Source organism: Cedecea sp. (assembly GCF_036500665.1).
In the GTDB taxonomy this organism is placed as follows: Bacteria; Pseudomonadota; Gammaproteobacteria; order Enterobacterales; family Enterobacteriaceae; genus Cedecea.
This window is the reverse complement of the sequence record NZ_DASYBS010000113.1, coordinates 1-57671: the sequence shown is the minus strand read 5'-3', so window position 1 is coordinate 57671 and position 57671 is coordinate 1. Positions and strand designations below refer to the sequence as shown.

At 54.8% G+C, this 57671-nt stretch carries 53 protein-coding genes and 1 other annotated feature (1 of these 54 running past the window's edge); of the genes, 15 read left to right on the top strand and 38 right to left on the bottom strand.

Going from position 1 to position 57671, the window contains the following annotated elements:
• The 5 genes in view from surA to apaH are tightly spaced (at most 4 nt apart) and all read left to right on the top strand, a layout consistent with a single transcriptional unit that may run on beyond the window.
• On the top strand, positions 1 to 319 hold the final stretch of the coding sequence (surA, locus tag VGM55_RS19260; RefSeq protein ID WP_154187162.1) for a peptidylprolyl isomerase SurA. It extends 974 nt beyond the left edge of the window; the window shows 319 of its 1293 coding nt (coding positions 975-1293); its start codon lies off the left edge, out of view; the stop codon is at positions 317 to 319.
• Positions 312 to 1301: a 4-hydroxythreonine-4-phosphate dehydrogenase PdxA gene (pdxA, locus tag VGM55_RS19255; RefSeq protein ID WP_154187161.1), complete on the top strand. Its 990-nt coding sequence runs from the start codon at positions 312 to 314 to the stop codon at positions 1299 to 1301. The genes surA and pdxA overlap by 8 nt, the downstream gene beginning before the upstream one ends.
• Positions 1298 to 2122, top strand: coding sequence for a 16S rRNA (adenine(1518)-N(6)/adenine(1519)-N(6))-dimethyltransferase RsmA (gene rsmA / locus VGM55_RS19250; RefSeq protein WP_154187160.1), 825 nt, complete (start codon positions 1298 to 1300; stop codon positions 2120 to 2122). Before pdxA ends, rsmA begins: the two co-directional genes overlap by 4 nt.
• 3 nt (positions 2123 to 2125) lie before the next feature.
• Complete coding sequence (gene apaG / locus VGM55_RS19245; RefSeq protein ID WP_154187159.1) at positions 2126 to 2503, top strand: Co2+/Mg2+ efflux protein ApaG; 378 nt, start codon at positions 2126 to 2128, stop codon at positions 2501 to 2503.
• Between the two features lie 4 nt (positions 2504 to 2507).
• Entirely contained in the window at positions 2508 to 3359 is an 852-nt protein-coding gene (gene apaH, locus VGM55_RS19240) for a bis(5'-nucleosyl)-tetraphosphatase (symmetrical) ApaH (RefSeq protein ID WP_331636368.1), read from the top strand.
• A 41-nt stretch (positions 3360 to 3400) separates the two neighbouring features.
• Here apaH and folA read toward each other — a convergent pair whose 3' ends face one another.
• The 8 genes from folA to VGM55_RS19200 form a co-directional block, all read right to left on the bottom strand.
• Positions 3401 to 3880, bottom strand: coding sequence for a type 3 dihydrofolate reductase (folA, locus tag VGM55_RS19235; RefSeq protein WP_154187157.1), 480 nt, complete (start codon positions 3878 to 3880; stop codon positions 3401 to 3403).
• A gap of 205 nt (positions 3881 to 4085) precedes the next feature.
• Positions 4086 to 5948 carry a glutathione-regulated potassium-efflux system protein KefC gene (kefC, locus tag VGM55_RS19230; protein ID WP_331636367.1) on the bottom strand — a complete coding sequence of 621 codons (1863 nt, stop codon included), beginning with the start codon at positions 5946 to 5948 and terminating at the stop codon, positions 4086 to 4088.
• Positions 5941 to 6471, bottom strand: coding sequence for a glutathione-regulated potassium-efflux system oxidoreductase KefF (gene kefF, locus VGM55_RS19225; RefSeq protein WP_154187155.1), 531 nt, complete (start codon positions 6469 to 6471; stop codon positions 5941 to 5943). Before kefF ends, kefC begins: the two co-directional genes overlap by 8 nt.
• Before the next feature lie 104 nt (positions 6472 to 6575).
• A complete protein-coding gene (locus tag VGM55_RS19220; protein ID WP_154187154.1) occupies positions 6576 to 6809 on the bottom strand; it encodes a YgdI/YgdR family lipoprotein in 234 nt (77 codons plus the stop codon).
• 139 nt (positions 6810 to 6948) lie between these two features.
• Positions 6949 to 10173: a carbamoyl-phosphate synthase large subunit gene (carB, locus tag VGM55_RS19215; protein WP_154187153.1), complete on the bottom strand. Its 3225-nt coding sequence runs from the start codon at positions 10171 to 10173 to the stop codon at positions 6949 to 6951.
• An 18-nt stretch (positions 10174 to 10191) separates the two neighbouring features.
• Positions 10192 to 11340: a glutamine-hydrolyzing carbamoyl-phosphate synthase small subunit gene (carA, locus tag VGM55_RS19210; RefSeq protein WP_154187152.1), complete on the bottom strand. Its 1149-nt coding sequence runs from the start codon at positions 11338 to 11340 to the stop codon at positions 10192 to 10194.
• Positions 11341 to 11798: 458 nt separating this feature from the next.
• Entirely contained in the window at positions 11799 to 12620 is an 822-nt protein-coding gene (gene dapB, locus VGM55_RS19205) for a 4-hydroxy-tetrahydrodipicolinate reductase (protein WP_154187151.1), read from the bottom strand.
• A 283-nt stretch (positions 12621 to 12903) separates the two neighbouring features.
• On the bottom strand, positions 12904 to 13533 hold the full coding sequence (locus VGM55_RS19200; RefSeq protein ID WP_331636425.1) for an alanyl-tRNA editing protein: 630 nt from the start codon (positions 13531 to 13533) through the stop codon (positions 12904 to 12906).
• Positions 13534 to 13624: 91 nt separating this feature from the next.
• Between VGM55_RS19200 and VGM55_RS19195 the strand changes: the two genes are divergently transcribed.
• Positions 13625 to 14560, top strand: a complete 936-nt coding sequence (locus VGM55_RS19195) for a LysR family transcriptional regulator (RefSeq protein WP_331636366.1) — start codon at positions 13625 to 13627, stop codon at positions 14558 to 14560.
• Here VGM55_RS19195 and rihC read toward each other — a convergent pair.
• From rihC to ribF, 6 genes are all read right to left on the bottom strand, one after another.
• A complete protein-coding gene (gene rihC / locus VGM55_RS19190) occupies positions 14521 to 15438 on the bottom strand; it encodes a ribonucleoside hydrolase RihC (RefSeq protein ID WP_331636365.1) in 918 nt (305 codons plus the stop codon). The genes VGM55_RS19195 and rihC overlap by 40 nt on opposite strands.
• Positions 15439 to 15509: 71 nt before the next feature.
• Positions 15510 to 16460, bottom strand: a complete 951-nt coding sequence (ispH, locus tag VGM55_RS19185) for a 4-hydroxy-3-methylbut-2-enyl diphosphate reductase (RefSeq protein WP_154187148.1) — start codon at positions 16458 to 16460, stop codon at positions 15510 to 15512.
• Positions 16441 to 16911 (bottom strand): FKBP-type peptidyl-prolyl cis-trans isomerase, encoded by a 471-nt coding sequence (fkpB, locus tag VGM55_RS19180; protein ID WP_154187147.1) that lies wholly within the window; start codon positions 16909 to 16911, stop codon positions 16441 to 16443. The genes ispH and fkpB overlap by 20 nt, the downstream gene beginning before the upstream one ends.
• A gap of 3 nt (positions 16912 to 16914) precedes the next feature.
• Positions 16915 to 17421 carry a signal peptidase II gene (gene lspA / locus VGM55_RS19175; RefSeq protein ID WP_039290186.1) on the bottom strand — a complete coding sequence of 169 codons (507 nt, stop codon included), beginning with the start codon at positions 17419 to 17421 and terminating at the stop codon, positions 16915 to 16917.
• Positions 17418 to 20234 (bottom strand): isoleucine--tRNA ligase, encoded by a 2817-nt coding sequence (ileS, locus tag VGM55_RS19170; protein WP_154187146.1) that lies wholly within the window; start codon positions 20232 to 20234, stop codon positions 17418 to 17420. The genes lspA and ileS overlap by 4 nt, the downstream gene beginning before the upstream one ends.
• Before the next feature lie 32 nt (positions 20235 to 20266).
• Positions 20267 to 21199, bottom strand: coding sequence for a bifunctional riboflavin kinase/FAD synthetase (gene ribF, locus VGM55_RS19165; RefSeq protein WP_154187145.1), 933 nt, complete (start codon positions 21197 to 21199; stop codon positions 20267 to 20269).
• A gap of 326 nt (positions 21200 to 21525) precedes the next feature.
• On the opposite strand from ribF, the gene rpsT reads away from it, so the two are divergent.
• Positions 21526 to 21789, top strand: coding sequence for a 30S ribosomal protein S20 (gene rpsT / locus VGM55_RS19160; RefSeq protein WP_039897887.1), 264 nt, complete (start codon positions 21526 to 21528; stop codon positions 21787 to 21789).
• Positions 21790 to 21852: 63 nt separating this feature from the next.
• Here the strand turns inward: rpsT and nhaR are convergent, their stop codons facing one another.
• The 4 genes from nhaR to dnaK form a co-directional block, all read right to left on the bottom strand.
• Positions 21853 to 22746 (bottom strand): transcriptional activator NhaR, encoded by an 894-nt coding sequence (gene nhaR, locus VGM55_RS19155; protein ID WP_154187144.1) that lies wholly within the window; start codon positions 22744 to 22746, stop codon positions 21853 to 21855.
• 66 nt (positions 22747 to 22812) lie between these two features.
• The gene (nhaA, locus tag VGM55_RS19150; RefSeq protein ID WP_154187143.1) at positions 22813 to 23985 is read right to left on the bottom strand and encodes a Na+/H+ antiporter NhaA; all 1173 of its coding nucleotides are present in this window, start codon (positions 23983 to 23985) and stop codon (positions 22813 to 22815) included.
• Between the two features lie 196 nt (positions 23986 to 24181).
• Positions 24182 to 25315: a molecular chaperone DnaJ gene (dnaJ, locus tag VGM55_RS19145; protein ID WP_154187142.1), complete on the bottom strand. Its 1134-nt coding sequence runs from the start codon at positions 25313 to 25315 to the stop codon at positions 24182 to 24184.
• 84 nt (positions 25316 to 25399) lie between these two features.
• Positions 25400 to 27322, bottom strand: coding sequence for a molecular chaperone DnaK (dnaK, locus tag VGM55_RS19140; protein ID WP_154187141.1), 1923 nt, complete (start codon positions 27320 to 27322; stop codon positions 25400 to 25402).
• Positions 27323 to 27619: 297 nt separating this feature from the next.
• On the opposite strand from dnaK, the gene satP reads away from it, so the two are divergent.
• Positions 27620 to 28186 (top strand): acetate uptake transporter, encoded by a 567-nt coding sequence (gene satP, locus VGM55_RS19135; protein ID WP_038475702.1) that lies wholly within the window; start codon positions 27620 to 27622, stop codon positions 28184 to 28186.
• A gap of 202 nt (positions 28187 to 28388) precedes the next feature.
• Here the strand turns inward: satP and VGM55_RS19130 are convergent, their stop codons facing one another.
• From VGM55_RS19130 to tal, 3 genes are all read right to left on the bottom strand, one after another.
• A complete protein-coding gene (locus VGM55_RS19130) occupies positions 28389 to 29699 on the bottom strand; it encodes an MFS transporter (RefSeq protein ID WP_331636361.1) in 1311 nt (436 codons plus the stop codon).
• 125 nt (positions 29700 to 29824) lie between these two features.
• Positions 29825 to 30412 (bottom strand): molybdopterin adenylyltransferase, encoded by a 588-nt coding sequence (gene mog, locus VGM55_RS19125; RefSeq protein WP_331636360.1) that lies wholly within the window; start codon positions 30410 to 30412, stop codon positions 29825 to 29827.
• A 109-nt stretch (positions 30413 to 30521) separates the two neighbouring features.
• A complete protein-coding gene (tal, locus tag VGM55_RS19120) occupies positions 30522 to 31475 on the bottom strand; it encodes a transaldolase (RefSeq protein ID WP_331636358.1) in 954 nt (317 codons plus the stop codon).
• A 217-nt stretch (positions 31476 to 31692) separates the two neighbouring features.
• Between tal and VGM55_RS19115 the strand changes: the two genes are divergently transcribed.
• Complete coding sequence (locus VGM55_RS19115; protein WP_331636357.1) at positions 31693 to 33132, top strand: sodium:alanine symporter family protein; 1440 nt, start codon at positions 31693 to 31695, stop codon at positions 33130 to 33132.
• A gap of 72 nt (positions 33133 to 33204) precedes the next feature.
• A complete protein-coding gene (gene yaaA / locus VGM55_RS19110; protein WP_331636356.1) occupies positions 33205 to 33978 on the top strand; it encodes a peroxide stress protein YaaA in 774 nt (257 codons plus the stop codon).
• A gap of 46 nt (positions 33979 to 34024) precedes the next feature.
• Here yaaA and VGM55_RS19105 read toward each other — a convergent pair whose 3' ends face one another.
• The 7 genes from VGM55_RS19105 to yjjY all read right to left on the bottom strand — a co-directional run bounded on the left by VGM55_RS19105 (position 34025) and on the right by yjjY (position 40757).
• Complete coding sequence (locus VGM55_RS19105; protein WP_061273520.1) at positions 34025 to 34285, bottom strand: DUF2502 domain-containing protein; 261 nt, start codon at positions 34283 to 34285, stop codon at positions 34025 to 34027.
• Between the two features lie 213 nt (positions 34286 to 34498).
• Complete coding sequence (gene thrC, locus VGM55_RS19100; RefSeq protein WP_331636355.1) at positions 34499 to 35785, bottom strand: threonine synthase; 1287 nt, start codon at positions 35783 to 35785, stop codon at positions 34499 to 34501.
• A 3-nt stretch (positions 35786 to 35788) separates the two neighbouring features.
• Positions 35789 to 36718: a homoserine kinase gene (thrB, locus tag VGM55_RS19095; RefSeq protein WP_154187133.1), complete on the bottom strand. Its 930-nt coding sequence runs from the start codon at positions 36716 to 36718 to the stop codon at positions 35789 to 35791.
• 1 nt (position 36719) lies between these two features.
• The gene (gene thrA / locus VGM55_RS19090) at positions 36720 to 39182 is read right to left on the bottom strand and encodes a bifunctional aspartate kinase/homoserine dehydrogenase I (RefSeq protein WP_331636353.1); all 2463 of its coding nucleotides are present in this window, start codon (positions 39180 to 39182) and stop codon (positions 36720 to 36722) included.
• 25 nt (positions 39183 to 39207) lie between these two features.
• Positions 39208 to 39325: a sequence feature (Thr leader region), on the bottom strand.
• Positions 39264 to 39332: a thr operon leader peptide gene (thrL, locus tag VGM55_RS19085; RefSeq protein WP_071530522.1), complete on the bottom strand. Its 69-nt coding sequence runs from the start codon at positions 39330 to 39332 to the stop codon at positions 39264 to 39266. (Overlaps the previous feature by 62 nt.)
• A 197-nt stretch (positions 39333 to 39529) precedes the next feature.
• Positions 39530 to 40216, bottom strand: a complete 687-nt coding sequence (locus VGM55_RS19080; RefSeq protein ID WP_331636352.1) for a tRNA/rRNA methyltransferase — start codon at positions 40214 to 40216, stop codon at positions 39530 to 39532.
• A gap of 400 nt (positions 40217 to 40616) precedes the next feature.
• On the bottom strand, positions 40617 to 40757 hold the full coding sequence (gene yjjY / locus VGM55_RS19075) for a protein YjjY (RefSeq protein WP_085938930.1): 141 nt from the start codon (positions 40755 to 40757) through the stop codon (positions 40617 to 40619).
• 96 nt (positions 40758 to 40853) lie between these two features.
• Between yjjY and arcA the strand changes: the two genes are divergently transcribed.
• The gene (gene arcA, locus VGM55_RS19070) at positions 40854 to 41570 is read left to right on the top strand and encodes a two-component system response regulator ArcA (protein WP_008461663.1); all 717 of its coding nucleotides are present in this window, start codon (positions 40854 to 40856) and stop codon (positions 41568 to 41570) included.
• A 56-nt stretch (positions 41571 to 41626) separates the two neighbouring features.
• Here the strand turns inward: arcA and VGM55_RS19065 are convergent, their stop codons facing one another.
• From VGM55_RS19065 to VGM55_RS19045, 5 genes are read right to left on the bottom strand one after another with little or no spacing between them, the layout of a single operon-like run.
• On the bottom strand, positions 41627 to 43648 hold the full coding sequence (locus tag VGM55_RS19065) for a CocE/NonD family hydrolase (protein ID WP_331636351.1): 2022 nt from the start codon (positions 43646 to 43648) through the stop codon (positions 41627 to 41629).
• A complete protein-coding gene (locus VGM55_RS19060; RefSeq protein WP_154187129.1) occupies positions 43645 to 45267 on the bottom strand; it encodes an ABC transporter ATP-binding protein in 1623 nt (540 codons plus the stop codon). The genes VGM55_RS19065 and VGM55_RS19060 overlap by 4 nt, the downstream gene beginning before the upstream one ends.
• Positions 45264 to 46094: an ABC transporter permease gene (locus VGM55_RS19055; RefSeq protein ID WP_331636349.1), complete on the bottom strand. Its 831-nt coding sequence runs from the start codon at positions 46092 to 46094 to the stop codon at positions 45264 to 45266. The genes VGM55_RS19060 and VGM55_RS19055 overlap by 4 nt, the downstream gene beginning before the upstream one ends.
• A 3-nt stretch (positions 46095 to 46097) precedes the next feature.
• Positions 46098 to 47045, bottom strand: a complete 948-nt coding sequence (locus VGM55_RS19050; protein WP_126357619.1) for an ABC transporter permease — start codon at positions 47043 to 47045, stop codon at positions 46098 to 46100.
• Positions 47045 to 48634 (bottom strand): ABC transporter substrate-binding protein, encoded by a 1590-nt coding sequence (locus VGM55_RS19045; protein WP_331636348.1) that lies wholly within the window; start codon positions 48632 to 48634, stop codon positions 47045 to 47047. The genes VGM55_RS19050 and VGM55_RS19045 overlap by 1 nt, the downstream gene beginning before the upstream one ends.
• 192 nt (positions 48635 to 48826) lie before the next feature.
• Between VGM55_RS19045 and VGM55_RS19040 the strand changes: the two genes are divergently transcribed.
• The gene (locus tag VGM55_RS19040; RefSeq protein WP_331636347.1) at positions 48827 to 49126 is read left to right on the top strand and encodes a CBU_0592 family membrane protein; all 300 of its coding nucleotides are present in this window, start codon (positions 48827 to 48829) and stop codon (positions 49124 to 49126) included.
• A gap of 129 nt (positions 49127 to 49255) precedes the next feature.
• Here the strand turns inward: VGM55_RS19040 and VGM55_RS19035 are convergent, their stop codons facing one another.
• On the bottom strand, positions 49256 to 50158 hold the full coding sequence (locus tag VGM55_RS19035) for a LysR substrate-binding domain-containing protein (protein ID WP_331636346.1): 903 nt from the start codon (positions 50156 to 50158) through the stop codon (positions 49256 to 49258).
• A gap of 143 nt (positions 50159 to 50301) precedes the next feature.
• Positions 50302 to 50775 (bottom strand): protein CreA, encoded by a 474-nt coding sequence (gene creA, locus VGM55_RS19030; RefSeq protein WP_154187124.1) that lies wholly within the window; start codon positions 50773 to 50775, stop codon positions 50302 to 50304.
• Positions 50776 to 50986: 211 nt separating this feature from the next.
• Between creA and robA the strand changes: the two genes are divergently transcribed.
• On the top strand, positions 50987 to 51856 hold the full coding sequence (robA, locus tag VGM55_RS19025) for an MDR efflux pump AcrAB transcriptional activator RobA (protein WP_154187123.1): 870 nt from the start codon (positions 50987 to 50989) through the stop codon (positions 51854 to 51856).
• Here robA and gpmB read toward each other — a convergent pair.
• Positions 51853 to 52500, bottom strand: a complete 648-nt coding sequence (gene gpmB, locus VGM55_RS19020; RefSeq protein WP_154187122.1) for a 2,3-diphosphoglycerate-dependent phosphoglycerate mutase GpmB — start codon at positions 52498 to 52500, stop codon at positions 51853 to 51855. The two genes, robA and gpmB, sit on opposite strands and share 4 nt — an antisense overlap.
• 52 nt (positions 52501 to 52552) lie before the next feature.
• Here gpmB and yjjX point away from each other — a divergent pair, with 52 nt between their 5' ends.
• Positions 52553 to 53071, top strand: a complete 519-nt coding sequence (gene yjjX, locus VGM55_RS19015; RefSeq protein ID WP_154187121.1) for an inosine/xanthosine triphosphatase — start codon at positions 52553 to 52555, stop codon at positions 53069 to 53071.
• A 5-nt stretch (positions 53072 to 53076) separates the two neighbouring features.
• Here yjjX and trpR read toward each other — a convergent pair whose 3' ends face one another.
• Together trpR and sltY are read right to left on the bottom strand one after the other, a co-directional pair.
• Positions 53077 to 53415: a trp operon repressor gene (gene trpR, locus VGM55_RS19010; protein ID WP_154187120.1), complete on the bottom strand. Its 339-nt coding sequence runs from the start codon at positions 53413 to 53415 to the stop codon at positions 53077 to 53079.
• Between the two features lie 55 nt (positions 53416 to 53470).
• On the bottom strand, positions 53471 to 55405 hold the full coding sequence (gene sltY, locus VGM55_RS19005; RefSeq protein ID WP_331636345.1) for a murein transglycosylase: 1935 nt from the start codon (positions 55403 to 55405) through the stop codon (positions 53471 to 53473).
• 242 nt (positions 55406 to 55647) lie between these two features.
• On the opposite strand from sltY, the gene ettA reads away from it, so the two are divergent.
• Positions 55648 to 57315, top strand: coding sequence for an energy-dependent translational throttle protein EttA (ettA, locus tag VGM55_RS19000; protein ID WP_331636344.1), 1668 nt, complete (start codon positions 55648 to 55650; stop codon positions 57313 to 57315).
• Positions 57316 to 57671 lie beyond the last annotated feature (356 nt).

Genomic DNA, 57671 nt, shown 5'->3' with positions numbered 1-57671 from the left:
AAAAGCGTTCTCTGACGATCCTGGCTCAGCAAATCAGGGCGGTGACCTGGGCTGGGCGGCAACGGATATTTATGACCCAGCCTTCCGTGACGCATTGCAAAAGCTGAACAAAGGCCAGACGAGCGCGCCAGTGCATTCTTCCTTTGGCTGGCACCTGATCGAACTGCTGGATACGCGCAAAGTTGACAGAACCGATGCAGCGCAAAAAGACAGAGCCTACCGCATGCTGTTCAACCGCAAGTTCTCCGAAGAAGCGCAAACCTGGATGCAGGAACAGCGCGCCAGCGCTTACGTGAAGATCATAGGCAGCAATGGCTAACATCTCTCGTGTGACCATCACTCCCGGCGAACCCGCCGGGATTGGTCCCGACCTGGTCGTCGCGTTAGCGCAACGCGACTGGCCCGTTGAACTGGTCGTCTGCGCTTCCCCGGAATTATTACTCGCCAGAGCATCCCTGCTCGGCCTCCCCCTGACGCTACAGCCTTTCCAGACCGATCAACCGGCAAAACCGCAGGCCGCAGGCACGCTGACCGTGTTGCCCGTTGAGCTGCGCGCGCCGGTCGTTCCAGGGCAGCTGGACGTGCGTAACAGCGCTTATGTCGTTGAGACGCTGGCCCGCGCCTGCGATGGCTGCCTGAGCGGGGAATTTTCCGCCTTGATAACCGGCCCGGTGCACAAAGGCATTATCAACGATGCCGGTATCCCCTTTATCGGCCATACCGAGTTCTTTGAAGAACGCTCGCAAAGCGAAAAAGTGGTGATGATGCTGGCGACGGAGGAACTTCGCGTTGCGCTGGCCACCACACACCTGCCGCTGAAAGCAATTTCTGACGCCATTACGCCGGATTTACTACGCCAGATTGTCACCATCCTGTATCATGACCTGCAAACCAAATTTGGTATCCCGCAGCCGCATGTTCTGGTCTGTGGTCTCAATCCGCACGCCGGGGAAGGTGGCCATATGGGCACCGAAGAGATAGACACCATTATCCCGGTGTTAAATGAGATGCGCGCTTTAGGGATGAACCTTTCTGGCCCACTTCCGGCAGATACGCTATTCCAGCCCAAATACCTCGATAGTGCTGATGCCGTACTGGCGATGTATCACGATCAGGGGCTGCCCGTGTTGAAATACCAGGGCTTCGGCCGCGCGGTGAATATCACTCTGGGATTACCTTTTATCCGCACATCGGTTGACCACGGCACGGCTCTAGAGCTGGCAGGCCAGGGGAAAGCCGACGTCGGCAGTTTTATTACGGCGCTTAATCTCGCCATTAAAATGATTGTTAATAGTCAATGAATACTCGAGTCCACCAGGGCCACCTTGCCCGCAAACGTTTTGGACAAAACTTCCTTAATGACCAGTTCGTTATCGACAGTATTGTCTCCGCCATTAATCCACAGCCAGGCCAGGCGATGGTTGAAATCGGGCCGGGCCTCGGTGCCTTGACCGAGCCTGTGGGTGAACGCATGGATAAAATGACCGTTATCGAACTGGACCGCGATCTCGCCGCCCGTTTGCAAACGCATCCGTTCCTTGCGCCTAAGCTGACGATTTATCAGCAGGATGCCATGACCATGGATTTCGGCGAGCTGTCGCAAAAAATCGGCCAGCCGTTGCGCGTCTTCGGTAACCTGCCGTATAACATCTCTACGCCGCTGATGTTCCACCTCTTTAGCTATACTGATGCCATTGCGGACATGCATTTTATGCTGCAAAAAGAGGTTGTGAACCGCCTGGTTGCCGGGCCAAACAGCAAAGCGTACGGTCGCCTGTCGGTGATGGCGCAGTACTACTGCAACGTTATCCCAGTGCTAGAAGTGCCCCCTACGGCGTTCACTCCGGCACCAAAAGTTGACTCTGCCGTTGTACGTCTGGTACCGCACGCCACCTTACCACACCCGGTAAAAGAGCTGCGCGTGCTGAGCCGCATCACAACCGAGGCATTCAACAAGCGCCGCAAAACTATCCGTAATAGCCTTGGCCATTTGTTTAGCGCTGAGGTGCTGGCGGAGTTAGGCGTTGATGCTACACTGCGTGCGGAAAACATTTCCGTTGCTCAGTACTGTAAGCTTGCAAACTATCTGGCTGACAACCCGCAGCAGCCGTCGGAGAGCTAAACCATGCTTGATTCGCCCCGCGTATGTGTTCAGGTACAAAGCGTTTATATTGAGTCGCAATCCTCGCCGGAGGATGAGCGTTTCGTGTTTGCGTATACCGTCACTATTCGTAACCTGGGGCGAACGATGGTGCAGCTGCTCGGCCGTTACTGGCTTATCACTAACGGTAACGGTCGGGAAACCGAAGTGCAGGGTGAAGGCGTGGTCGGCGCACAACCCCTCATTGAGCCGGGTAACGACTACCAGTACACCAGCGGAGCGGTCATCGAAACGCCGCTCGGCACGATGCAGGGCCATTACGAGATGGTCGATGCCCAGGGTGAGGCCTTCAGGGTCGAGATCCCCGTCTTCCGTCTAGCCATTCCAACCTTCATTCACTGATACCATGTCGACATATCTGATTGGCGATGTTCACGGCTGTTACGATGAACTGATCGCGTTGTTGCAGCAGGTTAATTTCAATCCTGAAGAAGATACGCTATGGCTGACGGGCGACCTGGTAGCCCGGGGCCCCGCATCTCTGGAGGTACTGCGCTATGTTCGCAGCCTCGGGGACAGCGTACGTATGGTGCTTGGGAACCACGACCTGCATCTATTAGCCGTGTTTGCAGGTATCAGCCGTAACAAACCTAAAGATCGCGTCACGCCGCTGCTGGAAGCGTCGGATGCCGATGAGCTTCTAAACTGGCTTCGCCGCCAGCCGCTCATTCAGGTGGATGAAGAAAAAAAGCTGGTGATGGCACACGCGGGGATTACGCCGCAGTGGGATATCACCACCGCGCTTGCCTGCGCGCGCGATGTAGAAGCCGTTTTATCGAGCGACAGCTACCCCTTATTCCTCGATGCCATGTATGGCGATATGCCAAACAACTGGTCCAGCGATCTGTCCGGCCTTGCCCGTCTGCGTTTTATCACTAACTCGCTTACACGCATGCGCTACTGCTTCCCTAACGGCCAGCTTGATATGTATTGCAAAGATACGCCGGAAAAGGCTCCTGCACCGTTGAAGCCGTGGTTTGCAATCCCTGGCCCTGTTACCGCCGAATATTCTGTAGCCTTTGGTCACTGGGCATCGCTGGAAGGGAAAGGGGCGCCGGAAGGCATCTATGCGCTTGATACGGGATGCTGCTGGGGAGGCTATCTCACCTGCCTACGTTGGGAAGATAAAACCTGGTTCGTACAACCGTCAAACCGCCAGCAGGATAGCGATGAAGGTCAGGCGGCCATCGCCTCCTGATAAGCGCCCTCCCCCTGGAGGGAGAGGGCTTAACGCTAGCGCTAGCGCCGCTCCAGAATTTCGAAGCAATAGCCGTGCGAATTATTCTCGTCGGCATCGTGGAATTCGCTAAAGGTTGACTGCCACTCGTCCGGATCGTAATCCGGGAAATGCGTGTCTCCTTCCACTTCTGCATCAATGTGGGTCAGGTACAGGCGCTGTGCCTTCGGCAGGAACTGTTCGTACACACGCCCACCGCCAATCACCATGATTTCTTCGGCATCGCCACAGGCTTTGATAGCTTCTTCTACCGAGGTTACCCACTCAACGCGAGCGTCATTACCCGCTTTGCTGCTAATAACGATATTCTTACGCCCCGGCAGCGGACGGCCAATCGACTCCCAGGTCAGACGCCCCATAACCACAGGTTTGTTGAGCGTGTTGCGTTTAAACCAGGCCAGGTCGCCAGGCAAATCCCATGGCATGGCGTTTTCCATACCGATAACGCGATCTACCGCTAAAGCAGCAATCAGACTGATCATTCGTATAACCTAAGGATGATGAAAAAAATTGCCGCCACTATACGGAAAGCGCAATCTTTCGTCGACAGGAGGCGGGCTGCGTAACGAGAATTTTTTTTATTCTGCGTCGGTAAACGCACCCCAATATTCAAGTGCGGGATATGGAACAAGGGGTTAGCGTTAACCCCCGTTCACTATAAGGAAAAGTAAATATTTTTCAGCAACATCACTCTGCTGGCCTGGCCGGGGGTTCGTCAGAAAGTTTGCCGCTGTGAAGGCCTTCCCTGGTGCCCTGCCACCCGTCTCGCTGAATCACGTGCAGGTGCGCACGATCCTCGTTAATGACCTCCGTCAACATAGCGCTATTGCGTTTAAAGACGTCGGCCCTTTCAGCGGTTTTATCGTCGGTTGGCACCATCTCTTCGAGCATCTGCAGGTTAAAGCGACGGAAGTGATCGGCCCGTTCACGCGCCTCATATTTCCCTACGCCCAAACCTTCCAGCGCCCGGCGGCCAATCTTCAGCGAGCTTTCGAACGTTTCACGTTCCGGCATCTCTACTCCCGCCTGACGCAGGCGAATGTAATGATTAATATCGCGCGCCCTGGCAAGAATCTGCAGATGGGGAAAATGCTCTTTCGCCAGCTCCGTTAGCTGCATATTCGCTTCGGGATCGTCAATGGCGTTAATCAACACTTCAGCGCCCGCCGCACCAGCCGATTCAAGCAGATCCACGCGGGTAGCGTCACCATAAAACACCTTTGTACCGAATTTTCGCAGCGTTTCAATGTGGTCAGGATCGTGATCCAGAATGACCACGTTCACGCCGCTAGTCAGCAACAGACGGCCAGCAATCTGCCCAAAGCGTCCAAACCCGGCAATAATGACCCGGGGCTGCTCTTCATCAATTTCATCGGCTTCTCCTGCCTGCTCGCTTCCCGTTTTCTCCAGCCGGTTCAGCACCACCAGCAGCAGAGGCGTTGCCGCCATCGAGAGCGCAACGGTAAGGGTCAGCGACTTCGACCAGCCGTCGTCCAGCACCTGCGCCATATGCGCCGCGCCGAAGATAACAAAGGCAAACTCACTTCCCTGGCCCAGCAAAGCGGCAAACCAGCGCCGCTGCCTGCGTGGCACCTTCAGCGGCTTAGCAACCAGCCAAAGCATCAGCGTTTTAATCACCAGGAAACCGACCAGCAGGATGAGAATGCGTAGCGGGTTTTCGAGTAACGTCCCGAAGTCGATAGACATCCCCACGCCGATAAAGAACAGCCCAAGCAGCAGGCCTTTAAACGGCTCGATATCGCTTTCCAGCGCATGGCGATATTCGGAGCTGGCTAACAGCACCCCGGCCAGAAACGCCCCCATCGCCATCGACAATCCGGCCTCTTCTAACAGCAGGCCAAAGCCAAAGACAAGGAAAAGCGCAACGGCACTGAACACTTCACGCAGCCCGGAACGAGCCACAAACCGCAGCACTGGCCGGGTCACATAGCGCCCGAGCAGAACCACAAGCGCCAGCGCAGCAACCACCTTGAGGGCCGAAATTAAAAAGGTCGCAAACGTCATCGTGCCGCCGCTGCTCGCCAGCAGCGGGATCATCGCCACCAAAGGAATCGCGGCAATATCCTGGAACAGCAGCACCGCAAAAGCGCTGCGCCCCATGGGCGTAACGGTAAGGTTGCGTTCGTTCATCGCCTGCATGGCAATCGCGGTCGATGAGAGAGCAAGCGTCAGGCCGATAAGCAATGCGACTTTCCAGTCGAGCCCCATGACGATACAGAAAGCGCCCAGCGCCAGCCCACAGGCCGCCATCTGGAGGAAACCGCCGCCAAACACCGAGGCACGAAGCGTCCATAGCCGCTGCGGATCAAGCTCCAGCCCGATGACAAAGAGCATCAGCACCACGCCAATCTCGGCAAAATGCAGAATAGTTTCGGCATCCGTCACCAGCCGCAGCCCCCACGGCCCGATAATACAGCCGGCTATCAGGTAGCCAAGTACCGACCCCAGCCCGAGCCTTACGGCAATCGGCACGATAAGCGCGGCTGAACCGAGGTAAATAAGCGCCTGAATTAAGCTATGGCTATCCACGGCGAGCCTCCTGCCAGTCAATTAAGCGTTGCTTATAGTCGTCCGCCTGGCGGGCAAGCGTGAATTCGTCGCAAACAAAGGTGAAGTGAATGGCAAAACTCGGCAGCCAGTTCATGCCGCAGTAAAGCGCTGTCGCCTGCAGTGGCTGGGCAAGTACGTCAAATCCGGGGTGGTCACCCAGCTCGAAATGTTTTTCGCTTCCGCCGGTCGTCACTGCCCAGATAATATCTTTGCCGTGCAGCGCGTTCCCACCCTTACCGTATGCCCAACCGTGCGAGAGGACTTTGTCTATCCACAATTTCATCAACGGGGGCGTGCTGTACCACTGCATAGGATGTTGCCAGATAACCAAATCAGCGCGGCTTAACGCCTGCTGCTCGGCGGCAATATCAATATTGAAGTCGGGATAAAGTTCGTAGAGGGAACGAATCTCTACCCCCGGCAAGGTTTTCGCCCGCTCAATCATTTGCCGGTTGGCGTGCGAATGCTGGGGATAGGGATGCGCATAAATTATAAGAATCATTGTTAAGCCTGTCTTCACTACTGCCTTTAATGACAGTGAGTTTAGTCAGTTAATCGACAGGCTAACAGTCAATATTGCTGAGCGTGTTGTTGGATATTTCTTAACTAGTTATCCAGCTCGCTCATCTCTTTCACCTGGTCGCGGTTGATCTGCTCGGTTTTGCCCGTTTCGGCATTTTTGTAAGACACCAGGCCGGTATCTTTATCAACCTGCGGTTTGCCATCGGTCACAATCGTTTTGCCATCGCTCGTTTTAACGGACTGATTCGACGAGCAACCTGCTACGGTCAGAAGCGTTACGGCAGCAAAAAGGGAAGCGAGTAAAGTATGTTTCTGCATGGTGTTCTCCCAGCGTGTTAGTCATTTTCAGTTGTGTGCAGGTTAACTGTAGACTATCTCGCTGAGTCCGAAGCAAAAATGGCCTCTTTTCAGAGGCCGTTGGCGTTGTTTTCGGAATATTCTTTCAGGCTGACAAATATCAGCCCTTAATCTGGGCGTGCATTTCCTGCACCGAAGTCACCTTCTCGGTGGCGTCTGCGTTCAGCGCCATCGCCGTAGCGAAGCCGCCGTTCAGCGTGGTGTCGTAATGCACTTTGTACTGCAGCGCGCTGCGGCGAATCAGCTTGGAATCTTCAATCGCCTGGCGGCCCGCGGTGGTGTTGATGATGTAGGTGTATTCGCCATTCTTGATACGATCCTGAATGTGCGGACGCCCTTCATGCACCTTGTTCACCAGACGTGGGTTAATACCGGCTTCACCCAGAACAATCGCGGTACCGTGGGTAGCGTCCAGCTCGAAGCCCTGTTTCAGCAGCTTCGCGGCCAGGTCTACGACGCGCTCTTTATCACCTTCGCGCACGGAAAGAAGCGCGCGGCCCGGCTTACGCATCGTGGACTGGCTGCCCAGCATCGCTTTAGAGAAAGCTTCAGCGAAGGTACGGCCCACGCCCATCACTTCCCCGGTAGAGCGCATTTCTGGCCCTAACAGCGGGTCAACGCCTGGGAATTTGTTGAACGGCAGCACCACTTCTTTCACCGAGTAGTACGGTGGAATGATTTCTTTGGTCACGCCCTGCTCAACCAGCGTTTTCCCGGCCATGACGCGAGCGGCAACTTTCGCCAGCGGCACGCCCGTTGCTTTGGAAACAAACGGCACGGTACGCGCGGCACGTGGGTTAACTTCAATCAGGTAAACCTCGTTGTCCTTCACCGCAAACTGCACGTTCATCAGACCGCGCACCTGCAGCTCGAAGGCCAGCTTCTGCACCTGCTGGCGCATCACATCCTGGATTTCCTGGCTCAAAGTGTAAGCCGGCAGGGAGCATGCAGAGTCACCGGAGTGAACGCCCGCCTGCTCAATGTGTTCCATGATGCCGCCAATCAGTACGGTTTCACCGTCGCAGATGGCGTCCACGTCCACTTCAACCGCATCGTCCAGGAAGCGGTCGAGCAGTACCGGTGCGTCGTTAGAGACGCTAACCGCAGTCTGGAAGTAGCGGCGAAGGTCCGCTTCGTCGTAGACGATTTCCATCGCACGGCCGCCCAGCACGTAAGAAGGACGAACCACCAGCGGGTAACCAATCTGCACGGCTTTCTCTACCGCCTGCTCAATGGCCGTCACGGTGGCGTTAGCAGGCTGCTTCAGCTTCAGGCGCTCAACGGCATGCTGGAAGCGTTCACGATCTTCTGCACGGTCGATAGCATCCGGGCTGGTGCCGATAACCGGCACACCGGCCGCTTCCAGCGCACGAGCCAGCTTCAGCGGCGTCTGTCCGCCGTACTGCACGATAACGCCCTTCGGCTTCTCAACGCGGACGATTTCCAGCACGTCTTCGAAGGTAACCGGCTCAAAGTAGAGGCGGTCAGACGTGTCGTAGTCGGTGGAGACGGTTTCCGGATTGCAGTTAACCATGATGGTTTCGTAACCATCTTCGCGCAACGCCAGAGAAGCGTGTACGCAGCAATAGTCGAACTCAATGCCCTGGCCGATACGGTTTGGACCGCCGCCCAGCACCATGATTTTATCGCGGTCGTTGTTCGGATTAGCTTCACACTCGTCTTCGTACGTGGAGTACATGTAAGCCGTGTCGGTAGCGAATTCCGCCGCACAGGTATCCACACGTTTGTAGACAGGATGCAGGTTATATTGCTCACGCAGTTTGCGCACTTCGGATTCACGAACGCCAGCCAGTTTTGCCAGACGCGCATCCGCAAAACCTTTGCGTTTCAGCATGCGCAGGAAGTCGTGGTTCAGGCCGGTGATACCAATTTCAGCCACCTGCTCTTCCAGGCGCACCAGCTCTTCAATCTGCACCAGGAACCAGCGATCGATGTTAGTCAGGTTGAACACGCCGTCGACGGACAGGCCCGCACGGAACGCGTCGGCCACATACCAGATACGCTCGGCGCCTGCGTCTTTCAGCTCGCGACGAATTTTGGTCAGGGCTTCCGGATCGTCCAGGCTGACTTTCGGGTCAAAGCCCGTGGCGCCAACTTCCAGGCCTCGCAACGCTTTCTGCAGGGACTCTTGCTGGGTGCGGCCGATTGCCATCACTTCACCCACGGATTTCATCTGCGTGGTCAGGCGGTCGTTTGCGCCGGCAAATTTCTCGAAGTTAAAGCGAGGTATTTTGGTCACGACATAGTCGATGGACGGTTCGAAGGAAGCCGGAGTGCGGCCGCCGGTGATGTCGTTCATCAGCTCGTCAAGGGTGTAACCTACCGCCAGCTTCGCGGCGACTTTTGCAATCGGGAAGCCGGTCGCTTTAGACGCCAGCGCGGAGGAGCGGGACACGCGCGGGTTCATCTCGATGATGATAAGACGGCCCGTTTTCGGGTTAACGGAGAACTGAACGTTAGAGCCCCCGGTTTCTACGCCGATTTCACGCAGTACCGCCATCGAGGCGTTACGCATGATTTGGTATTCTTTATCAGTCAGCGTTTGCGCTGGCGCCACGGTGATAGAGTCACCGGTGTGGATGCCCATTGGGTCGAAGTTTTCGATAGAGCAGACGATGATGCAGTTGTCGTTCTTATCACGCACCACCTCCATCTCGTACTCTTTCCAGCCGATCAGCGATTCATCAATCAGCAGCTCTTTGGTTGGGGAAAGATCCAGACCGCGTTCGCAAATCTCTTCAAACTCTTCGCGGTTATAAGCGATACCGCCGCCGGTGCCGCCCATAGTAAAGGATGGACGGATGATACACGGGTAGCCCACGTCGGCCGCGACAGCCAACGCTTCTTCCATATTGTGCGCAATGCCGGAGCGCGCGGTGTCGAGGCCGATTTTTTTCATCGCAATGTCGAAGCGACGACGGTCTTCGGCTTTATCGATAGCGTCGGCAGTTGCGCCGATCATGGTGACGCCGAACTCTTCCAGCACGCCCTGACGCTCAAGCTCCAGCGCACAGTTTAGTGCGGTCTGCCCGCCCATGGTGGGCAGCACCGCGTCCGGGCGCTCTTTTTCGATGATTTTGCGTACCACTTCCCAGTGAATCGGCTCGATGTAGGTCGCATCGGCCATTTCCGGGTCGGTCATGATGGTTGCCGGGTTGGAGTTCACCAGAATAACGCGGTAGCCCTCTTCACGCAGCGCTTTACACGCCTGGGCGCCGGAGTAGTCGAACTCACAGGCCTGGCCGATAACAATCGGGCCAGCGCCGAGGATCAGGATGCTTTTTATATCTGTACGTTTTGGCATGGTCTTCTCGGCTCCTGATTATTTAGCGGTGTTACGGTATTGCTCGATAAGTTCGATAAAGTGGTCGAACAGCGGCGCGGCGTCGTGCGGCCCCGGGCTGGCTTCAGGGTGACCCTGGAAGCTGAACGCGGCTTTATCGGTGCGATGGATGCCCTGCAGCGTGCCATCGAACAGAGATTTGTGCGTTACACGCAGGTTGGCAGGCAGCGTCGTCTCATCCACCGCAAAACCGTGGTTCTGGGCGGTTATCATCACGCAGTCTTTATCCAGGTCTTTCACCGGGTGGTTACCGCCGTGGTGACCAAACTTCATCTTCACGGTGTTAGCGCCGCTCGCCAGCGCCAGCAGCTGGTGGCCGAGGCAAATCCCAAAGACAGGAATGTCTGTCTCCAGGAAGGATTTGATTGCGCTGATGGCGTAGTCGCAGGGTGCCGGGTCGCCAGGGCCGTTAGAAAGGAAGATGCCATCCGGGTTCATCTTCAGTACTTCTTCAGCCGGCGTTTGTGCCGGAACAACGGTCAGGCGGCAGCCTCTGTCTACCAACATGCGCAGAATATTGCGTTTTGCGCCGTAGTCATAGGCCACCACGTGGAACGGTAAATCTTCTGCTTTTGCCGCTTCTGGCAGATTGCCTTCAAGCGTCCAGCTCCCTTGCTGCCAGGTGTACGCTTCTTTGGTCGTCACTTCTTTCGCGAGGTCCATGCCGTTCAGGCCGGGGAACGCTTTCGCTTTTTCCAGCGCCAGGGCCGCGTCTACGTTATCGCCCGCGATAATACAGCCGTTCTGAGCGCCTTTTTCGCGCAGCAGGCGAGTCAGCTTACGGGTATCGATATCGGCAATGGCCACGATGTTATGGCGCTTAAGATAAGAAGAAAGGTCTTCCTGGCTTCTGAAGTTGCTGGCAATCAGCGGCAGGTCACGAATGACGAGGCCTTGCGCATGAACCTGGGAGGATTCTTCATCGGCTTCATTGGTGCCGACATTACCGATATGAGGATAAGTAAGAGTGACAATCTGGCGGGAGTAGGAAGGATCAGTGAGGATTTCTTGATAACCGGTCAATGAGGTATTGAAAACGACTTCACCCACTGCCGTACCCGATGCCCCAATGGCCCGACCGTGGAATTGGGTTCCGTCTTCCAGAACCAACAGCGCTGACTTAATCAAAACGTCCTCCAGGGAATAAACATTCAATTTATTCGCATATTAATTCAAAACCAGCGGCTGAATCAAATGCAAAAAGTGCCTGCCCTACGGATTTTTGGCAAACGGCGGCATTCTAGAGACAAGCCGGGTAAAAGTCTACCTTAAGACGAAGTTTTTATGTCTATTTTGCCGCTCAGAGTAAAAAGATCTGATTTGAAGGTCAAAACAATCAGCTAACCTGGGAAAAGTAACCGATTGCCGACCATGAATACTGGAAAAGTGGCGAGATGAGAGTAAAAAAGTAGACCGAATGGTCAAAATTAACATTACGACAACACAAAAACGATAGATAAATTGATTTTATTGGCAATAATTAAGACTTAAACAACCAAGCCCACATAAAAACAAAAGGGTGATATAAATCACCCTAAAATCAAACAATTAAAAACAAACAACCACATTTATAAGGATATATTTAACTACAAATTATTGAGGTCAAGCACGTCTCGCATATCAAAAATACCGTTCTTTTTACCTTTAAGCCATGAGGCAGAACGAACTGCACCATTAGCAAAAGTCATGCGGCTTGAAGCCTTGTGGGTAATCTCAACGCGCTCGCCAATATCTGCAAACATCGCGGTATGTTCACCGACAATGTCGCCCGCACGCACGGTAGCAAAACCGATTGTGCCAGGCACTCGCTCGCCGGTATGGCCTTCACGAGAATAAACCGCGCAATCTTTCAGATTTTTGTCCATCGCCTGAGCAATCGCCTCACCCATTGCCAGCGCGGTGCCGGAAGGTGCATCTACTTTGTAGCGGTGGTGCGCCTCAATAATTTCGATGTCGGCGTAGTCGCCCATCACTTTGGCCGCTTTCTCCAGCAGCTTCAGCATCACATTCACGCCCACGCTAAAGTTTGCCGCGAAGACAATAGGGATCTCACGAGAAGCATCGCTGATAGCCTGCTTACCGGCATCATCAAAGCCGGTCGTGCCGATAACCATCCCTTTGGCGTGCTTAACGCAAAACGCCAGGTGGGCTAACGTTCCTTCCGGACGGGTAAAATCGATAAACACATCGAAGTCGTTCACCACAGTGTCGAGGCTGTCGCTAACCAGCACGCCGGTTTTCGCCACACCGGCCAGTTCACCAGCGTCGCTGCCAACCAGAGAAGAGCCTGGACGCTCGAGCGCCGCGCCAAGCTGAACACCGTCCTGCTGCAAAGCGGCCTGAATCAGCTGGCGTCCCATACGCCCGCCCGCTCCCGCGATGGCTACGCGAATTTGTGCATCATGCATATCATTACTCTTTGGTTAAATAATTCGTAGAAACGCTCTCAGGTTAACCAGCCCGCAGCCGGGCCGCCAGCCGAAAACACCCATAATTAGAATTTACTGTCATGGCCCCTGTGTTATCAATAACAGCCATAAAAACCTTACTTTTACCAGGATTAAATGGCGGTTAAAAAAGCTCAGGTTTTCCCGCTAACGAGAGCGCCGAGAGTAATAGAATACGCGACAGCACACCTTATGGCTGATGCAGCGAAAGAGAATGTGCTGCGAAAGGGTTCATTCGAAGCGCTCAGACAAGCGCATAATTGACCGCTAGCTGCCCTTTTTTAACTTTCATGCCGGTAACGGTGATGCCATTAATCTCTGTCAGCGTTTCAACGTGGGTGCCACCGCACAGATAAGCTGGCAACTCGCCGAACCCTACTTTGCGCCTGCCGTCTTCAAATGCAATCGACCTGCTCAATTTCCCCTCCAACCAAGGCTGAACGATCGCCAGCAGCTTTTCCGCAGTAGGTACAGGAGCATTTTCTTTGCTCACAAAGGTGATACGCCCTTCGCCAGGCCATTGGTGCGCCTTAACGGGCTGCCAGCCGCATTCTTCACCCGCATACCCCACCAGATGCCCGGAAGTGTGCCAACGCGAATGCAGCAGACGAGTCACCGCATCGACGCGTAGCTCAACCTCAGCAAGATCAAGAGGCTGCTGCAGGATGTGTAGTACGTTTTCACCCCGTTGCATTACCGCCTCAACGGGTACGCCGGCAATCCAGCCTTTGTCGGCCGGCTGCCCTCCTCCCTGTGGATGAAAAAGCGTTCGGTCCAGCTCAATCGCATAGCGGCCGTCAGATTCAGCCGTACAGCTAACCACCCTTGCGCGGCCTTTGGTGATATCACTCGAGTAATAAAGTCGTTCAGTCATCATGTTCTCCTCATAGTCAGAAGAGTATATTGCGTTTATCAATATCGATAATCTGCCTTTCAAACAATGAACCTTTGCCTGGTAAGCACAAATGAATCTGACCTTACTTCCCGATCTCGCCACTTTTGTGACCATTGTTGAGCAGGGCAGTTTTTCCGCCGCTGCCAGAATAGCGGGAACAACACCCTCTGCTATCAGCCGCAGCGTCTCACGCCTTGAACGGGAGATGGGATGTAAATTGCTGCATCGTTCGACGCGAAAACTGGCCCTGAGCGATACGGGTAAAACGGTCTATCAGCATGCGCTGGAGATGCTGGAGGCGGCCAGGCAGGCGATGGATAGGGGAAGTAGCCTGCAGACGGTGGTCCAGGACCGATTGACGCTCAGCGTACCAAAGGCGGTGGGGCATTTTGTTATCCATCCGCTAATCCCGACGTTTCTGGCCCGCTATCCCAGGGTAAATGTCAGCCTGCGCCTTGAAGACCGTTATATGGATCTGATTGATGACGGCGTTGATCTGGCACTACGCATCACAGACAGCCCGTCTCCTGGCCTGTACGGCAAACCGCTAATGCCTATCGCACATATTATTTGCGCCACCCCGGAGTACCTGCATCTGCACGGTACTCCACAACAACCAGGAGATTTGCGCCAGCATAGCTGCATTAGCCTGGGAGAAACGCCGGCTGATTCGCGCTGGAAGTTTCGCCGGCCGGGCAAGACGGAGACGGTACAAACCCACGGGCGCTATGCGGCAAACCATACGGGAGTCAGGCTGGATGCGGTTAAGCGTAATCTGGGGATTGGCAGCCTGCCGCTGTTTACCGCGCGCGATGCGCTGGCCCGCGGCGAAATAGTGCAGGTGCTGCCGGACTGGGAGTTTATCAGCGCCTATACCGGCGAACTGTGGCTATTGTGGACACGAAACCAGCATATGCCAGGCCCGATGCGGGCGATGATCGACTATCTGAGCGAAGAGATAGCCACTCACGGCGCCAGCGCCAGCACCTCAGAGACCCAGGCCTGAAAACCGGGAACATCAATATCCAATGCAACCTGCGCATTCGTCGGGCGTTCCAGACGGTGCTCAAGATCCACCACCGTCGTTCCGCTGGTATAAGTACCGTGTGTCTCTACCGCGACGAAACAAGGATAGGTTTGAAACAATTCAGGTTTAACCAGCCACGCAATGGCGGTCAAATCATGCATTCTCAGCCCGGTTTCCATACTGCCGCTGCGGTAATGGCTGAACAATGCATGCAGCATTTTCCCGGTGCGATTGAGCTCAGGCAGGCGAGCCAGATACTCAGGAGAAAGCATGGCCCGATTGGTGACATCCAGCCCGCACATGACTATCTCCAGACCGCTCTCAAAAATACGGGCAGCGGCTTCAGGATCAATAGCGATGTTGAATTCGGCCGTCGGCGTAAAGTTACCCCGGCCCGCAGATCCGCCCATCATCACCAGCCGTTTGATTTTCGCTTTACACGCCGGGTATTGAGTCAGCAGCAAAGCGACGTTAGTCAGCGGGCCAATGGTGACCAAAGTAACCGGCTCATCGCTGTTTATCAGGCAATCGTACATAGCCTGAAATGCGGGCACCGGCAGCGCATGACGAGACGTTTCGGTAAAGACATAACCTTCCATCCCCGATTCGCCGTGCACGTAGGCCGCATCCCGCAATGGACGCAGCAGCGGTACCGAAGCACCTCTGGCAACGGGCGTATCTTCTTGCCAAAACTCCAGCAGCTGCAGCGCATTACGCGTGGTTTTATCCACCGACACATTACCGGCGACGGTCGTAATCAGCTTCAAATCCAGCTGGGGTGCAAACAGGGCTGCTGCAATGGCAACCGCATCGTCGATACCGGGATCGGTATCAAGAATAATCGGGGTTCTGGTCATGCTTTTCTCCATAAAAAATGCCAGCGGGCATACACCAGCTGGCATCTTCTCATAAACAGAAATCGACGACGCTAGTCTACTTCACGTATGTCGACTCGCAGCTCACGCGGTACTTCAAAAACAATGTTCTCTTCGCGCCCGGTCAGCTCCTGGGCTTCGCTGCCGCCCAGCTCGCGCAGGCGGGTGATGACGTTCTGCACCAGCACGTCCGGTGCAGAAGCCCCGGCGGTAACGCCGACGCAATTGGCCTCTTTTACCCAGGCCTCCTGGATATCCGCGGCGTCATCAATCAGGTAGGCCGCTTTCCCCATCCGTTGTGCCAGTTCGGCAAGGCGATTAGAGTTAGAGGAGTTTTTAGACCCCACGACCAGCACCACATCCGCTTCATTAGCCAGCGCACGCACCGCTTCCTGACGGTTAGTGGTGGCATAGCAAATGTCGTCTTTACGCGGGCCGATGATCTTCGGGAAGCGCTTGCGCAGGGCGTCAATCACGTCCGAAGTATCGTCCACGGAAAGCGTGGTCTGGGTCATAAACGACAGGTTGCTTTCGTCTTTAACCTCAAGCGTCCAGACATCATCCGGCGACTCAACCAGGTACATTCCGCCTTTCGGGTTGCTGTACTGGCCCATGGTGCCTTCGACTTCCGGGTGACCGGCATGGCCAATCAGAATGGACTCTTCGCCACGACGGCTCGCACGCGCCACTTCCATATGCACTTTGGTCACCAGCGGGCAGGTGGCATCGAAGACCGTCAGCTCGCGGCTTTTGGCTTCGTTACGCACCGCCTGAGAAACACCGTGCGCCGAGAAAATCAGGATCGCGCCGTCCGGCACTTCGCTGATTTGCTCGATGAAAATCGCCCCGCGCTCGCGCAGGCTGTCCACCACGTAGCGGTTATGCACCACTTCGTGGCGAACGTAGATTGGTGCGCCGTAAATCTGCAGCGCGTTTTCGACAATGCTGATAGCGCGGTCGACCCCAGCACAAAAGCCTCTGGGATTAGCCAACAGGATCTGCATTCAACGCCTCCAGTACCGGATTAACTTCCAGTACTTCAATATCAAAATGGATAGTCTGCCCGGCCAGCGGATGGTTAAAGTCGACGGTAATCGAGTCGCCGTTAACTTCACGCACCACGCCCGGCATTTCGCTGCCATCCATTGCGGTAAACAGCATAATGGCACCCGGCTCCGGCTCGCCCGCATCAACGAATTCGCGACGCGAGAAGTATTGGATCATATCCGGACTTGGGATGCCAAAAGCCGCCTCTGGCGCAAGCGAAAACGCTTTTTTATCGCCAGCCTTCAGGCCAACCAGCTGGTCTTCCAGACCCGGGGACAGTGTCTCATCCCCAAGGCGGAACAGCGCAGGCTTACCGTTGGCACGGGTCGACTCCGCGGTGGAGCCATCTTCAAGCTTCAGCGTGAAATGCACCAGCACCGCGCTGTTGCTCTGTACAGACTCAGCCATGGGTTACCCTTTTTGCTTTGCGGGCTTATCGGAGGAGACAAAGAAACCCTCCAGCACAATCAGCGCCGCGCCGATACAGATTGCGGTATCGGCCAGATTGAAGGTGGCAAAGTGCCAGTCGCCAACGTAGAAATCGATCATGTCGACGACAAAGCCGTGCCACAAGCGATCGAACAGATTGCCGAGCGCACCGCCAATGATTAACGCATAGGCGATGTTATTCAGCTTCTGACTCGCCTTAGCGCGATACATCATCCACACCAGCGCCACGCAGATACCGATAGCGATACCCGCGAAGAACCAGCGCTGCCAGCCGCCTTTGTCGGCCAGGAAGCTAAATGCCGCGCCATAGTTACGGGCGTAGTGCAAATTCAGGGACGGGAACAGTGACACCGTATCCCCCAGCATGAAGTGCTGGAGGATCAGATATTTACTGCCCAGATCCACAATCAGAACGACCACCACCAGCCACAGCCAGCGCAATCCGGTAGAGAAAATGGGTTTCATCAAGCAAACTTACGTTGTTCGCCGTCACCGGCTACGTTGCTGACACAGCGGCCGCAGATTTCTGCGTGTTCCGCTACCTGACCGATATCGGTAGTGTAATGCCAGCAGCGCGGGCACTTCTCACCGTCGGCTTTACGCAAAGCCACTTTCAACCCCTTGAGGATTTCGCTCTGCTGAGCGTCTTCGCTCGCCTGCGCATAATCGGCAACCGCAGCACCGGAGGTCAACAGGACAAATCGCAATTCATCGCTCAGGCTGTTCAGCTTAGTCGCCAGCGCATTGTCGGCATACAGCGTCACTGCCGCTTCCAGAGAGCCACCGATACGCTTATCAGCACGGGCTTGCTCAATGACTTTGTTCACTTCGCCACGCACGGTCAGCAGGGTGTCCCAGAACTCACCGTTCATCGCTTCGCTTTCCGCCAGGCCAAACAGACCTTCGTACCATTCACCGGTGAACACATATTTCTCGCGAGAACCCGGCAGGTAGCCCCAGATTTCGTCGGCGGTGAAGGACATGATCGGCGCCATCCAGCGCACCAGCGCCTCAGAGATGTGATACAACGCGGTCTGGCAGCTGCGACGCGCAACGCTGTCCGCTTTCGCGGTATACTGGCGGTCTTTAATGATGTCGAGGTAGAACGAGCCCATTTCCACGGAGCAGAAGCGCATCAGACGCTGCACAACTTCGTGGAAATCGTAGTTTTCGTAAGAGGCGATGATATCCGCCTGCGCTTCTTGCGCACAGCCAACGGCCCAGCGATCCAGCACCACCATCTCTTCCGGTTTCACCATATCGGTTTCTGGATTGAAGCCATTCAGGTTTGCCAGCAAGAAGCGCGCGGTGTTACGGATACGACGATAAGCGTCAGCGGAACGTTTCAGAATCTCGTCAGAAACTGCCATTTCACCGGTGTAGTCGGTAGACGCCACCCACAGACGCAGAATGTCCGCACCGAGCTTGTTCATCACGTCCTGCGGGCTAACTGTGTTGCCGATGGACTTGGACATTTTACGGCCCTGACCATCAACGGTGAAGCCGTGGGTCAGTACCTGGCGGTAAGGCGCTTTGCCTTTCATTGCCGTGGAGATCATCAGGGAGGACATAAACCAGCCGCGGTGCTGATCGGAGCCTTCCAGGTACATATCCGCAGAATGGCCGTTAAACTCAGGGCGCGCGTCGACCACGGAGTAATTGGTTGACCCGGAGTCGAACCACACGTCCAGGGTATCAGGCACTTTCACGTAGCTGTCGGCGTCGTCGCCCATGATGTCGCGCGGGTCGAGATCCCACCACGCCTGGATGCCGTCCTGTTCAACGCGCTTAGCCACTTCTTCCATCAGCTCAAGCGAACGTGGGTGCAGCTCTTCAGTCTCTTTATGTACGAACAGAGACATCGGCACGCCCCAGGTACGCTGACGCGAGATACACCAGTCAGGGCGATTCGCTACCATAGATTCGATACGTGCCTGGCCCCAGTCAGGGATCCACTGCACGCCTTTGATCTCTTTCAGAGACTGCGCGCGCAGGCCTTTCTGATCCATGCTGATAAACCATTGCGGGGTGGCACGGAAGATGATAGGCGTTTTGTGGCGCCAGCAGTGTGGGTAGCTGTGCAGCAGTTTTTCAACGTGCAGCAGAGCGCCTTTATCACGCAGGATGTTGACGATCAGGTCGTTAGCCTTGAACACCTGAACGCCGTCGAGGCCTTCGTAGGTGCCCGGCAGATAGCTGCCGTCCGGGCCAACCGGGTTAGCAATTTCCAGACCGTATTTCTGGCTGATGGTGTAGTCGTCCGGGCCATGGCCACCGGCGGTATGTACCGCGCCGGTACCCGCATCCAGCGTGACGTGATCGCCAAGGATTGCCGGGACGTCAAAGCCCATGAACGGATGTTTGAAGCGCAGCAGCTCAAGTTCAGCACCTTTCACGGTACCGAGGATCTGGTAATCGGTGATGGCAGCACGCTTCAGCACGCTCTCCAGCAGATCTTTCGCCACGATCAGCGCCTGGCCTTCAATCTGCACCAGCACGTAGTCGAACTCCGCGCCCAGGGAGATAGCGCGGTTAGCCGGTAATGTCCACGGCGTGGTGGTCCAGATAAGCAGGGAGACCGGGCCATTGACGGCTGAAGCACCAAATTTAGCGTTTACCGCATCAACATCCACGGCGTTGAACGTCACGTCGATAGACGGGGACGTTTTGTCGTAGTACTCGACTTCCGCTTCTGCCAGCGCAGAGCGGCAGTCAACGCACCAGTGAACCGGTTTAGCCCCTTTATGCAGGTGGCCGTTACCGATGATTTTACCCAGCGCACGAATGATGTTGGCTTCGGTATTGAAGTCCATGGTCAGGTATGGACGAGACCAGTCGCCCAGCACGCCCAGACGGATAAAGTCTTCGCGCTGGCCATCCACCTGCTCGGCGGCATATTTGCGGCACGCGGCACGGAACTCGGCGGCAGACACTTTCTCACCAGGTTTGCCGATCAGTTGCTCAACTTTCAGTTCAATCGGCAGACCGTGGCAGTCCCAGCCCGGAACATACGGGGAATCGAAGCCGGCCAGCCCTTTGGACTTGATAATAATATCTTTCAGAATCTTGTTAACTGAGTGACCAATGTGAATGCTACCGTTCGCATAAGGAGGGCCATCATGCAAAATAAAGGATTTTTTGCCCTTCTTCGCATTACGGATGATGCCGTACAGATCGTCATCATTCCAACGCGCCAGCATACCCGGTTCGCGCTTGGCTAAATCGCCGCGCATCGGGAACCCTGTTTCAGGCAAATTTAGGGTAGATTTAAAGTCACTCATTAGATTCTCGGTTCCGTATTTCGGTTAGCCTTTCAGGCATTTGACTCAAAAAATTCTCGGGCTGATACCACATCTCTGGCGATTTGCGCCTTCAGCTCATCGAGTGAAGCAAATCGCTGCTCATTACGTATCTTTTTACGCAGCACTACTTCTATATGGCGACCATAAAGGTCCATTACAACATCCAAAAGATGGACTTCAAGCTGCTGGCGTATGCCCGCCACCGTAGGGCGAGTGCCAATGTTTGCCACGCCAGCAATCGGCTTTTCACCGAGGCCTGAGACTTCAACCGCATAAACCCCTTTGACCGGGGAGACATGGCGGCGCAGCGGCAGGTTCGCCGTAGGGAAGCCAATAGTGCGGCCCAGCTCATCGCCGTGCACTACGCGACCGGAGATCATGAACGGATGCCCCAACAGGCTTTCGGCCTGCTGTAGATCGTCATCGGCCAGCGCCTGGCGTACCGCTGTACTGCTAATACGGACACCCCCCTCGCAAAACGTTTGGGTGCTGGTGATATCAAAACCGTATTCGCAGCCAGCCTTCTGTAATAACAAGAAATCCCCCTGGCGACCAGCACCAAAGCGGAAATCATCACCCACCGCGAGGAATTTCACCCCAAGGCGGTCGACCAACAGGTCGCTAACAAAATTTTGCGCACTTAGCGCGGCGAAACGACGGTCAAAGCGCACACACAGAACATAGTCCACGCCGCACTCGGCCAGATAGCGCAGTTTTTCTCGTAGACGAGTCAGGCGGGCTGGCGCTTTTTCCGGTGCAAACAATTCGAGCGGTTGGGGCTCGAAAATCATGATCATTACCGGGAGGTTGCGCGCACGCCCCTCTTCACACAGGCCCTTCAACAGCGCCTGATGGCCACGATGCACGCCATCGAAATTACCAATGGTGAGTACACACCCGTGGTGCTCCCGGCGCAGATTATGTATACCGCGTATCAGCTTCATGGCTGGCTCAAAACAGTGGAAATTGGCGGATTATACCAACTACCGCGATTAAGGTTAACCGGCGATTGCCGCCTTTAACGTAAAGCTTGAATGAATTCATTGTGCTGGGAAGGGCTTTGCACCCACCTCGTATTTGTCTTGACGAATTTTGATGCGAAAGACTGTATTCCCAAGCCCGATGCTGGTAGAATCCGCGCCATCACACGTAAGAGGTGTCGGAAATTTAACGACGCTTATTTGCACAAATCCATTGACAAAAGAAGGCTAACGGGGCATATTCCTCGGCCTTTGAATTGTCCACATAGATCATATTTGGGAGTTGGACCTTGGCTAATATCAAATCAGCTAAGAAACGTGCTGTACAGTCTGAAAAGGCTCGTAAGCACAACGCAAGCCGTCGCTCTATGATGCGTACTTTCATCAAGAAAGTATACGCAGCGATTGAAACTGGCGACAAAGCTGCTGCACAGAAAGCATTTAACGAAATGCAACCAATCGTGGATCGTCAGGCTAGCAAAGGTCTGATCCACAAAAACAAAGCTGCGCGTCATAAAGCTAACCTGACTGCGCAAATCAACAAACTGGCTTAATCGCTCGTTTGCTGTCGCTTTGATAAAAAAACCGGCTAACGCCGGTTTTTTTATCTCTGCAATTCAGTCCACCTTAAACAACGCCGAATAGTCCTTGCTGCAGATGCGCTGCACCGCAGGATGCTGGATCATGCGTTCAGCGAAAATCGCATGATACTCCTCCAGAACGCTATCCATTCTGCCGACCTCGACGATATCATCATCGTTATAGATATCCTGCGCATACAGCGTGGGAGCCACAAAGATAGCGTTGTGCGCTGCGCCAAACGCTTTCATCAGGGCGGCATCATCAAACTCGCCCAATATCTCAATCTTCAGCCCCTGAATGTTAATCCAGTTAAGCAACTTACGCCCCAGCATTGAACGGCGCCCGGGAATAAGCAAACGACGGGTTTCAAGACAGGCCGGAAAAGGTTGTTCCGGCGCAGGCCCCTTGCACCAGAAGCTGATACCGCACTCGCCAAGCTTCACTGAAAACAACCCCTCTTGCTGGGTAGAATCAATCGGGCAATCTGAAATGATCATATCCAGCTTATGCTGGCTCAACTGCTCGAGCAGCATTTCATGGGTCGATTCAAAACAGCGCAAGTGAATTTGCTCATCTTCAACCACTGCCGCGTCCAGCACGCCGCTCACCAGGCGCTTGGATAACGCATCCGCGACGCCAACATCAAACAGAATATTCGCCTCTTTACGGTAGTTAACGATATCCAGCATTTCCTGGCTTAAGGTAAACATTCTGTCGGCGTAGCGAAAGACAAGCTGCCCCAGCTCTGAAGGCACAAGCCCCCTTCCCTGACGGCGAAATAATTTCCCCTGCAGGCGCTCTTCAAGCGCTTTAATTTGCCCGGTGATCGTTTGCGGAGTCAGGAACAACGCTTCGGCAGCACCGACGACTGACCCCTCTTTGCAGACGTGCCAGAAATAATAAAGATGGTTGTAATTAATATGGGACATGCCCTTCACTCCCTGAGAGTTAATCCATTATCGGGTCATCAGACGATGACCCGTTTACCAGTACCGTCATGAAGTCGCCTTAGGCAACCGTGCTTTTAGCATGGTAAAACCTACGACAGCTGAAAGTAACGACCCCAGCAAAATCCCCAGCTTCGCCCAGGTAATCAGCTCGGCATCCACGTCGCCAAATGCCAGCGAGGCGATGAAAATCGACATCGTAAAACCAATGCCGCACAGCACGCCCACCGCCATAATATCCCTGAAGCTTGTGCCCTCCGGCAGCGAGGCAAACTTAAACTTAAGCGCCAGCCAGCAGAACAGACTAATGCCCAGCGGCTTACCGATAAACAACCCGGCAATAATGCCGAGCGGTAGCAGAGATGTCAGCCCCTGCAGCGTCACCCCGTTTAGTGAAACCCCGGCGTTGGCAAAAGCAAACAGCGGCAGGATCAGGAAAGCAACCCAGGGATGCAGCACGTGCTCCAGCTCCTGAGCGGGCGAGCGCCCTTTATGCTCTTTTAGCGGGATGAAGAAGCCAATAATCACACCGGCAAGTGTGGCATGCACGCCTGATTTTAATACCGCCGTCCAAAGTATTATGCCAACCAGTATATAGACGCCGGTTCGACGGACGTTAAACAGGTTCAGTAATGCCAGAGCAACAATCGCCGCCGCCGCAACGCCCAACGACATCATCGAGAGATCGTGGGTATAAAACAGCGCGATAATCACAATTGCCCCGAGGTCATCGATAATCGCCAGCGCCATCAGGAAGACCTTCAGCGCCAGCGGAACGCGGTTGCCCAGCAGCGCCAGGATCCCTAAAGCAAACGCGATGTCGGTTGCTGCCGGAATAGCCCAACCTTCACGCGTTACCGGATCGGCATAGTTAAAAGCCAGATACAGTAGGGCCGGAACCACCATCCCGCCCAGAGCGGCAATGACGGGAAACGCAGCCTGACGGCGATCGGCTAATGAACCGATAACCATTTCCCGCTTCACCTCCAGGCCAATCATCAGAAAGAAAATCGCCATCAGGGCGTCGTTGACCCACAGCAGCAGATTTTTACTGATATCCAGCGGCCCTATTCGCACCTCAACAGGCGTGGCAAGGAAAGCCTCGTAGCCACCGCTGGTCGAGCCCATATTGGCAAGTAACATCGCCAGCGCGGCGGCAACAATCAAAAAAATACCGCCTGCGGCATCATTTTGAAAAAAACGTTGCAGATTTTTAGTCATTATTTCACCCAGTTATCTAAGCAGCCAATTCATCCTGAACACTATTATGGTAGCCAGCATAGCGACAATGATACATCGATAAAATCAGCTTATATGGCAAGCATAGATCGTAAAAACCGAGCATTTATAGGCGACATAAAAAAACCTGAACCGAATGAAGCAGTTCAGGTTTTTTCGACATTGGAGCCGGAAGAAATCAGCGGGTCAAATCGTCAAAGAATTTCTTCACGCCGTCGAAGAAACTCTTAGAACGCGGGCTGTTATTCGCCCCCGTAGGCCCACCGAAGCTCTCTTCTAAATCACGAAGCAGCTTTTTCTGTTTTTCGTTCAGGCTAACCGGTGTCTCGACGACAACGCGGCACAGCAGATCGCCCTGAGCACCACCGCGTACCGATTTCACACCTTTACCACGCATTCTGAACAGCTTGCCGGTTTGTGTCTCATTCGGCACCTTCAGCTTAACGCGGCCATCAAGCGTAGGGACTTCAATTTCCCCACCCAGCGCGGCCATCGCAAAGTTGATCGGCACTTCGCAGTACAGGTTATTACCTTCACGCTCAAAGATTGGGTGCTGTTTCACCTGAACCTGAACGTACAGATCGCCTGATGGTGCGCCGTGTTCACCCGCTTCACCTTCGCCAGAAAGACGAATACGGTCGCCGGTGTCCACGCCAGCCGGGATTTTTACCGACAGCGTTTTGGTTTTCTCTACGCGACCGTGGCCGTGGCAGCTGTTGCACGGATCTTTAATGATGGTGCCGCGGCCCTGGCAATGAGGACAGCTTTGCTGCACGGTAAAGAAACCCTGACGCATCTGTACCTGGCCCTGCCCGTGGCAGGTTGGACAGGTCTGCGGGGAAGAACCTTTTTTCGCGCCGCTGCCGTGGCAAACCTCACACTCTTCCAGCGTCGGGATACGGATCTCTTTGGTGACGCCACGAACCGCTTCTTCAAGCGTTAAGTCCATGTTGTAGCGCAGGTCCGCACCACGGGACGCACGTTGACGGCGTCCGCCACCAAAAATGTCGCCAAATACGTCGCCAAAGATATCGCTGAAGTCCGCACCGCCGCCGCCAAAGCCGCCACCGCCGCCCATACCGCCCTGCTCAAACGCAGCGTGGCCGTACTGATCGTAGGCCGCACGTTTTTGATCGTCGGTGAGGATCTCGTAGGCTTCTTTGATCTCTTTGAACTTCGCCTCGGCCTCTTTATCACCCTGGTTACGGTCCGGATGGAACTTCATCGCCAGGCGCTTGTAGGCTTTTTTGATTTCACGCTCATCCGCTGACTTCGGAACGCCTAAAACCTCGTAATAGTCTCTCTTCGCCATCTCTTTTTTCTGCCCTTAACATACGAGCACGGGCGTGGAGTAAACTCCGCGCCCGTGCCGGTTAATTACCCTGCATCAGGGCGATTATTTTTTATCTTTAACTTCTTCGAACTCGGCATCAACAACATCGTCGTCTTTGCCAGCGTTAGCGCTGCCTGCATCTGCGGCATTGCCAGCCTGCTGCTCAGCGTGCTGCTGCTGAGCCAGTTCCATCAGCTTCTGAGAAACCTGAGCCAGCGCCTGCATTTTGGCTTCGATGTCCGCTTTATCTTCGCCTTTCAGAGACGCTTCCAGCGCGGTCAGCGCAGACTCGATCGCAGTTTTGTCGTCAGCCGGCAGTTTGTCACCAGCTTCTTCAACCTGCTTACGGGTGCTGTGCAGCAGATGGTCACCCTGGTTACGGGTCTGAACCAGCTCTTCGAACTTACGGTCAGCTTCGGCGTTTGCTTCTGCATCACGTACCATTTTCTCGATTTCTTCTTCGTTCAGACCGGAAGAAGCCTTGATGGTGATCTTCTGCTCTTTACCGCTATTTTTATCTTTCGCGGAAACGTGCAGGATACCGTCAGCATCGATATCAAAGGTCACTTCGATCTGCGGCATACCGCGCGGTGCCGGGCTGATCCCATCCAGGTTGAACTGACCCAGTGATTTGTTATCGGAGGCGCGTTTACGCTCCCCCTGAATCACGTGAATGGTTACCGCAGACTGGTTGTCTTCCGCGGTAGAGAACACCTGGCTGTGCTTGGTCGGAATAGTGGTGTTTTTGTTGATCAGCGCAGTCATCACGCCGCCCATGGTTTCGATACCCAGAGACAGAGGGGTAACGTCCAGCAGCAGTACGTCTTTCACTTCACCCGTCAGAACACCACCCTGAACCGCTGCACCGATAGCAACAGCTTCATCCGGGTTAACGTCTTTACGCGGCTCTTTACCAAAGAACTCGGCAACTTTTTTCTGCACCATTGGCATACGCGTCTGCCCGCCGACCAGGATAACGTCCTGAATATCGGAAACGGACAGGCCAGCATCCTGCAGTGCAACTTTCAGCGGCTCGATAGAACGGTTTACCAGGTCTTCAACCAGGGATTCCAGTTTCGCACGGGTCACTTTGATGTTCATGTGTTTTGGACCGGTCGCGTCTGCAGTGATGTACGGCAGGTTCACGTCGGTCTGCTGCGCGGAAGAAAGCTCGATTTTCGCTTTTTCTGCCGCTTCTTTCAGGCGCTGCATGGCCAGCGGATCGTTACGCAGGTCAATGCCCTGATCTTTCTTAAACTCGTCAACGAGGTAGTTAATCATGCGGCTATCGAAGTCTTCACCACCCAGGTGGGTATCACCGTTGGTTGCCAGTACTTCGAAGGTTTTTTCACCGTCAACTTCGTCGATTTCGATAATGGAGATATCGAAGGTACCACCACCGAGGTCGTAAACCGCGATAGTGCGGTTACCCACTTCTTTATCCAGACCGTAAGCCAGCGCGGCAGCGGTTGGTTCGTTGATGATACGTTTGACTTCCAGACCTGCGATACGGCCGGCGTCTTTCGTTGCCTGACGCTGAGCATCGTTGAAGTAAGCAGGTACGGTGATAACAGCTTCGGTTACCGGCTCACCCAGGTAATCTTCCGCGGTTTTCTTCATTTTCTTCAGCACTTCAGCAGAGATCTGCGGCGGTGCCATTTTCTGACCTTTTACGTCAATCCATGCGTCGCCGTTGTCAGCGCCGATGATTTTGTAAGGCATGATGGCTTCATCACGCTGCACTTCTTCGTCCTGGAAGCGACGGCCAATCAGGCGTTTGATCGCAAACAGAGTGTTTTGCGGGTTAGTCACTGCCTGACGTTTAGCCGGCTGACCTACCAGGATTTCGCCGTCCTGAGTGTAAGCAATGATAGAAGGCGTGGTGCGGTCGCCCTCGGCGTTCTCCAGCACACGAGCAGTTGTACCATCCATAATCGCGACACAAGAGTTGGTTGTCCCCAGGTCGATACCAATAATTTTACCCATCTAAACGTCTCCACTAAAAATTCGTCATCATGTGGTTGTGAACCTGTTATGCGGGCAAAAGCATCTGTTTCAACTGCCCGAAGCGTTTTTTTTCAGGTCCGCCAACTGCGGTTGCATACAAGATGGGGTCGCAACGCCTGCCATCAAGGGGCAGGTGAAAAAAAATTTTCTGCTTTCCCCCCGCTCAGATCATAGACGGCGACGTGCAGCCTGATTATTATGCCGCGCCCGCAACCGGACTCCCGGCTGCGTGGCATTAATTGACATTACATTTCAGATGAATTTTTCAGAGGAACTATGGGCAACACTAAGTTGGCTAATCCAGCTCCCCTGGGCTTAATGGGCTTCGGCATGACCACCATTTTGCTCAACCTGCATAACGCAGGTATTTTTGGTTTTGACGTTACTATCCTCGCGATGGGGATTTTCTACGGTGGGATCGCGCAAATCTTCGCGGGCCTGCTGGAGTTTAAAAAAGGGAACACTTTCGGTTTAACCGCCTTCACCTCTTACGGCTCTTTCTGGCTGACGCTGGTGGCGATTCTGCTGATGCCTAAAATGGGCCTGAGTGATGCGGCCAACGGCCACTTCCTCGGCGCGTACCTGGGCCTGTGGGGCGTATTCACGCTGTTCATGTTCTTCGGCACCCTGAAAGCGCCACGCATGCTGCAGTTCGTGTTTGCCAGCCTGACCGTGCTGTTTGCCCTGCTGGCGATTGGCCACCTGGCGGATAACGAAGCTATCGTTAAGGTTGCTGGCTGGATTGGCCTGGTTTGTGGCGCAAGCGCTATCTACCTCGCAATGGGTGAAGTGCTGAACGAGCAGTTTGGCCGCACCGTGCTGCCAATCGGCGAAAAACACTAATCTTCCTTTAGCGGAAACTAAAACGCGGAGCCCTGCTCCGCGTTGAAACTACTGGCAAAATTGACTGTTTTAAACAGGGTTGTACTCAGACCTAATAAAAACAATGAATTATGTTCTCTGGTTTGCCCAAACAGTCGAAAACCACGTTTTTCGACTGTTTGTCATCAATCTAAACGCGGAGCCCTGCTCCGCGTTTTTTTATTCAGGACGAAGTAAATGCCCCTTCTTCTATCTCATCCTGATGATGAATATCCTTTCTTAACCAAATTCCCATCACCAACCCCACGATAGCCAGCGCCAGCACGTACCAGGCCGGAGCCATCGGTGAAACACCCATCAGCATGGTCACCGCAATCGGCGTCAGGCCGCCGAAAATGGCATACGACAAGTTGTAAGAGAAGGATATGCCGGTGAAACGAACCTGTGCCGGAAACGCCCGCACCATGACAAACGGCACCGCGCCAACCACGCCCACGCTCAACCCGACCAGACCATACAGCAGGAAGAGATGTTCGGGATGAGTTCCGCTCAGGTGGTAAAACAACCAGCTGCACACGGCAAGCAGAACACTACCGAAGATAAAGGTTTTCCCCGCACCAAAGCGATCGGCCGCCAGCCCTGCCAGCAGGCAGCCAACACACAGCATAATCGTAGCAATGCTGTTCGCCTGCAGCGTCAGGGCTGGCGCAATACCGTGCTGTTTTTGCAGCCAAATCGGTGACATCAAAATCACCACCACGATGCAGGCGGAAAGCAGCCAGGTCAGCAGCATAGAAACGACCACCGCTTTTTTATGGCCAACTATCACCGATTTGAGCGGCAGCTCTTCGGCCAGCGCCTTACGCTGCTGCATTTCGAGGAAAACAGGCGTTTCACGCAGCCAGCGGCGCAGGTACATCGCCACCAGGCCGAAAATCCCGCCCAGGAAGAAAGGAATACGCCAGCCGCCATCGTGAATAGCCTGCTGAGTCATTGAGGTATTGATGATGGTTGCCACTACAGAACCCAGCAGAATCCCGACGGTCAGCCCCATCGTTAAGATACCGCAGGCAATACCGATGCGCTTTTCCGGAGCGTGTTCGGAAACGAACACCCAGGCTCCAGGGACTTCTCCCCCAATTGCCGCCCCCTGCAGGATACGCATCAGCAATAACAGCAACGGAGCCGCAATCCCTAATGACGCATAGGTCGGCAACAGGCCAATAGCCAGCGTCGGAACAGCCATCAGCAGAATGCTGAGGGTAAACATCTTTTTGCGCCCCACCAGATCGCCAAAATGCGCCATGACGACACCGCCCAGAGGACGCACGAGATAGCCCGCAGCAAAGATGGCGAACGTTTGCACCTGGCGCAGCCACTCAGGGATGTCAGCCGGGAAGAAAAGCTCTCCCAGTACGGCCGCAAAGAAGACGAAAATGATGAAGTCGTAGAATTCGAGTGCACCGCCGAGGGCGGCAAGCGTCAGGGTTTTATAGTCCTGGCGATTAAGAGGTCTGGCGTGCTGTTTTGACATAGGGGACCGCTTGTAAAGAGGAGTGTTAATTATTTTTTCCGTTTGTATGTAAAGCCAGAGTTACTATAACGGTTAAATGTTAACACTCCATAACAATTCGATCTTATGTCACAAAAGCTGATTATTCAGGGTTTTGTTTCGCGACGTGCGCTTTTAGGACGAAAAGCTGCTACAATCCCGGCATCGGTTTCGATATAAGGCCCATCCAGCAACTGTATACAATACGGTACACTTGCAAAAATACCCGGCACGATAACCTTCCCACTTTCTTCCTTCACGCCTTCCAGCGTCTCCTGGATAGACTTCGGCTGGCCGGGTAGGTTAAGGATCAATGCCTGCTTACGGATAACACCAACCTGACGCGAAAGGATAGCCGTCGGGACAAAATGCAGGCTGATTTGACGCATCTGTTCACCAAAGCCTGGCATCACGCGGTCTGCAACCGCAAGCGTCGCATCCGGCGTAACGTCACGGCGCGCGGGGCCGGTTCCGCCGGTGGTCAGCACCAAATGGCAGCCCATCTCATCGACCAGCTCGCAAAGCGTTTGCTCAATAATAGGCTGTTCATCGGGGATCAGGCGAGTTTGCATCTCAAAAGGCGTGGTCAGGGTGTTTTCCAGCCATTCCTGCAGCGCAGGGATGCCCTTGTCCTGGTACACACCGCTGGAAGCGCGGTCAGAAATGGACACAAGTCCAATGCGTAAGGTATTCATAAAGTTTCCGGAAATCAGCAAGCCTGAGCGGAATGATACACGGCGAAAGAGGATGCAGACAGGGGAAGCGGTGAAAAGCGTGGCCGACAGGCGCCGGCCACGGAAATGGTTACAGCAGGTCGCCGATCATTTTTTCCAGTTTTTCCTGGTCGATAGCAAACTTACGGATACCGTCCGCCAGTTTGTCTACGGCCATTGGGTCCTGGTTATGCTGCCACAGGAACTGGGACTCGGTGATGCGCTCAGGGCGCGCCTTCACTTCACCGCTATAGCTCAGCTTACGCTCGATTGCGCCTTCGCTTTCTGCCAGCTCTTTCAGCAGGGCAGGTGCGATGGTCAGACGGTCACAGCCAGCCAGCTCGATGATTTCACCGACGTTACGGAAGCTTGCGCCCATCACCACGGTTTCATAGCCGTGCTGCTTGTAGTACTGGTAGATTTCGGTCACGGACACCACGCCCGGATCTTCCTGCGGCGCATACTCTTTCTTGTCGGTGTTAGCTTTGTACCAGTCCAGGATACGGCCCACGAACGGAGAAATCAGGAACACGCCAGCTTCTGCACAGGCACGAGCCTGAGCGAAGGAGAACAGCAGGGTCAGGTTACAGTTGATGCCTTCTTTTTCCAGCTGCTCTGCAGCGCGGATGCCCTGCCAGGTAGAAGCCAGTTTAATCAGAATGCGATCGTTGCTGATGCCGGCGTCGTTATAGAGCTTGATCAGGTGTTTCGCTTTAGCGATGCTGGCTTCGGTGTCATAAGACAGGCGAGCATCAACTTCGGTAGAAATACGGCCAGGGATCAGCTTCAGAATTTCCAGGCCGATGTTCACAGCCAGCTTATCGGAAGCGTCAATCACCTGCTGAGCACGGTCGTTGCTCTGGCTACGCGCCCAGGTAATCGCTTCGTCAATCAGTTTGCGGTACTCAGGGATCTGCGCTGCGTTAAGGATCAGAGAAGGGTTGGTAGTAGCATCTTGCGGCTGGTACAGCTTCATTGCCGCGATATCTCCGGTGTCAGCAACCACGGTGGTCAGTTGACGCAAAGAAGTCAATTTATCCGTCATAATGAGTGTTTCTCTTCAGGTGTAGCTTGTTAGGGAGATGTAACCGGTCTGACTTGATGATATCACGCCGCCCATCAGGTGCAACCGCGACAAGTGCTGTCCGTCCAGTGGACCAGAATATGATAAACTCGGCCGCCAATTTATCTGTAACGTAATGGACTGCATGGCCCGGGCCCGTCAACCTCGCCGCCATCACGCATTAACAAGAGGGACGTTAATGACAGATTTCTTATTATTTATCAACGAAGTGCTTTGGGGCTCGGTGTTGCTCTGGCTGCTGATTGGCGCAGGCATCTGGTTCACCTTCCGCAGCGGCTTCGTCCAGTTCCGCTATTTTACCCGTCTACGCATTTTCCTTCTCAACAGCAACTCAGCCGATCCTTCCGGAATATCCCCATTCCAGGCGCTCTGCACCAGCCTTGCCGCTCGCGTGGGCAGCGGAAATCTTGCGGGTATCGCGCTTGCCATCTCTGCAGGTGGTCCCGGCTCGGTTTTCTGGATGTGGGTTGCTGCAGTACTCAGCATGGCCACCGCCTTTGCAGAATGCTCGCTCGCCCAGCTCTATAAGAGCCGGGACAAAGACGGAAACTATCGCGGCGGCCCGGCCTGGTACATGGAGCGCGGCCTTGGCATGCGCTGGATGGGCGTGCTGTTTTCCGTCTTTTTGATCGTTGCCTTCGGCATGATATTTAACGCCGTTCAGGCTAACTCCATCGCTATCGCCACACACTATGCGTTTGACGTGCCAAAAATCTGGGTAGGCGTTTTCCTGGTTGCCGTCACCGCGCTGGTTATCTGGCGTGGAATGAGAACCATCGCCCGGCTCTCGCAATGGCTGGTGCCGCTGATGGCATTACTATGGGTGTGCATGAGCCTGTATGTTGTTGTCCTGCACATTGAACGCTTCCCGGAGGTGATCAGGCTGATTTTCAGCCACGCTTTTGGCTGGCATGAAGCCGCTTCAGGTGCGCTGGGCTATACCGTGAGCCAGGCCATCACCAACGGTTTTCAGCGCGGGATGTTTTCCAACGAGGCGGGCATGGGCTCCACGCCTAACGCCGCAGCCGCCGCAGCGGCATGGCCTCCACACCCGGCGACTCAGGGCGTGGTACAAATGTTTGGTGTGTTAATCGACACGCTAATCATCTGCACCGCGACCGCCGCCATCGTGCTGATGTCCGGCATGATAGACGGCATTGAAACCTCGCGTAGCGGCATTATCCTGGTTCAGCAGGCGTTTAGCTCGGCGGTTGGCGGCTGGGGTAGCGGCTTTATCGTGATAATCGTCTTCCTGTTCGCCTTCACGTCCATCATGGCGAACTACACCTACGCAGAGAACAATTTGCTGTTCCTCAACCAGGACAGCCGCGCGCTGAAATTTTTACTGCGCTTTATGGTGCTCACAATGGTGATGTTCGGTACGCAGGCCGCGCTGCCGCTGGTCTGGCAGCTGGCGGATGTCGCGATGGCCATCATGGCGATAACCAATATCACGGCGATCCTGCTGCTCTCACCCGTGGTGAAAGCGATAGCGGCGGATTATTTACGCCAGCAAAAGCTCGGGATCTCCCCAATATTCAATCCAAACCGTTTTCCTGACATTAAGAACCAGCTTGCGCCCGGCGTTTGGGACAGAGACGTTGAAAAAAAACCTTAGCTAATCGCAGCCATAGGCCGCCACGTCCGGGAAATTTGCTAAAGTAACGGCCAAACTATGCAAGGAGTGGACATGCTAATTCTTATCTCACCTGCCAAGACGCTGGATTACCAAAGCGAGCTGCCTACGGACCGCTACACACAGCCTGAACTGCTGGAATACTCCCAGCAGTTAATCAGCGTTGCCCGCAAGCTTAGCGCGCCGCAAATTGCCTCGCTGATGAGCATCAGCGACAAGCTGGCTTCGCTTAACGAAACGCGCTTCCATGAGTGGCAGCCGGCGTTCACTCCGCAAAACGCTCGCCCGGCTATTCTTGCGTTTAAAGGCGATGTTTATACCGGCCTGCAGGCCGAAGAGTTTAGCGAAGCGGACTTTGATTTCGCCCAGCAGCACCTGCGTATGCTTTCCGGACTCTACGGCGTACTGCGTCCGCTGGACCTGATGCAGCCTTACCGTCTGGAAATGGGCATCCGCCTCGAAAACCCGAAAGGCAAAGATCTTTATCACTTCTGGGGCGACACAATTACCGAGAAGCTGAACCAGGTACTGGCGACGCAGGGTGACAATGTCGTGGTAAACCTGGCGTCTGATGAATACTTTAAAGCGGTTAAGCCGAAGAAGCTGAATGCGGAAATCATCAAGCCAGTCTTCCTGGATGAGAAGAACGGCAAGTTTAAAGTCATTAGCTTCTATGCGAAAAAAGCGCGCGGGCTGATGAGCCGCTACATCATTGAGAATCGCCTGACGAAGCCCGAACAGCTGAAAGCGTTTAATACCGACGGCTATTTCTTTGATCAAGACGCCTCGCAGAAAAACGAGCTGGTGTTTAAGCGCCACGAGCAATAAAAAAACGCCAGCGCTAAGCTGGCGTTTTACTTTGAACTAACACCGGTTATCTATCCCAGCGATTATCATGATGATAACGCGGCGGGCCATCGAATTGTGCATGGCGCTGCCAGCGATGTTCACGCCACTCATAGTGCCTTCCCCACCAGTCATGATCTCGCCAGTAACGGCCGTCCCAGTAGCGCCCGTGATCGTCCCGATCGCCAAAGTGCAGCGTCACGGCAGGCACCAGCGTGATTTCTCCCGCCTGTACTGCCAGCGGCGTCACCACTAGCAGGGACAACGCCAGAAAAATGGATTTCAACATAGCTTGCTCCTTACTTCTTAAGCCGGCCCACTGGGCCCGTTAAGATGAGCTTATGTCGGAAATCACACCCGCGTTATTCTCCGCAATCCTAATCTCTAACCTCCCGCATTTTATGGGAATTTCTCCTTTATCCCTGCGGGATTTCTGCTAATTTTCTCCCTAATTCAGCAGAGAAAACGACCCCATTTTTACCCACAAAATGGGGCTTCAAGATTAAGCTTTAACCATCATAAACTTACGCAGTTCGGCGAAATCAGCCGGAAGATTGTGGGACAGCAGCGGCAGGTCGGCACGGGATGCCAGCTCCTGCGGCAGCGGCAGCGCTTCACCCAAAATTTCTTCTACGCTCTCTTTAAACTTCGCCGGATGCGCAGTCCCCAGGAACAGCCCAAACTCACCTGGCTGCAGCTGGTCGCGCAGAGCTCGGTAAGCAATGGCCGCGTGTGGTTCGGAAACATAGCCAATTGCCTTCAGTTCACGCATCGTATCTTTGGTGGTTTCATCGGTCACTGCGGCGTAGCCAAGGTCGGTCAGACGCCAGATCTTACGGCGGAAAAGTTCTTCCACGCGCGGCCAGTTGTTCGGCTGGCTAACATCCATTGCGTTGGAAAGCGTTGCGACGGTCGTTTTAGGCGCCCACTGGCCTTCCGCGAGGAAACGCGGAACGGTGTCATTGGCGTTCGTGGCCGCAATAAAGCGCTTAATCGGCAGGCCGAGGGATTTCGCCAGCAGGCCGGCAGTCAGGTCACCAAAGTTACCGCTCGGCACGGAAACCACCAGCTGATTACGGGCTTCCTGCGGCAGCTGAGCCACGGCTTCAAAGTAGTAGCAAATCTGCGCCAGCAGGCGGCTGATGTTGATGGAGTTCGCCGAGTTTAACCCGAGCGCCACCTTCAGTTCCTCATCGTCAAACGCCTGTTTCACCAGCGCCTGACAGGCATCGAAGTCACCGTCAATCGCCACGGTTTCAATATTGCCGCCGAGGGTACAGAACAGTTTTTCCTGCAGCGGGCTGATTTTCCCCCGTGGGTAAAGAATGACTACGCGTACGTTCTCAATGCCATAAAACGCATGGGCCACGGCCGCGCCGGTGTCGCCTGATGTAGCGGTCAGAATGGTCACCGGTTTGTCGCCGCTGATGTGGGTCAGCATCTGGGCCATAAAGCGCCCGCCAAAGTCTTTAAACGCCAGCGTCGGGCCGTGGAACAACTCCAGGCAGCCTACGTCCGGTTCGACCATATTGACCGGTGCAGGGAAAGCGAAAGCCGCACGCACTCGCTCTTCCAGAATCTCCTGCGGGATCTCATCGCCGATAAAGGCAGACAGAATTTTGCTGCTGCGGCTGACAAAGTCCATATCCAGCATGGCGTCGATTTCAGTCAGCTCAAACTCCGGCAGGTCGTGCGGGAAGAACAGACCCTGCTGCTTGCCCAGCCCCTGGGTAACGGCCTGTGCGAAAGTAACCTGCTCGTTGTGATCTTTAAGGTTGTACAGTTTCATGCTTTATCCCAAAACTCGTGCGCCAGCCGTATCCAGACGGCAAATATGTACAAAACCTTCCTGGTTCTGCAAATAATGTTGGCTGAGCCAGTCAGCCACGCGCTGTGCGGTGTCGGTGTTATCGCACAGTGCAAATAAGGTCGGGCCGGAACCCGAAATCCCGCTCGCCAGCGCGCCAATATCCGCGACGGCCTTGCGGGACTCATCAAACTTAGGCAGCAGTTTGGCTCGGTAAGGTTCAGCAATCACATCCTGCATCATCTTCGCGGCGAGCGCTGGCTGGCGGGTGTGGCAGGCATGAATAAAACCGGCCAGGTGGCGGCCGTGGCTGATGCAGTCCTGACGGCGATACTGGGCAGGCAAAATCGCACGTGCTTCGGCGGTTGAAACCTTAATGCCGGGGTAAGCCAGCACCCACAGCCACTCCTCAAAGCCTGGCACTTGCTGGCTGATGATGCCGCTTTCTTCGAAAATCAGCTGCATCCCGCCGAGGAAACAAGGGGCGACGTTGTCGTAATGAATGCTGCCGGAAATGCGCCCTTCCAGCTCGCCCATCAGCGCCAGCAGACGCGTGTCGCTAAGAGGCTTACCGCAAAATTCATTCATCGCCATCAGGCCAGCGACCACAGAGCAGGCGCTGGATCCGAGCCCCGAACCGATAGGCATGTTTTTCTCAAGCGTCATCGCCACAGGGATAGTTTTACCGACCTCCTGGCAAAAACGCTCCCAGCATTGATAAACAATGTTCTCACGCGGTTCATCCGGCAGTTTGCTGGCGAAGCGCCCAAGGTTAGTCAGGCTGAAGCTATCTGCCGCCTCAACCGTGACGTAATCGCCCAAATGTGAGCCATCAACAGGCGACACCGCCGCGCCCAGCACATCAAAACCAACGCTCATATTGGCGCTGGAAGCCGGGGCATATACTTTAACCATCTTAAACTCCTAACTTCCATGACAGGGTGCGAAGCAGATCCGCGAAGACGCCGGCGGCAGTAACATCGTTACCCGCCCCATAACCGCGCAGCACCAGCGGCAGCGGTTGATAATAATGGCTGCAGAAGGCCAGGGCATTTTCGCCGTTTTTCACCTTATACAGCGGATCATTGCCGTCTACGGCATCGATTTTCACTTTACAGCTGCCGTCTTCTTCAATAATGCCGACGTAACGTAGCACTTTCCCATCGTCACGCGCCTTCCTCACACGAGCCGTAAACTCATCATCCAACTGAGGAAGGCGTGCCATAAAAGACTCAACGTCTCCGCTCGCATCAAAATTTTCCGGAAGCACGGATTCAATCTCGATATCCGAAAGTTCCAGATCGCTTCCGGTCTCACGCGCCAGGATCAACAGCTTACGCGCGACATCCATACCGGAAAGATCGTCACGCGGGTCCGGTTCGGTATAGCCCATTTCACGGGCAGTGCTGGTCGCCAGCGAGAAGCTCATCCCTTCATCCAGCTTACCGAAGATATAAGAGAGCGACCCGGAAAGAATGCCGGAAAAACGCTGCAGCTCATCGCCCGCATTCAGTAAGTTTTGCAGGTTTTCGATCACCGGCAGCCCCGCCCCCACGTTGGTGTCGTAGAGGAACTTACGGCGCGAACTCTCCGCGGCATTACGTAACTGGTGGTAATAATTCATGCTCGAGGTGTTGGCCTTTTTGTTTGGCGTCACCACGTGGAAACCTTCGCTCAGGAAATCGGCGTACTGATCCGCCACGGCCTGGCTGGAAGTACAGTCCACAATCACCGGATTCAGCAAATGGTACTCTTTCACCAGCCGGATTAGGCGGCCAAGATTGAACGGCTCTTTAGCCTGCTCCAGCGCCTGCTGCCAGTTTTCGAGATCCAGGCCATGAACGTTTGTCAGCAGGGCCTTAGAGTTCGCCACGCCGCAAACGCGCAGGTCGATGTGCTTCGCCTTCAGCCATGCCTGTTGGCGTTTAACCTGCTCCAGCAGAGCAGCACCCACGCCGCCAACGCCCACCAGGAACAGCTCGATAACCTGATCGGTGTTAAACAGCATCTGGTGGGTAACACGCACGCCGGTCACAGCATCGTCGTTATTGACCACAACGGAGATAGAACGCTCTGAAGAGCCCTGTGCGATAGCGATAATATTGATGTTTGCACGAGCCAGGGCGGCAAAGAACTTGGCGGAGATACCGCGCAGCGTCTTCATGCCGTCGCCCACGACGGAGATAACCGCCAGACGTTCAGTCACCGCCAGCGGCTCCAGCAGCTCTTCTTTCAGTTCGAGATAGAACTCGTCTTCCATCGCCTTGCGGGCACGACCGCAATCAGCCTGCGGCACGCAGAAACTAATGCTGTACTCGGAGGAGGACTGGGTGATCAGCACCACGGAAATCCCGGCACGAGACATCGCGGCAAATACGCGTGCAGCCATGCCAACCATGCCTTTCATGCCGGGGCCGGAGACGCTGAACATCGCCATATTATTCAGGTTAGTGATCCCTTTGACCGGTAGCCCTTCGTCATCGCTTTTATCGCCAATGAGGGTGCCTGGCGCCTGCGGGTTACCGGTGTTTTTAATCAGGCAAGGGATCTGGAACTGGGCAATAGGGGTAATGGTGCGAGGGTGAAGAACTTTGGCGCCGAAATAGGAGAGCTCCATCGCTTCCTGATAAGACATCGACTTCAGCAGCCGGGCGTCGGGAACCTGGCGCGGGTCACAGGTATAAACGCCGTCGACGTCAGTCCAGATCTCGCAACAGTCAGCGCGCAGACAGGCCGCCAGCACGGCGGCAGAATAGTCGGAGCCATTACGACCCAGCACCACCAGCTCGCCTTTTTCGTTTCCGGCGGTAAACCCGGCCATCAGGATCATGTTTTCTTCAGGAATGCGGCTGGCTGCGATGCGGCGGGTAGATTCTGCGATATCCACGCTGGAATCCAGGTAGTGCCCAACGGCCAGCAGCTTCTCAACGGGATCGATAACGGTGACCTGGTAGCCACGGGCCTGCAGCACGCCAGACATAATAGCAATCGATAATTTTTCGCCCCGGCAAATTATTGCCGCGTTGATGCTGTCCGGACACTGCCCCAGCAGGCTGATGCCGTGCAGAACGTGCTTAAGCTGGGCAAACTCTAGATTCACCACGGCCTTCAGCTCGTCCAGCGGGAAGCCCGGCTGCGCTTCAGCCAGGCCATTCAGCAGTTCGGAGAAGATGCGCTCGGCGTCGCTGATATTCGGCACAGCGTCCTGGCCACCGATAGTTTTCTCTATCATCGCCACAAGGTGGTTAGTAATTTTTGCCGGCGCAGACAGCACGGTCGCCACTTGCCCCTGTTTGGCATTACTTTCCAGGATATCGGCAACGCGGAGAAAACGTTCCGCATTTGCCACCGAAGTACCGCCGAATTTCAACACTCGCATTGTTGTGACCCCTTGATTTTTTCCCGAAAAAAAAGCCCGCACTGTTTAGGTGCGGGCTTTTTTCATTTTTACCTGTATGCGTCAGCCCGCACCGTTACCTGTGGTAATGGTGGTTGTGATAATTGTGGTAATCAGGCTGAAGCGGAACATGGATGTTGTGTGCTCTAAATTTGTATTAGCTCTATTGGTTAAAGCAATCCCTTGATCAAGTCAATTTTTTTTAGTCCTGTCACAAAAAACTGGCCCACTCGCTCACGCTAGTAAACCCACCAATAGCAGTGGTAAAAACGCAAAAAACCCGCATAAAATCAGATGTAAACTTCACAAAAATAAAATTTAAAGAAATTTTATTCTGGTAATTTTTTTTCGATATCATGCAGCAACCGATGCAGCATCGCGGTGTCTCTCTGCTCAAGCAGCCCCAAACGCTGCTGTACCCAATCGACCATTTTTTGGTCGCCTGCAACGTCAAGGCGGTTTAACAGCGCGGTGATTCGCTGGCGCAGAGCGTTCAACTGTTGCCCCTCGCCCGCCGCGTTTTTCGCAGACGGTAACTGCATTAAGGCAGAAAGCTGGTAACAATAAACCATAACAGCCTGACCCAGATTGAGCGAAGGGTAATCCGCAACCATCGGTACGCCGGTTAAAACATCCGCCAGCTCAAGCTCTTCGTTAGTCAGCCCGGAATCTTCCCGACCAAACACCAGCGCCGCGCATCCTACCCACTGACGTTTCTCTTCAAGCATTGGCACCAGCTGCTGCGGCGTGGCGTAGTAATGAAATTTCGCCCGGCTGCGGGCCGTGGTGGCTATCGTGAAATCAACATCGCCCAGAGCCTCTGCCAGGGTGTCGAAGTGCCGCACGCCATCAAGAATATCCCCCGCCCCATGTGCTACCCAGCGCGCTGGTGGCTGCAGGTGAGCGTCGCTGGCGACGATACGCAGTTCAGTAAAACCCATGGTCTTCATTGCCCGGGCTGCTGCCCCGACGTTCTCAGGTCTGGCCGGTGAGACCAGGATAATTGGCAAACGCATTGGCACTCTCTTCTAAAATTCGTAAAAACGTGAGAACTGATGCACAAATTTTGATAATACGCATCGAAAATTTACTTTGTCGCAACATATATTATTGCCGTAGGCTCGCGAAACTTATAACTTAAACTTATGCTTTTATTCGATAAACACGGTAAAATACATCACTGAAAGAAATGATATCCACTTGTTTGGTATGGTTTATTTACTTTTTTGACGACAAAAACCTGACACATTCTTCAACGTACTTTTTTAACGCTTTACGATCTTGATTATTAAAAAGTTGTGACAAAAGCTAGCATTGAGCTACGATGATTTAATGAAACTGTTAACGTGCTACAATTGAAATTGATATATGTCAACGAAGCGCAGTTTTATCAGGTGTCTAAGGCGCGCCAGCCTGTTATGTTGCTGTTAAAATGGTTAGGATAACAGCCGTTTTTGACACCGTCGGGTCCAAAGGGAACGCACCCACGACCAAGCTAATGATGTTGTTGACGTTGATGGAAAGTGCATCAAGAACGCAATTACGTACTTTAGTCATGTTAAGCCCGGCATGTTAATTTATGGCATGTAACAGGCAGGTCAGGGACTTTTGTACTTCCTGTTTCGATTTAGTTGGCAATTTTAGGTAGCAAACATGCAGACCCCGCACATTCTTATCGTCGAAGACGAATTAGTAACACGCAACACGCTAAAAAGCATTTTTGAAGCGGAAGGCTATGATGTTTTTGAAGCGACCGATGGCGCAGAGATGCATCAAATCCTTGCCGATAATGACATCAACCTCGTCATTATGGACATCAACCTGCCGGGTAAAAACGGCCTGCTGCTGGCGCGTGAACTGCGCGAGCAAGCCAATGTGGCGCTGATGTTCCTGACGGGCCGTGATAACGAAGTGGACAAGATCCTGGGTCTTGAAATTGGCGCAGATGACTACATCACCAAGCCATTCAACCCGCGTGAATTGACCATTCGTGCACGCAACTTGCTGTCCCGTACGATGAATTTAGGCGCTATCAGCGAAGAGCGTCGCTCCGTTGAAAGCTACAAATTCAACGGCTGGGAGCTGGACATCAACAGCCGCTCACTGGTTAGTCCGAACGGTGAACAGTACAAGCTGCCGCGCAGTGAATTCCGTGCGATGCTGCACTTCTGTGAAAACCCGGGCAAAATTCAGTCTCGTGCTGAACTGCTGAAGAAAATGACCGGTCGCGAGCTGAAGCCGCATGACCGCACCGTCGATGTGACTATCCGCCGTATTCGTAAACACTTCGAATCCACGCCGGATACGCCGGAAATCATCGCCACCATCCACGGCGAAGGTTACCGTTTCTGCGGCGATCTGCAGGAATAAGCGAGAAACATTACGAAAAGGGCTGACCAGCGTCAGCCCTTTTTTATGCCCGTCATTCAGCGAGCAATGCGTTCATCCCAGTCGCGGGTAAAGACCGTCTCTTCGTTGTGTTTAACCGTCATTTTTCCGCTAACGATAAAATGCGTCAGGTCACTGCGCATCTCCAGCACAATATCTGTGTCCGTCCACCAGCCTTCCCGGCCGATTTTCATGTTCTGAGTCAGTAGATAATGCGCTGAAAGCGGATCGGCATTCTGCACGGTCAGCTGACGTCTGAGACTATGATCGACGGTGGTATTGATATCGTCAAAGCGGTACACGCCCTCGCCAAAAACACCGCCCACGCCCTGAGTAATGCTCTGCCAGCTGTCTTTCACCACGTCATAGCGCAGCTCGCGTTCGACGCGCCCCGGAGAGAGAATCGTCAGAGGCGTATTGGCCGCCGTTTCAGGGTGAGGGTTCGGGCCAGCAATCGGCTTCACTTCCCGACAAACCGGCAATTGCAGCTGGGCTCTGGCCAGATCAACGCTAAGCGTCGCATTTTCGGCCATCGGCCAGATCATCGGCCAGAACGTGGTCGCGAGAGAAACCCGCAGCCGGTGCCCGGCCGCAAAGCGCCAGGCTATGCCGTCCAGCTGCACGGTGACGTTGACCTTTTCGCCGGGCACCAGCGCGACGTTCTGCTCTTGCCCCTGCAAATGACTCAGGTTTACCCAGCCGTGGCTAACGCGGGTCGATGCGCCATCGGGCGCAACGTCAGATAAGCGGACATACAGCATTGCTGCCGGTTTATCGCTGGAGAGCGTAACGTCAAACTGCGGAAAACCGTAGATCGCCAGGCTTTCGTCCAGCGGCGCACTGTCAAAGCTTTCAGCAAGGCCTTCGTCCATCCGCTGGTCGCCCGGGCTTTCACCCAGCACGCCTGCCCCCATCCATTCTCCGGCGAACAAGCCATGATTCTGTACGCTACGGATATCCTGCCAATATTCATCGGCTAATGGCGTTGTCGTCATCCGGCCTGGCTGCAAATGCCAGCGCTGCGGGAGTGTCACCGCATCCGTATCATCTTCGATAGCAATCCACTCCCCAAAGGCCTGCGGACGCTGCGAGTCGGGCCGCTGGCTGTCGTTGAGCCAGGCCTGAACGCGCGGGCCGTCCAGCACGCCGTTATCAGCCTGCTTCAGCCAGCGGTCCCACCAGCTCACCGCCTCCTGCAGAAAACCGATGGCCGGCGTAGGTGAGCCATCCTGAGGATAAATATGCGCCCACGGGCCGAGGATCGCCTTACGCGGGACGTTAAGGTTGTCCATCAGACGGAAAACCGCGTTGCTGTAAGAATCCGCCCAGCCGCCCACCGCCATTACCGGACAGGTAATGGCCTGCCAGTCTTCGCCGACCGAGCCGTGCTTCCAGTAGGCGTCTTTCAGCGGATGTTCCATCCACAGCGCCGGGAAGAAAGGCATGTTTTCAAGACGATTCAGCCAGGCCTGATACCAGCTCTCTCCCACCAGCTCCGGGTCCTGCGGACGGCTTTGATAAGCCAGCATAATGCCGCCCCACCAAAGGTTGTCGTTCAGCAGGCAGCCACCTTTGTAGTGGATATCGTCGTTGTAACGATCGTCTGTCGAACAGACGGTGATAATGGCTTTCAGCGCAGGAGGACGGCGAGCGGCAAGCTGCAGGCAGTTAAATCCACCCCAGGATTTCCCCATCATCCCTACGGCGCCGTTACACCAGCCTTGACGGCTGATCCAGTCGATCACCTCCAGTGCATCTTCCTGTTCCTGCAGCAAATACTCGTCGGCCATCTGTCCGTCAGAATCGCCGCTGCCGCGCATGTCCACACGCAGTACCGCATAGCCATTCCCGGCGAAGTAGCCGTGCATCGGCTCATCACGGGTACGTGTACCGTCGCGCTTGCGGTAGGGAATGTATTCCAGAATAGCGGGCACCGGCTGCTGCGAGGCCGACAAAGGCAGCCACATACGTGCGGCCAGACGCGTGCCATCTTTCAGAACGATCCACAGGTGTTCCGTTACGCTCACGCTGTGGGAAAATTGCGTTATAAGAGTTTTCATGAGGCTCCTGCCATCGCATTTAGCTGACGCTGACCCAGCACCTCATCCAGCCAGGAAGGGCGCATTTCCGGCACGGAGGTCAGCAGTTTTTCGGTATAGCTGTGCATCGGGGCGCTGAATACCTGCCCGGTCGGTCCCTGAGCAACAACGTTCCCCTGATACATCACGGCGACCTGCTGGGCGATACGCTTCACGGTACTCAGGTCGTGGGTAATAAACAGGTAAGAAAGCCCCAGCTGTTCCTGCAGGTTTCGCAGCAGTTTCAGAACCTCTTCCGCGACCAGCGGATCGAGCGCCGAAGTCGCCTCATCACAGATGATCAGATCCGGCCGTGCGGCGAGCGCACGCGCAATACATACTCGCTGCTTTTGGCCACCGGAAAGCGAACCGGGATAGCGGTCAATGAGGTAATCGGGGAGTTCGGTCAGCTTCAGCAGCTCAAGCACTCGCGCACGAACCTGCTGTTTATCGAGACCAAAATAGAACGCCACCGGGCGACCAATGGCCTCGAGCACGGTTTGCCTTGGATTGAGCGCCACGTCGGGCAGCTGATAGATCATTTGAATACGCCGCAGCGTCTCTTTATCGCGCTGCTGGTAGCGGTTAGCCAGCGCCTTGTCAGCGAAAGTGACCGTTCCCCTCGTGTCGCTCAGCAGGCCACACAGCGCGCGAGCCAGCGTGCTCTTCCCGCTGCCGGACTCGCCGATAATGGCCACTGTTTCCCCTTTGGCGATACTGAGTGAGACGTTGTGGACGACAGTTTTGCCGTTGTAGCCCGTAGAGATATTTTCCAACGCCAGGAGCCGCCCCTCTGGTTTACTTTCAGCATGAACCGGCGTTAAAGCATGAGCACGTTCCGACACCAGCCGCTGCGTATAGCTTTCAGCTGGGTTTTGCAGAATATCGGCGGTGCTGCCGCTTTCCACCTCACTTCCCTGCCGCAGGACCATAATGCGGTCGGCAATTTGGGCCACGACCGCCAGATCGTGGGTGATGTACAACGCGGCGGTATTAAACTCTCTGACCAGCTTACGCAGCATCACCAACACCTCGATTTGGGTGGTGACGTCCAGGGCAGTGGTAGGCTCATCCAGCACCAGAATATCCGGCTTGCAGGACATCGCCATCGCCGCCATCGCGCGCTGGAGCTGGCCGCCGGAGAGCTGATGCGGATAACGCTGGCCGATCGTTTCAGGCTCGGGGAGATCCAGCGCTTTAAACAGCGTCACGGCCCAGGCCTGCGCCTCCTCCGGATTCATCAATCCATGACGAAGTGGCCCTTCGCAAACCTGCTTACCGATGGTCAGCGCCGGGTTAAACGCCGCGGCGGCGCTCTGCGCAACATAGGCCACGCGCTTACCACGAAACGCCCGTTTCTCTTTGCTGGAAAGCGCCACAATGTTTTGCCCGGCTACCAGCACTTCGCCGCCCGCAATACGGCAACCCGGCCTGGCATAGCCCAAAGCGGCAAGGCCAATGGTCGATTTACCCGCGCCGGACTCGCCAATAAGTCCCAGCACCTCACCGGGCATCAGGCTAAGGGAAATGCCGTTCACCAGCGGCAGCCCCTGCTCGGTTTCAATGCGTAAATCACGCATCTGTAATATCGGTTGTGTCATCCCTCTTCTCCCAACGAAAGGTTATTACGCACCAGCAGCCAGTCGACCACCAGGTTGACGCCAATCGTCAGCAGGGCAATCGCCGCGGCAGGGTAAAGAGGTGCAAACTGACCAAAGTTGATGGCCTGCGCGTTATCGCGCACCATGCTGCCCCAGTCCGCCCAGGGCGGCTGAATACCCAGCCCGAGGAAGCTCAGTCCGGCAATAAACAGGAAGGTAAAACAGAAGCGCATGCCAAACTCCGCCAGCAGCGGCGGCATGGCGTTAGGCAGAAACTCTTTGCGTACGATCCACCACAGCCCTTCTCCACGCAGGCGTGCCGCCTCCACGTACTCGAGACAAACAATCCCCTGCGCGACAAGTCTGGCCAGACGGAAAACTCGGGTGGCGTCTAATAGCGCAATCGTCCCGACCAGAACGGGAATGGATGTTCCCAGCACGGACAGCACGATCAGCGCCAGAATCAGCACCGGAATCGACATCAACGTATCAACGATGCGGGTGAGCACAACGTCCACCCAGCGCCCGTAAATAGCGGCGGTAAACCCGGTAATAATGCCCACCACAAAAGAGATAGCGGTGATCGCCAGCGCAATGGCAATGGTGGTGCGAGCGCCGAACAGAATGCGCGAAAGCATGTCACGCCCCAGGCTGTCGGTGCCGAACGGCATCGAGCTGGACGGCAGCATCCAGATGTCTCCCACCTGCACCGTCTCGCTGTGCGGCGCTAGCCAGGGAGCAAAAAGCGCGGCAATCAAATTGATGGCAATAATGGCCAGCCCCAATATCGCCGACAGCGGCACCGTGCGAATCTTGATATTTTTCATAGACTACCTCGCATGTCGCAGTCGTGGGTTGCACCAGATAGCCAGCAGGTCTGCCGCCGTATTCAGCAGGATATAGGTCCCACCAAACAGCAGCCCACAGGCCTGTACGACCGGTAAATCGCGCTTGGTTACGGCATCCACCATCATCTGCCCAATGCCCGGATAGACAAAGACCACTTCAACCAGGATCACGCCCACAACCAGATACGCCAGGTTAAAAGCAATCACGTTGATGATCGGCGCAAGCGCGTTTGGTAGCGCATGGCTCAGCACGATGCGCCAGCGGGAAAGCCCTTTTAGCAGCGCCGTTTCGATATAGCTGCTGGACATTACCGCCCCAACGGAGGCGCGAGTCATACGCAGCATATGCGCCAGTACCACCAGCACCAGCGTCAGCATCGGCAACGTGCAGGCGTAGAGCCGCTCAAGGAGGCTGGCATCCGGGTCGACCAGCGCCAGGCTTGGAAACCAGGCCAGGCGAATAGCAAAGAAGATAACCAGCACGTAGCCGACGAAAAACTCCGGCACCGAAATGCTCATCAGCGTCAGCGTATTTGCCAGGCGGTCAAACCAGGAGCCGCGCCATACCGCAGAGGCAATCCCCAGCACCACCGCTAACGGAATCGCAATCAGCGCGGCATAAACGGCGAGGAACAGCGTGTTCGCCAAACGAGGCAGCAGCTCTGCGCCGATAGGCTGGTTATTGGCAAGCGAAGTGCCTAAGTCTCCGTGCAGCACGCCGGACAGCCAGTGCAGATAACGATAAACCGCAGGCTGATCGAGGCCAAGCTGCAGGCGCAGCGCGGCGATAGTTTCCGGCGTACCGTTTTGCCCCAGAATGGCGCTGGCTACGTCACCGGGCAAAAGCTCGGTGCCAACGAAGATCAGCACCGAAACCAGCCACAGCGTCAGTACGCCAAGCAATAAGCGATGAAGGATCTGTTTTTTCATTACGACTCCAGCCAGACGCGTTCGGCCAGACGGCCACCCATGAAGTTGAACAGCGGATGCGGTTTTACGCCGCCGACTTTTTTGCTGGCGGCATCAAGGTAATCGCCAAACAGCGGGATCATTGCGCCGCCGTCATCGCGGGCAATGCTTTGCAGTTCGCCGTAGATTTCCGCACGTTTCTGCTCGTCAAGCAGCGAGCGGGCCTGAATGAGCAGGCTGTCGAACTTGTCGTTCTTCCAGTGGGTGTCGTTCCATTTCGCCGTGGACTGCCAGGCGGTGGAGAACATCTGATCTGCGGTTGGACGCCCGCCCCAGTACCCCATGCTAAACGGCGCTTTCATCCAGACGTCATCCCAGTAGCTGTCTGCCGGCTGGCGTTTGATGCTGACCTGGATCCCGGCCGCGGCGGCTTCGCCCTGGAACAGCGCGGCCGCATCAAGTGCCCCGGCAAAAGCCGCGTCCGATGAGGACAGCTCGATCGGCAGCGCGCTAAGCCCGGCTTTTTTCAGGAAGAACTTCGCCTTATCAGGATCGTAGGCACGTTGCTCCAGGCTCTTATTGAAGAAGCGATCGGTTTTCGGGATCGGATGATCGTTGCCGAGCGAGCCGTAGCCTCGAAGGACAGTAGCCAATAATTTTTCACGATCGATGCCGTATTTAATCGCCGTACGAACGTCGTTGTTATTAAACGGTGCCACCCGACAGTCCATCAGGAAGGTAAAATGTTGCCCCCCGGCCGCACGCACGATGTTCAACGCCGGACTGCGCTTCAGGAAATCAACGGTTTTAAAATCAACGCGGTTGATGGCGTGTACCTGGCCTGAGATAAGGGCGTTGGTGCGGGCCGTAGCATCGTTGATAACCAACACTTCAACCGCGTCAACAAACGCGCGGTTAGGCTTCCAGTAATTTGGGTTACGCTTGAAGTAGGAGCGGACGCCAGGCTGGTACTGATCAAAGACGAAACCGCCGGTGCCAATCGGGTGTTTCCAGTCGGTAAATCCGTCCGGCACCACTACGAGATGGTAGTCCGCCAGCAGGAACGGCAGGTCGGCGTTGCCGCTGTCCAGGGTTAAGGTAATTTCGTTGTCACCGCTCTTCTTCAGCTCTTTGATGGCCGCCAGCTGAGTTTTGATCGCGCTGCGCGACTGGTCGCCACGGTGCAGGTTAATCGAGTAGAGAATGTCTTCGACGGTGAGCGTTTTACCGTTATGGAAGGTTACGCCCTGGCGCACTTTAAACGTCCACTCCTGCGCGCCCGGCTTCGCCACCCAGCTTTCCAGCAGCTCCGGCGTGGCCTGATTGGTCTCATCAATTTCCACCAAACCGTTCATCAGCATGTACGCCTGGTTAAGCGGCACCCAGTCGCTAAAGAGCGTGGGATCCAGAGAATCGCTGGTATTGCCTCCCGACATTCCGAGCTTCAGCACGCCACCTTTTTTAGGCGTGGCCTCGGCGGCAAAACCCGCCAGCGGCGAAAGCGACAGCGCGCTGCCCATCCCAATCAGCGCCGCCGTGTTGATAAATGAACGGCGGCTCATGTTCACGCCTTGCAGGTATTTATTTTCGTCTGAACGATCGTCTTTCATTTATTTTTCTCCGTTATTATTTGTTTGTCTGACCACCGGCCAGATGCCATAGCACATCTATTTATGATTTATATCAAAAGCGCTAAACACTGATGCATGAGTTTTTCGTATCAGACTATGAAAAAAACGCGCAGCAGAGCCGCGGCAAAAAAGATAATTTCCCGATCACGGAGTCACACCAGGAAAGAAAATGTGGAACTGCATACCCTTGTAGGTTTAATTGGCGTCTTTTGTTACCTGTTGGCCTATGCACTGGTTCAAATGCGAAGGCTATCAATAGATTCAAACGGTTATGCTTGTCTTAACATCGCGGGATGCGTCGGCGGGCTGTATTCACTGAGCCATGATTTTAATTTGGCATCGGTAATATCACAGTCGATGTGGTTGGTCTTCACGCTGGTAGGTATGCATACTTCTTATCGCCGCCGCGGTGAGATAAAAAATAAAATACCGCCTCTGGATTTAGACACGATAAATAAACCAAAGGATTAAGATGTTTTAAATTTTTCTTTTCTTCTATTTTATATAAGAAAAGGTTATGGCTAAGGGGAAGGATAAATAATTTATTGATAGTGACAATAATAAAATAATCGTCTTTTGTGATTAACGTCTATTTTCTGCTTATTCCACCGAAGGCTGTCGCTGCAGCCAGTTCATGACATGGCGAACAATCGGCTTCACATAGCGATCCTGAGGGATAAGCAAGAAACATTTACTGGCGGCCGCCAGCTTTCCAGGGTGCGCCGCAACCAGCTCGCCCCGATTAAGATAATCCTGCACCAGCCCTTCCCAGCCGAGTAATATCCCGTCCCCGCGTACCGCCGTCTCCACCAAAAACGGATAGTTATTGGCCCGCCAGGTTTGCCGAGGCACAAAGCTCAGGACATTCTGCGAAGCAAACCAGTCGCTCCAACCGGTCCATTCTCGCTGCGGGTCATCCTGAATCAGCAGCGTATGCTGCAGCAGGGCTTCTGCGGGAGCGTCAGACCCGATGTGCGACAGAAACGCCGGCGAGCACATCGGATAGCAGACCTCGTCGAAGAGCGGCGTGGCGTGAAAGCCCACCGGAACATCCCGCAGGTAAAAAATAGCCAGATCAAATTCCGATGAACGCAGTTCAGAGAAGTTGTCGGTGATTTTCATGCGAACCTGTAAATCCGGCAACTCGCGGTGCAGCGCCGAAAGGCGCGACGACAGCCACAGCGAACTCATGGCGCTGGTACAGGCGATGGTCACCTGCGGCAGCCCCGTCCAACCCATCACTTCCGCCGTGGCATGTGACAGTGCAGCCAGCTGCTGCCGCACGCGAGCGGCGTACGCTTCACCGCGCGGCGTAAGCAATACGCGCCGCTGGGTACGGGTGAAAAGCTTACAACCCAGCATTTCCTCCAGCTGCAGGATCTGGCGGCTGGTCGCGCTTTGAGTCAGGTTTAGCTCTTCCGCAGCACGAGAAATATTGCCGTAGCGGGCAACGCATTCGAAAGCGATAAGGGTATTGAGGGGCGGTAGCGGCTCAATCTGCATCAATGAAGCCTTAAAAGGCGGCGGAACGGTTTCAACACACTAATAAGGAAGGCAGAAGCTGACAAGCCTGATGCGTCAGAAATACATCAGGCTTCTCATGGCGGCGACGCGTGAGCGCATCCGTTCAGCGTCAATAGAACCGATTATTTACTCCACGGAATAATCGGCACCGCGCTGATGGCGTTCTTCGGTGAACCCTCGACGACTCTGTCAGAGTAAGCAAGATAAGCCAACGTATTGCGCTTCGCATCGTAGAAACGTACCACTTGCAGCTTTTTAAATACCAGCGAGGTCCGTTTCTGGAACACCACGTCGCCCTGTGCTTTGCCGGCTTTTATTTTGTCGCTCAGCTCAACCGGCCCAACCTGCTGGCAGGAGATTGCCGCATCAGAAGTGTCTTCGGCTAAGCCGAGGCCGCCTTTGATACCGCCGGTTTTGGCACGGCTGATATAGCAGGTCACGTTCTTCACGTCGGGATCGTCAAAAGCTTCTACAACAATCTTGTGATCGGGGCCAAAGACTTTAAACACCGTATCGACCGATCCAATCTGCTCCGCGCTCGCGCCGAAGCTCGCGGCCAGAATCGCACTGCAAAATGCTAAAGCTTTATATTTCATATTGTTACCATTGTCTAAAAATTACCCTACGGGACTATTCAACAGTAGGCTAAAAAATCGTTGAATATCACATTATTAGAAAAACCTGTCTCCATAATCGGCAAATTTGGCACAACTTGTTAAAAAAAAACGGTGAATGCATAAAGTACAAAAATGCTATCATCCGCTACCTTAGTAAACAGGCATTCGCTTGTATGGATGAGGATATTTTATGGATCAGGCTGGGATCATTCGCGATCTGCTTAGCTGGCTGGAGGGCCACCTCGATCAGCCTCTCGCCCTTGATAATGTGGCGGCAAAGGCAGGTTATTCCAAGTGGCATTTACAACGGATGTTTAAAGAGGTTACCGGGCACGCCATTGGTGCCTATATTCGCGCCCGCCGACTCTCCAAATCTGCCGTTGCCCTGCGTCTAACCGCAAGACCGATTCTCGACATTGCGTTGCAGTACCGCTTTGACTCACAGCAGACGTTTACGCGCGCCTTTAAAAAACAGTTTGCTCAAACGCCTGCGCTTTACCGACGCTCTCCTGACTGGAGCGCTTTTGGTATGCGTCCACCGCTGCGTCTCGGCGAATTTACGCCTCCGCAGGCCCATTTCATTACCCTGCCGGAAACGCATCTGGTTGGCGTGACGCAAAGCTACAGCTGCACGCTGGAACAAATCTCCGACTTCCGCAATGAGATGCGCATCCAGTTCTGGACCCAGTTCCTGGGCAACTCGCCGACGATTCCCCGGGTATTGTACGGCCTGCATGAACCTCGCCCAAGCTCGGAAAAAGACGACGAACAAGAAGTCTTCTACACCACGGCGCTCACCCCGGAGCTGGCCAATGGTTTCCTGCCGGATTCTCATCCGGTGGTGCTGGAAGGCGGTGACTATGTACAATTCAACTATGAAGGGCTGGGCACAGGGCTGCAGGACTTTATCCTGACGGTGTACGGTACCTGCATGCCGTCGCTAAACCTGACGCGCCGTAAAGGTCAGGATATCGAGCGTTTCTATCCGCAGGATGAAACACGGGATCAGGATGTGCCGATGCAAATCCGCTGTGAATACCTGATCCCGGTACGCCGCTAACGCTGGATTTCATCCAGAGCAGGAGCATCAAGATGCGAGATGTCTCCTGCTGTCTCAACCACCCATCCAGATGCCAGCCACGGGCTTTGCTGATAATCCACGCGGGATATCGAACAGTTGCGCAGACGCAGGCGGCGCTCGGCCCATGCCGGTAACCCAAGAATAGTACTGACAAGCCCCCCAAGTGCCATACCGTGGCTCACCAGTAACGGGCGACTTCCGGCCGGCAGCTCGCGGCAGGCATTTAGCGCCTCATGCATGCGGTTGCTTAGCTCCAGCATGCTTTCGCCCTCAGGAATACGCCCGTCCGGCGTGCCGTCCACCAGACGACGGCGCCAGCCCTCTTCCTCTTCAGTCAGCGAGTCCATTTTACGACGTTCAAGCACGCCCATGTTTAGCTCGCGCAGGCGGGCATCGAGGATAATCTCGCAGCCGCAGGCTTCGGCGATGATCTCTGCGGTGCGGCGAGTGCGGCCTAAATCGCTGCTGATGATGTGGGTGATGCCAAGGGCCCTGGCCCGCTCGGCCACTTGCCAGGCCTGGCGTTCTCCATTATCAGTCAGTGCGCTGTCTGACTGCCCCTGAATGCGGCGCTCCGCATTCCACTGCGTTTCGCCATGACGAACAAGGTATACCTGTAACATGCGTTTTTTCCGTTATACTCCGGTCACGAAATATCGAGAGTTCTGACTTATTATGAACCATGTCGTTGCTGCAACAACCAATCCCGCCAAAATTCAGGCGATTCTGCAGGCGTTTAGCGAGATTTATGGTGAAGGATCCTGCCATATTGAGTCCGTGGTCGTCGATAGTGGCGTGCCGGAGCAGCCCAACGGCTGTCAGGAAACGCGAACTGGTGCACGAAACCGCGTGGTAAATGCCCGTGAGATCAGACCAGATGCCGACTTTTGGGTCGCCATTGAAGCGGGAATCGATGAAGGCAGTACCTTCAGCTGGGTGGTGATTGAGACCCATCAGCAGCGCGGTGAAGCCCGCTCGGCCACCCTGCCGTTGCCGGACATTATTCTGCAGAAAGTCAGCGCCGGAAACGCCCTTGGGCCGGTGATGTCGGACTATACGGGCATTGATAAGATTGGACGTAAAGAGGGAGCGATTGGGGTGTTCACCGCCGGAAAGCTCACGCGCAGCAGCGTTTACCATCAGGCGGTGATATTGGCGTTAAGCCCCTTTCATAACGAGATTTATCGCCGGTAGCGTCGTTAACGGGATGGGATACCGCCCTGAAGCAGTTCTTTTTCAAGCCATGCCCGCAGTTCGGTCGGTGCTGCCTTCAGGCTGTTAGAACCGCGGGTAATGGTTGCAATACCCGCACCCAGTTCGTTCTTCAGCTCACGCTGGCTGAGTTCACCGCGCAGTAATTCCTCAATAATCCGCACGCGTGTCCCTAATGCAGTACGCTCATCCGGCGTTAGCAGCAAGGTCATCAGCGGCATGTGAAGCTCCTGCCCGAAAGCTTCCTGTAATAGCCCCACAAAGCGGAGCCACTCTTTATTACTTTGCTCGGCCTGTTCTGCCGAATACTGAGAGAGCTGAGTCATGTCAGGCCACCATACTCTTTAACTAGTACGGCAGCATAACATACTCTCCGCGCAATCAATAACGCCGCTGCCACTCGCTATCGGACAGGATTTTGTCAGGCTGACCCATGAAGTAGCGGTAATAGGCATCGTAAGCCAGCACGTTTTTCACGTAGCCGCGCGTTTCTGAGAACGGAATACTTTCAACAAACGCGATCGCATCAATACGCCCGGCGCTGTTACCAAGCCAGGTCCGCACGCGCCCCGGCCCGGCGTTATAGGCGGCAGAAGCGAAGATACGGTTGTTCTCAAACTGCTGGAACACGTATTGCAGGTAGCTGGTGCCAATATTGATATTGGTTTCAGGATCCAGAAGCTGCACGGTGCTGCTGTAGCCGGGGATACCGAACATCTTAACGGTATGAGTGGCGGTACCCGGCATGATTTGCATCAGGCCGCTTGCCCCTACCGGAGAACGCACCTTCGGGTTCCAGGCACTTTCCTGGCGGGCAATCGCCATCGCATAGCTTTGCGGAACGGTTTTGCCGCTCACGTAGCGGGCAAAAGTGCTTTTATAGGCCAGCGGGAAACGTTCTTCCAGATTATCCCACAGCTTTCCGGCAATGGTTGCCTGCACGCTGAGATCCCACCAGTCCTGCTCAAAGGCATAACGCGCCAGGCCAGCCTGCTCTTGCTTACTGCGGCTGGTGACCAGATTTGCCCATTCGCTGCGCGCGGTGTTATCCATATTCCAGTACATCAGCTCGCGAACGCGTGCCATTTCCGGCCCCTGCACCAGCGCAGGGTTCACGGCATCGGCTTTATCAACACGAAGGGGATATTCTTCCCCAAGTCGCTGTGCGGCCACCATAGGGTAGAAACCTCGCTGCTGCATCAGCGCACGCAGGATCCCTTTCGCTTCATCATCCCGGCCTCGCTCCAGCAGCAAATCGGCCTGCCAGTAACGCCACTCGTCTTTTTCTTTGGCGTCCATCGGCAGGCGAGCAAGCCAGGTATTCAGGCCTGATCGGTCGCCAGTCCCCAGTGCCATACGCACACGTCTTTCAATCAATGAAGTGGACTGCGAGCGCATAATGGCGTCGTCGCGCCAGCGGGCCTGTTCATCCGTCACGTCACTTCCCATGAGTCGCCATGCCACCGTATCGCGCAATTCCTGAGCCTGCTCGTCGGTGAGCTTTTGTGCCTGAACCAGAGACGGGATCATCAGACGTGCATTCTCGACATCCTGACGGGCGACGCTCGCAAAAGCGATGGCCGCAGCCTGGCGAGTGAAGTCCGTTGCACCCACCGTATTGGCGAAAGTCAGCACTGTACTCGGGTTATTTTGCAGGTTTATCAACGCGCTGGAGATAGTCTGGTAGTCCGCAGGCATCTGATTAGCCAGCGCGTTCACCAGCGAGGTGTTGCCCTCTTTCATCGCCAGGCGAATACGCTCAAGGTAAGCCAGCGGATCCTGGGTGCCGGAAGCGCGCCATGCGGAAAACAGCGCATCACAGCTCGACGGCTGGCTCTTTCCCGTTAGCCAGAGATCTTTCGCGCCGGCCCAGGCAGCCCCTGTTTGCCCGGTATTCCACTTGGCAAAATAGTAATTACATTTGGCTTCATTGGTCGCGGGTGGTTCAGGGCTAAAAGCCAGCAGACCGCGCCAGTCCTGGCGTCTTGCCAGCTCGTTAACAAAGCGGGAGCTTAAATTTCGCGCCGGAGGCAACGTTGGGTTAGCCTGAATAAACTGAGCCACCGCAACGCTCGGCTCGTTCATCAGGTCGTCGGTGAGCTGGCGATATTCGAGATAAGGATAAAGAGGATAGGTTTGCAGCCCAGGCATCAGCTGCTGCACCACGTCCATTTGCTTGTTATCCCAGGCCTGTTTGATTTGCGCGTAGCGGCTGCGTTGCTCATCCAGAGAGTCCGCACGTACCGCGCCGTTTAACATCACCAGGCTAATGCCCGCGGCAAGCAACTGCCATGCGACTTGTTTGGCTTTTACCACACCTTCTCCTCACTATTTTCCTGACGGCATCATGCCAGCGCTGCAATAAGCGAATGAATTCATGCTAACCAGGGGGAGCGCATTACGCCATGTCCGGAAGGTATATTTTGGTCATTAAACGTATAAAGGCGCCACGCGCGGTAGAACCGCGATACCCCGCTGGGATTAGGCCGGGAAAACGGCTACACTTCGCCTTTGTTATGTACCATCTTACATCACGATAAAAGAGGCAAAGTCGCACTGTGGCTCAATTCGTTTATACCATGCATCGTGTCGGCAAAGTTGTCCCGCCGAAACGACATATTCTGAAAAATATTTCGCTCAGCTTCTTCCCCGGCGCCAAAATCGGCGTGCTGGGTCTGAACGGTGCCGGTAAATCCACCCTGCTGCGCATCATGGCCGGCATCGATACCGATATCGAAGGTGAAGCCCGTCCTCAGCCAGGCCTCAAGATTGGCTACCTGCCGCAGGAACCTAAGCTGAATCCGGAGCACACCGTACGTGAGTCCGTAGAAGAAGCCGTTTCCGAAGTGGTTAACGCGCTGAAAGGGCTGGATGAAGTCTACGCCAAGTACGCCGAGCCGGACGCGGACTTCGACAAGCTGGCCGCGCAGCAGGGCAAGTATGAAGAAATTATCCAGGCGCACGACGGTCATAACCTGAACGTGCAGCTGGAGCGCGCCGCTGATGCCCTGCGTCTGCCAGACTGGGATGCAAAAATTGAGAAGCTGTCCGGGGGTGAACGTCGCCGCGTCGCGCTGTGCCGCCTGCTGCTGGAAAAACCGGACATGCTGCTGCTCGACGAACCAACCAACCACCTGGATGCAGAATCCGTGGCGTGGCTGGAACGCTTCCTGCATGACTTCGAAGGGACCGTTGTGGCGATCACCCACGACCGTTACTTCCTCGACAATGTCGCCGGCTGGATCCTGGAGCTTGACCGTGGGGAAGGGATTCCATGGGAAGGTAACTACTCCTCCTGGCTGGAGCAGAAAGATCAGCGTCTGGCGCAGGAAGCCTCAACGGAAGCGGCTCGCCGTAAATCCATTGAGAAAGAGCTGGAGTGGGTTCGTCAGGGCGCGAAGGGCCGTCAGTCTAAGGGCAAAGCCCGTCTGGCGCGTTTCGAAGAACTGAATAACACCGAATACCAGAAGCGTAACGAAACCAACGAACTGTTTATCCCGCCTGGTGCACGCCTGGGGGATAAAGTGGTGGACGTTAGCAACCTGCGTAAATCTTACGGCGATCGCCTGCTGATCGACGACCTCAGCTTCTCCGTACCGAAAGGCGCCATCGTGGGCATCATCGGTCCGAACGGCGCGGGTAAATCCACCCTGTTCCGCATGATGTCCGGTCAGGAACAGCCTGACAGCGGCTCCATCACTCTGGGTGAGACCGTGAAGCTGGCCTCCGTTGACCAGTTCCGTGACGCTATGGACAACAGCAAAACCGTGTGGGAAGAAGTCTCCGGCGGCCAGGATATCATGCGCATCGGCAACACCGAGATGCCAAGCCGTGCCTACGTGGGCCGCTTTAACTTCAAAGGCGTCGACCAGGGCAAACGCGTTGGCGAGCTGTCCGGCGGTGAGCGCGGTCGTCTGCACCTGGCGAAGCTGCTGCAGGTTGGCGGCAACGTTCTTCTGCTCGATGAACCAACAAACGACCTGGATATCGAAACCCTGCGCGCGCTGGAAAACGCCCTGCTGGAGTTCCCGGGCTGCGCGATGGTTATCTCGCACGACCGTTGGTTCCTGGACCGTATCGCTACCCACATTCTGGACTACCAGGATGAAGGTAAAGTGGAGTTCTTCGAAGGTAACTTCACCGAATACGAAGAGTACAAGAAGCGTACCCTGGGTTCAGATGCTCTGGAGCCAAAACGCATCAAGTACAAGCGCGTCACCAAGTAAATGCGAAAGGCACCTTCACGGTGCCTTTTTTATGCCTGGCACCCTCTTCATGGGAGCCGTTTCTTAATTACAAATACCCGAAATTATGCCAAGCCCGGCAGAGGTTCCGTTCACTTCCAGCCCTGTTTTATATGCAGTCACCGTACCGGTGAACGACTCGGGGAAGTCACCGTCACTTCCCCGAGACCCCGGACTTCCGGCTAAATAAATCGACCGCTAAAGCGGCAGACCTCCGTTTTATCTCCCAGTCCTGGGTCGGCTGAGATGCGTTCCCGACGCTCTCAGCCTCCGGCCGTTCCCGACGTCCGGACCCTGGCCAGTCGGAGAGAAAACGGAGGCGATTTAAGCCGGAACCG

Excerpts from the sequence above, each read along its gene's own strand:
- pdxA (WP_154187161.1), top strand. The coding sequence starts at position 312 with ATGGCTAACATCTCTCGTGTGACCATCACTCCCGGCGAACCCGCCGGG.
- rsmA (WP_154187160.1), top strand. The coding sequence starts at position 1,298 with ATGAATACTCGAGTCCACCAGGGCCACCTTGCCCGCAAACGTTTTGGA.
- apaG (WP_154187159.1), top strand. The coding sequence starts at position 2,126 with ATGCTTGATTCGCCCCGCGTATGTGTTCAGGTACAAAGCGTTTATATT.
- apaH (WP_331636368.1), top strand. The coding sequence starts at position 2,508 with ATGTCGACATATCTGATTGGCGATGTTCACGGCTGTTACGATGAACTG.
- folA (WP_154187157.1), bottom strand. The coding sequence starts at position 3,880 with ATGATCAGTCTGATTGCTGCTTTAGCGGTAGATCGCGTTATCGGTATG.
- kefF (WP_154187155.1), bottom strand. The coding sequence starts at position 6,471 with ATGATTCTTATAATTTATGCGCATCCCTATCCCCAGCATTCGCACGCC.
- VGM55_RS19220 (WP_154187154.1), bottom strand. The coding sequence starts at position 6,809 with ATGCAGAAACATACTTTACTCGCTTCCCTTTTTGCTGCCGTAACGCTT.
- carB (WP_154187153.1), bottom strand. The coding sequence starts at position 10,173 with ATGCCAAAACGTACAGATATAAAAAGCATCCTGATCCTCGGCGCTGGC.
- dapB (WP_154187151.1), bottom strand. The coding sequence starts at position 12,620 with ATGCATGATGCACAAATTCGCGTAGCCATCGCGGGAGCGGGCGGGCGT.
- VGM55_RS19200 (WP_331636425.1), bottom strand. The coding sequence starts at position 13,533 with ATGACTGAACGACTTTATTACTCGAGTGATATCACCAAAGGCCGCGCA.
- VGM55_RS19195 (WP_331636366.1), top strand. The coding sequence starts at position 13,625 with ATGAATCTGACCTTACTTCCCGATCTCGCCACTTTTGTGACCATTGTT.
- rihC (WP_331636365.1), bottom strand. The coding sequence starts at position 15,438 with ATGACCAGAACCCCGATTATTCTTGATACCGATCCCGGTATCGACGAT.
- ispH (WP_154187148.1), bottom strand. The coding sequence starts at position 16,460 with ATGCAGATCCTGTTGGCTAATCCCAGAGGCTTTTGTGCTGGGGTCGAC.
- fkpB (WP_154187147.1), bottom strand. The coding sequence starts at position 16,911 with ATGGCTGAGTCTGTACAGAGCAACAGCGCGGTGCTGGTGCATTTCACG.
- ileS (WP_154187146.1), bottom strand. The coding sequence starts at position 20,234 with ATGAGTGACTTTAAATCTACCCTAAATTTGCCTGAAACAGGGTTCCCG.
- ribF (WP_154187145.1), bottom strand. The coding sequence starts at position 21,199 with ATGAAGCTGATACGCGGTATACATAATCTGCGCCGGGAGCACCACGGG.
- nhaR (WP_154187144.1), bottom strand. The coding sequence starts at position 22,746 with ATGTCCCATATTAATTACAACCATCTTTATTATTTCTGGCACGTCTGC.
- nhaA (WP_154187143.1), bottom strand. The coding sequence starts at position 23,985 with ATGACTAAAAATCTGCAACGTTTTTTTCAAAATGATGCCGCAGGCGGT.
- dnaJ (WP_154187142.1), bottom strand. The coding sequence starts at position 25,315 with ATGGCGAAGAGAGACTATTACGAGGTTTTAGGCGTTCCGAAGTCAGCG.
- dnaK (WP_154187141.1), bottom strand. The coding sequence starts at position 27,322 with ATGGGTAAAATTATTGGTATCGACCTGGGGACAACCAACTCTTGTGTC.
- satP (WP_038475702.1), top strand. The coding sequence starts at position 27,620 with ATGGGCAACACTAAGTTGGCTAATCCAGCTCCCCTGGGCTTAATGGGC.
- VGM55_RS19130 (WP_331636361.1), bottom strand. The coding sequence starts at position 29,699 with ATGTCAAAACAGCACGCCAGACCTCTTAATCGCCAGGACTATAAAACC.
- mog (WP_331636360.1), bottom strand. The coding sequence starts at position 30,412 with ATGAATACCTTACGCATTGGACTTGTGTCCATTTCTGACCGCGCTTCC.
- tal (WP_331636358.1), bottom strand. The coding sequence starts at position 31,475 with ATGACGGATAAATTGACTTCTTTGCGTCAACTGACCACCGTGGTTGCT.
- VGM55_RS19115 (WP_331636357.1), top strand. The coding sequence starts at position 31,693 with ATGACAGATTTCTTATTATTTATCAACGAAGTGCTTTGGGGCTCGGTG.
- yaaA (WP_331636356.1), top strand. The coding sequence starts at position 33,205 with ATGCTAATTCTTATCTCACCTGCCAAGACGCTGGATTACCAAAGCGAG.
- VGM55_RS19105 (WP_061273520.1), bottom strand. The coding sequence starts at position 34,285 with ATGTTGAAATCCATTTTTCTGGCGTTGTCCCTGCTAGTGGTGACGCCG.
- thrC (WP_331636355.1), bottom strand. The coding sequence starts at position 35,785 with ATGAAACTGTACAACCTTAAAGATCACAACGAGCAGGTTACTTTCGCA.
- thrB (WP_154187133.1), bottom strand. The coding sequence starts at position 36,718 with ATGGTTAAAGTATATGCCCCGGCTTCCAGCGCCAATATGAGCGTTGGT.
- thrA (WP_331636353.1), bottom strand. The coding sequence starts at position 39,182 with ATGCGAGTGTTGAAATTCGGCGGTACTTCGGTGGCAAATGCGGAACGT.
- VGM55_RS19080 (WP_331636352.1), bottom strand. The coding sequence starts at position 40,216 with ATGCGTTTGCCAATTATCCTGGTCTCACCGGCCAGACCTGAGAACGTC.
- yjjY (WP_085938930.1), bottom strand. The coding sequence starts at position 40,757 with ATGACTAAAGTACGTAATTGCGTTCTTGATGCACTTTCCATCAACGTC.
- arcA (WP_008461663.1), top strand. The coding sequence starts at position 40,854 with ATGCAGACCCCGCACATTCTTATCGTCGAAGACGAATTAGTAACACGC.
- VGM55_RS19065 (WP_331636351.1), bottom strand. The coding sequence starts at position 43,648 with ATGAAAACTCTTATAACGCAATTTTCCCACAGCGTGAGCGTAACGGAA.
- VGM55_RS19060 (WP_154187129.1), bottom strand. The coding sequence starts at position 45,267 with ATGACACAACCGATATTACAGATGCGTGATTTACGCATTGAAACCGAG.
- VGM55_RS19055 (WP_331636349.1), bottom strand. The coding sequence starts at position 46,094 with ATGAAAAATATCAAGATTCGCACGGTGCCGCTGTCGGCGATATTGGGG.
- VGM55_RS19050 (WP_126357619.1), bottom strand. The coding sequence starts at position 47,045 with ATGAAAAAACAGATCCTTCATCGCTTATTGCTTGGCGTACTGACGCTG.
- VGM55_RS19045 (WP_331636348.1), bottom strand. The coding sequence starts at position 48,634 with ATGAAAGACGATCGTTCAGACGAAAATAAATACCTGCAAGGCGTGAAC.
- VGM55_RS19035 (WP_331636346.1), bottom strand. The coding sequence starts at position 50,158 with ATGCAGATTGAGCCGCTACCGCCCCTCAATACCCTTATCGCTTTCGAA.
- creA (WP_154187124.1), bottom strand. The coding sequence starts at position 50,775 with ATGAAATATAAAGCTTTAGCATTTTGCAGTGCGATTCTGGCCGCGAGC.
- robA (WP_154187123.1), top strand. The coding sequence starts at position 50,987 with ATGGATCAGGCTGGGATCATTCGCGATCTGCTTAGCTGGCTGGAGGGC.
- gpmB (WP_154187122.1), bottom strand. The coding sequence starts at position 52,500 with ATGTTACAGGTATACCTTGTTCGTCATGGCGAAACGCAGTGGAATGCG.
- yjjX (WP_154187121.1), top strand. The coding sequence starts at position 52,553 with ATGAACCATGTCGTTGCTGCAACAACCAATCCCGCCAAAATTCAGGCG.
- trpR (WP_154187120.1), bottom strand. The coding sequence starts at position 53,415 with ATGACTCAGCTCTCTCAGTATTCGGCAGAACAGGCCGAGCAAAGTAAT.